Consider the following 57,671-nt stretch of genomic DNA (forward strand, 5'->3'; position numbering starts at 1 on the left):
CGCCGCCGAACAATTTTTGGGAAAACCCCCGCATCTTCGGATGCGGGGGTTTTCTGCGTTGGGCCCCCTTTCGGGGGCCCTTATTTGTTACAGGCGCCCCGCCGATTTCAGTGCCAAATACGCGTCCGCGAGTGCCGGCGCGAGATCGTCCGGTGTGGCGTCGACGACCGTGACGCCGTGGCGTCGCAATTGTTCCGCGGTGCGGTGGCGCTCCGACTGGGCCTGGGCGGCTGCGGCAGCCTCGTAGACGGCGTCGACATCGCCACGGGCCTTGGCCATGTCGGTGATGTGCGGGTCGGCCACCGATGCCAGCAATACCGTGTGGCGCTGGGTGAGCTGGGACAGGACCGGGAGCAGGCCCTCTTCGATGGGAGCTGCGTCCAGAGTGGTGAGCAGGACGATCAGGGAGCGCCGGGGGGACGTACGGAGAGCGGTGGCTGCAAGGCCTCTCGCATCCGTTTCGACGAGCTCCGGCTCCAGCGTGGCCATCGCGTTGACCAGTGCGGGAAGGACGTCGCCCGCGGTGCGGCCCTGGACCAGAGCGCGGACCTTACGGTCGTAGGCGAGGAGGTCTACGCGGTCGCCGGCGCGGGAGGCGAGGGCTGCGAGGAGGAGGGCCGCGTCCATCGAGGCGTCGAGGCGCGGTGCGTCGCCCACGCGGCCGGCCGAGGTGCGGCCGGTGTCGAGGACCAGGAGGATGTGGCGGTCGCGCTCAGGGCGCCAGGTGCGTACGGCGACCGTGGTCTGCCGAGCTGTGGCGCGCCAGTCGATGGAACGGGTGTCGTCGCCGGGGACGTATTCGCGCAGGCTGTCGAACTCCGTGCCCTCGCCCCGGGTGAGGACGCTGGTGCGGCCGTCCAGTTCGCGCAGGCGGGCCAGCTTCGAGGGCAGATGCTTTCGGCTGGTGAACGGGGGTAGGACGCGAACCGTCCAGGGGGCCTTGTGGGTGCCCTGGCGGGCGAACAGGCCGAGGGGGCCGTACGAGCGGATCGTGATGCGGTCGGCCTGGCGGTCGCCTCGTCGGGTGGGGCGTAGGCGGGTCGTGATGCGGCGGCGTTCGCCCGGGGGGACCGTGAGGCGGTGGCGGGAGGCAGTCGTTTCCGTGCCGGGCTGCCAGCTGCTGGGGGGCCAGGCGTCGCGGAGCCGGACGCGCAGGGGGCGGCGAGACGGATTGGTGAGGGTGAGGGTGACGTCCGCCGTGTCGCCGAGGCGTACGGAGGTGTCGCCGGAGCGGGTCAGGCCGAGGTGGCGCACGGGGGCGGCCAGTGCGAAGTCGCAGGCGCAGGCCACGGCCAAGGGGGCGTTGACCGCCAGGATTCCCGTCCAGCTGGGCTCCCAGATACCGACGGGGAGGGAGCCCAGGGCCGCGAGCAGGGCGGCGCGTCCGGTGAGCGCCATCAGCGGGGTACGGGGACGTGGGCGAGGATCGCGTTGATGACGGAGTCGGCCGTCACGCCTTCCATTTCGGCCTCCGGGCGCAGTTGCACGCGGTGGCGGAGGGTCGGGAGGGCCAGGGCCTTCACGTCGTCGGGGATGACGTAGTCGCGGCCGGTCAGCCAGGCCCAGGCGCGGGCGGTGGCCAGGAGGGCCGTGGCGCCTCGGGGGGAGACGCCGAGGGTGAGGGACGGCGACTCGCGGGTGGCGCGGCAGATGTCGACGACGTAGGCGGTGATCTCCGGGGAGATCGTCGTCTTGGCGACCGCCGCGCGGGCTGCTTCCAGGTCGGCCGGGCCCGCTACGGGGCGTACGCCGGCGGCGTGGAGGTCGCGTGGGTTGAAGCCCTCGGCGTGGCGGGTGAGGACGTCGATCTCGTCCTGGCGGGAGGGGAGGGGGATGGTGAGTTTGAGGAGGAAGCGGTCCAGCTGGGCTTCCGGGAGGGGGTAGGTGCCCTCGTACTCGACCGGGTTCTGGGTCGCCGCGACCAGGAAGGGGTCGGGGAGGGGGCGGGGGGTGCCGTCGACGGTGACCTGGCGTTCCTCCATGGCCTCCAGGAGGGACGACTGGGTCTTGGGGGGCGTGCGGTTGATCTCGTCGGCGAGGAGGAGGTTGGTGAAGACCGGGCCGGGCTGGAAGGAGAACTCGGCGCTGCGGGTGTCGTAGACCAGGGAACCGGTCACGTCGCTCGGCATGAGGTCGGGGGTGAACTGGACGCGCTTGGTGTCGAGTTCGAGGGCCGAGGCGAGGGCGCGGACCAGGAGGGTCTTGGCGACGCCGGGGACGCCTTCGAGGAGGACGTGGCCGCGGCAGAGCAGGGCGACGACGAGACCGGTGACGGCGGGGTCCTGGCCGACCACGGCCTTGGCGATCTCGGCGCGCAGGGCCTCCAGGGCGTCGCGGGCGGTGCCCGGGTCCCCGCTCGGCCCGGCGTTGTCAGTGGTCGGGTCCATCATGGACGGCGTACCTCTCTTTCGAGGGCGTCGAGTCGGTCGGCGAGTGCGATGAGTGCTGCGTCGTCGCTGGGCGGTGGTCCGAAGAGGAGGGCGTGCTGGTCCTGGCCGACGCCGTGGAGGTGGGCGGACAGGGCGGGGAGCAGGGCCTCGGGCGTGTGCGCCTGGGTGACGGGGACGCCTACGAGGGGGGCGAGGCGGGTGCGGGTGGTGGAGCGAAGAGCGTCGGCCGCGCGGTCGCGGGCGTCGGTCTTGCGGTAGAGGCGGGCACGGCCTTCGGCGGTTTCGGAGGCGCGGATCGCGACGGGGAGTTTTTCGGGCACGAGGGGGCCCAGTCGGCGTGCCCTCCAGAGGGCGGCCAGGGCTGCGGCGACGAAGAGCTGCAGGGTGCCCCAGAGCCAGCCCGAGGGGAGCAGGTCGAAGAAGCTGCGTTCGTCGTCGGTGCCGTTGGCCGACGTGTCGGAGAGCGAGGGGAGGTACCAGACCAGATGGGGGCGGGAGCCGAGGAGTTGGAGGGCGAGCGAGGCGTTGCCCTGCTCGTCGAGGCGGTCGTTGAGGAGGATGTCGGGCGCGCCGAGGGCGATGGTGTCGCCGTTCCTCTTCTCGTCCGGGAGGCGGAGCAGGGTGGCCAGGCGTTCGCTGGGGTAGCACGCGTCGGCGCCGAGGTGGGTGGTGGTGTAGCGGACGCCGCCGGTGTCGGCGGTGCCTGCGCGTCGGGCGGCGGGCAGGGCGCAGTCGGGGGCGAGCGTCGAGCCGAGGCTGGTAGCGGGGTCTGCGGTGACGCCGGGGGCGAGCCGTTCGACGGAGGCGCTGCCGGAGGCGACCAGGACGGTGCGGCCGCCGGAGTCGGCGAACGCCGCGTGCAGACGGGTCTGCTGAGCGGGGGTCAGCAGGTCGGGGGCGGCGACCAGGAGGCTCGTGTCCGGGCCGGCTGCGATGGCTGCCTCGTCCAGGGTGGTGACCACGCGGGTGTCCACGCCCCGGTCGGCGAGGAGTTCGGCGACGGCGCGGCTGCCGCCCGGGTCGGCGGAGCGCGGGTCGAGTTCGCCGTGGCGGGCGTCGGAGCGGACGACGGCGATGGCGACGGCTCCCGCGAGGAGCACCACGAGGGCGAGCGCGATGCCGCGGGCGCGGGTCCACACGTGGCGGGCGGTGGGCGAGGCCGAGGTGGACGCGAGGGTGGCCTCGGTGGTCATTCGGCGGCTCCCTGGCGGGTGTTGGGGGCCGTGGCGGCGCTGCTCGTCGCGAGCTGGGGCTTGGTGCGTTCCAGGTCGCGGTCGAGTTCCGCGATGCGGTGGTACGACTCGTCGGTCGCCGAGCGGCCGCCGTACGTCACATCGTCGAAGTCGCGGGCGGCGGTGCGCAGTCGGTCGGTGTGGGCGGGCAGGGCCCGGCCGGCTTCGGCTGCGGCCTCGTCTGCGGTGCGGCCGGGGCGGACGTCGAGGAGGGCGCGTTCCTCCAGGGCGCGGACGAGGGCGCGCATGCGTTCCTGGACGGCCTGGTTCCAGTGGCCCTGGGCGGCGTGCGCCTCAGCGGCGGCGCGGTGCTCAGCGGCGCTGCGGGGGCGGTCGTCGAACAGGGCTGCGGACGAGGTGGGTTGGCGGCGGGGGGTGCCCAGGCGCCACCACAGGGCGGCCAGGACCGCGATGACGGCCAGGATGATGACGATCAGGCCGAGTGTGCCGCCGGGGGTGGCGGTCGAGGCGGCGTTGAAGAGTTTGCCGAGCCATTCCCAGAAAGCGTCGAGGGCGCGCTGGAACAGGCTGGGGTCGTTCTCGTGGTACATCCGCTTGGACAGTTCGCGCCGGGCCGCCTCCCGCGCGGGGTCGCGCGGGATGGTGAGGGGCGGGTCGTCGGCGGAGCGGGCCGACGACAGCAGGGAGGTGTCGCCGGCGCTCAGCAGCGTCCGTATGCCGGCGCGTGGCAGCGCCGTTGTGAGAAGTTCCCCCGCCAGGCTCACCGCATCAGCTCCCCGGGGTGGCGCCGGGGGCGGTGGAGCCGTAGCCCTGGACACCGGCGGCGCGGGCCAGTTCGAGGTCGAGGGCCTCGCGGCGGATGCGCTGGTCGATGTAGAGGAGCACGGTGACGCCGGCCGTGATCGGGAACGTGATCATGGAGCCGATCACCGAGCCGATGCCGCTGATGATGAGGAACGACCAGCCGAGGCTGCCGACGCCGGTGTTGAGCCAGCCGGTGAGGCCGTCGCCGCTGAGGGCCGCGGCGAGGAGGGTGAAGGGGATGACGATGATCGAGGCGACGACGTTCGCGATGAGCGTGGCGAGCAGCTGGATGCCGAAGATCCGCCACCAGGTGCCCTGGACGAGTTTCGCGGAGCGGCTCATGGCCTTCTTGATGCCCTGCTTCTCCAGCATGAGGGCGGGAGAGGCGAGGGAGAAGCGGATCGCCAGCCACAGGGCGACGATGCCGGCGCCGATGATGCCGAGGACGGTGAGGGCGACGCCTGCGCCGCTGCTCCCGGCGACGGTCACGAGGAGGCCGGGCAGGGCTCCCACGGTGACGACGCCGACGGTGATGAGCAGCAACACGCAGATGAGGCCGAACAGTTTGAGGATCTGAGGGCGGGCGTCCCGCCAGGCGTCGCCGATGGTCACCGACTTGCCGAGCACGGCGCGGCTGGTGACGGTCGTGAGCAGAGCGGTCGCGATGACGGTGCCGACCAGGGAGATGACGAAGACGACGGAGGAGTTGAGCAGGGCGTCGCCCATGGCGCGGCTCAGCTCGCCGAGGGTGGCGCTGGGGTCGTTGAGGGCGTCGGTGCTGGAGTCGTCCAGGACGAGGCCCTGGAACAGGACGACGATGACCTCGGTGAGGACGGCGACGGTCAGCGAGATGCCGAGGACCGTGCGCCAGTAGGTGCGCATGGTGGAGACGGCGCCGTCGAGGATCTCGCCCACGCCGAGCGGGCGGAGCGGGATGACGCCGGGCTTGGCGGCGGGCGGGGGACCGCCCCAGCCGCCTCCCCAGCCGCCGGGGCGCCCGGGGGCGCCGTATCCGCCGTGGCCTGCGGGCCCGTGTCCGCCGGGGCCGTAGCCGCCGGGGGGCTGGTTGCCCCAGCCCGGGCCGGGGGGCGGGGGCGGGGGTGCCTGGCCGGGGACGGAGGGGCCGCTGGGGGCCGACCACTGGGCCGGTGGCGGCTGGTCCTTGGACCACTGCGGGCCGGGACCCTGCGGGGCCTGGCCGGGCCGGGCCGGCTGGTCCGCGGGCTGTGCGGGGCGGTCGGTGGGCTCGGCAGGGCCGGACTGGTCCGGCTTCTGGCCGTCGGACGGGGCGGATCCGGGCGAGGCCCAGCCCGGAGTGTCGTTCATCGTCGCTCCTTCACGGTGCCCGTCCGCGGGCGCGGCGGCAGGTTGGCAGCCATCGTGCCATGGGGTGGTCTTGGAGTGACCGGCCGCGGTATGGGCTGCGTACCTTCAATTGTCCGCTCGATTGGGGGCAGACTGACGGCATGGCTGATCAGTACGCGCACAGCGGCGATGACAAGCGGCCGACCGAGATCCCGGCGATCCGCTGGGAAGAGCCACCGGAAGGCCCCGTTCTGGTCCTGCTTGACCAGACGAGGCTGCCTGCCGAGGAGGTCGAACTGGTCTGTACGGACGCGTCCGCACTCGTGGAGGCGATCCGCTCGCTGGCCGTGCGCGGGGCACCGCTGCTCGGCATCGCGGGGGCGTACGGCGTCGCGCTCGCCGCCATGCGGGGCTTCGACGTGGACGAGGCGGCGGCCGCGCTGGCGGGTGCCCGGCCGACCGCGGTGAACCTGGCCGTGGGCGTGCGCAGGGCGCACTCGGCGCACGAGGCGGCGCTCGCCAAGGGTGGTGACGTCCGGCAGGCGGCCGCGGCGGCGCTTGCCGCGGCGCGGCAGCTGCACCGGGAGGACGCCGAGGCCAGCGGGCGGATGGCCGAGCACGGGCTGGCGCTGCTGGACGAGCTGCTGCCCGGCGGTGGGCACCGGGTCCTCACCCACTGCAACACCGGTTCGCTGGTGTCGGGCGGCGAGGGGACGGCGTTCGCGGTGGCGCTCGCGGCGCACCGGACGGGGCGGCTGCGGCGGCTGTGGGTGGACGAGACACGGCCGTTGCTGCAGGGCGCCCGTCTGACGGCGTACGAGGCGGCTCGCAGCGGGATGGCGTACACGCTGCTCACCGACAACGCGGCGGGGTCGCTGTTCGCCGCCGGGGAGGTGGACGCGGTGCTCATCGGGGCGGACCGCATCACGGCGGACGGTTCGGTGGCGAACAAGGTCGGGAGCTATCCGCTGGCGGTGCTGGCGCGGTACCACCATGTGCCGTTCATCGTGGTGGCGCCGGTGACGACGGTGGATCTGGACACGGCGGACGGGGCGTCCATCGAGGTGGAGCAGCGGCCAGGGCACGAGGTGACCGAGCTGACGGCGCCGCAGGTGCCGGTGGCCGGTACGGAGGCGGGCGGCGGGATTCTGATGGCGCCGCTGGGGACGCAGGCGTACAACCCGGCGTTCGACGTGACTCCGGCCGAGCTGGTGACGGCGATCGTCACGGAGGAGGGAGTCGTTTCGCCGGTGACCGCTGAGGCACTCGCCGAGGTGTGTGCGCGGTCGCACAGGGTCACGGCGGGCTGAGCCGGGCGCGGTGCGAGCTGTGGCGGGCGTGTGGGGCCTACAGATGGTGCGGGTCACGGCGGGCTGAGTCGGCCGCAGAGGAGGGTGGGCGGGGCCGGAGCTGGCTCCGGCACTCTCGTTCGCCGGCTCTCGTCGGTCTCGATCGGTCCTGGGCCCTTCGCCGCGCTCCGGGCCCGGGAACAGGGATGCCGGTGCCCGCGTCGAGATCATCGGGGGGCTGGCGAGGGCAGACAGTAGCGCTTGCTGCGACTATGGTCACTGGCCGGTGACCTACCTCACCACTGCCTTCGCCACTGTTATGAGAATGGGATGATGTCGTTTATGAAGGGACGAGTCCTTGTCGTCGACGACGACACCGCACTGGCCGAGATGCTCGGCATCGTGCTGCGTGGTGAGGGTTTCGAGCCGTCGTTCGTGGCCGACGGTGACAAGGCGCTGGCCGCGTTCCGCGAGGCCAAGCCCGATCTGGTGCTGCTCGACCTGATGCTGCCCGGCCGGGACGGCATCGAGGTGTGCCGCCTGATCAGGGCGGAGTCGGGCGTGCCGATCGTGATGCTGACCGCGAAGAGCGACACGGTCGACGTCGTCGTGGGCCTGGAATCGGGCGCCGACGACTACATCGTGAAGCCGTTTAAGCCGAAGGAGCTGGTGGCCCGGATCCGGGCGCGGCTCCGCAGGTCGGAGGAGCCCGCTCCGGAGCAGCTCGCCATCGGTGACCTGGTCATCGACGTGGCGGGGCACTCCGTGAAGCGGGACGGGCAGTCGATCGCGCTGACGCCGCTGGAGTTCGACCTGCTGGTCGCGCTCGCGCGCAAGCCGTGGCAGGTGTTCACGCGCGAGGTGCTGCTGGAGCAGGTCTGGGGTTACCGGCACGCGGCGGACACGCGGCTGGTCAACGTCCATGTGCAGCGGCTGCGCTCCAAGGTCGAGAAGGACCCGGAGAAGCCGGAGATCGTGGTGACCGTCCGTGGTGTCGGGTACAAGGCAGGGCCGAGCTGACATGACCGGCGACAGTGCCGCTTCGGCGCCCGGCCGGTCCGGGGCCCGCCCGGAGCGGCCTGTCGGGCGGAAGAAGTCCGGCTCCCGCTGGGCGCGGTTCCTGGAGAGCGGGCTGCTCCGGGGCGGGGTTCAGGGCAGCCCGGTCATCCGCTTGTTCATGCGGTGGGTGCGCCGGCCGCTGCTGCCCGTCATGCGGCTGTGGCGGCGCAACATCCAGCTCAAGGTCGTCGTCACGACCTTGCTGATGTCGCTGGGCGTGGTGCTGCTGCTGGGCTTCGTCGTCATCGGGCAGGTGCGCAACGGCCTGCTCGACGCCAAGGTGAAGGCGTCCCAGAGCCAGGCCACGGGTGGCTTCGCGGTGGCCAAGCAGCGGGCCGACGAGGCGGCGAGCGGCACCGGTGACGAGGCCGCCACCTCGGACGGGCGTCCCGCGCAGAACGTCACCCCGTGGATGAGCGACCTCGTCTCCTCGCTGTCCAGCGGCGGCCAGGGCGCCTTCGAGGTGGTGACGCTCCCGGCGTCCGACGCGGACGCCGCGGGTGGCCGCGGGCAGCGTGCCTCCGGCGAGGTGGACTGGAGCAGGAGCGTCCCCGCCGACCTGCGCGAGCGGATCGGCAGCAGTACGACGGCCGCGCAGAGCTACACCCGGATCATGTACAACAACCCGACCAAGGACTCCCAGCCGGGTCTGGTCATCGGCAAGCAGGTCAACGACCCCAACGGCGACCCGTACCAGCTCTACTACCTCTTCCCGCTCACCCAGGAGGAGAAGTCGCTGAGCCTGGTCAAGGGCACGTTGGCGACGGCCGGGCTGTTCGTCGTGGTCCTGCTCGGGGCCATCGCCTGGCTCGTCGTGCGGCAGGTCGTCACGCCGGTGCGGATGGCGGCGGGAATCGCGGAGCGGCTGTCGGCCGGGCGGCTTCAGGAACGTATGAAGGTCACCGGCGAGGACGACATCGCGCGGCTCGGTGAGGCCTTCAACAAGATGGCGCAGAACCTTCAGCTGAAGATCAGCCAGCTGGAGGACCTGTCGCGGATGCAGCGCAGGTTCGTGTCGGACGTGTCGCACGAGCTGCGTACGCCGCTGACGACCGTACGGATGGCCGCTGACGTCATCCACGAGGCGCGGGTGGACTTCGACCCGGTGACCGCGCGGTCGGCGGAGCTGCTCGCCGATCAGCTGGACCGGTTCGAGTCGTTGCTCGCGGACCTGCTGGAGATCAGCCGGTTCGACGCCGGCGCCGCGGCGCTGGAGGCGGAGCCGATAGACCTCAGGAACGTCGTACGGCGGGTGGTCAGCGGGGCCGAGCCGCTCGCGGAGCGCAAGGGCACGCAGATACGGATCCTGGGCGACCAGCAGCCCGTGGTCGCCGAGGCCGACGCCCGGCGCGTGGAGCGCGTGCTGCGCAACCTCGTCGTCAACGCCGTCGAGCACGGCGAGGGCAAGGATGTCGTCGTGAAGCTCGCCGCGGCGGGCGGTGCGGTCGCCGTGGCGGTGCGGGACTACGGGGTCGGGCTCAAGCCGGGTGAGGCGACCCGTGTGTTCAGCCGCTTCTGGCGGGCCGATCCGGCCCGCGCGCGTACCACGGGTGGTACGGGCCTGGGGCTGTCCATCGCCCTGGAGGACGCGCGGCTGCACGGCGGCTGGCTGCAGGCGTGGGGCGAGCCGGGCGGTGGCTCCCAGTTCCGGCTGACGCTGCCCAGGACCGCCGACGAGCCGCTGCGGGGCTCTCCGATACCGCTGGAGCCCAAGGACTCACGGCGGAACCGGGGCCTCGACGACGCCGGGCTGCCATGTGGCGGCGGGGACGGCGAGAAGCGGGCGACCGTGCCGGCGCAGCCGGTGAGCGGGTCGGTGCCGCAGGGGGCGAAGCGGGACCCGATACCGCCGCGTGTCGCCCCCACCGCGGACCCCACGGCGCTGCCCGGCAACGGTTCGCGTGTGGTGCCCAGGCCCGCCTCGGGCGCGCGGCGGCAGGACACGTCACCGGCGGACGAGCAGTCGGGTACTCGCGGGGCTGCGAGGGGTCAGGAGGGGCCCGGGCGCGACGAGGGTGACGATGGCCGGGCCGGACGGAATCCGGTGATCAACGGGCCGCGGGACGAGGGCAGCGGCAGGGAGAGCGAGCCGGGGGACGTGGACGACAGGCAAGGGGAGGCATCTCGTGGGCGCTGACCGCGAGGGGCGCGGCCGGCGCAGGCCCGCGCGCGTGATGGCGTATGCCGCCGGTGGTGTCCTGGTGCTGGCGGGGTGCGCCTCGATGCCGGACAGCGGAGATCTGCGGGGCGTGGAGTCCACCCCGCGCCAGGAGACCCAGGTGCGGGTCTTCGCCGTGCCGCCGGGGGAGGACGCGCCGCCCTCGGAGATCGTGCAGGGCTTCCTGGAGGCGCTCACCAGCGACGACCCGCACTACAAGACCGCGCGCCAGTACCTGACCGGCGAAGCCGCGAAGGAGTGGCGGCCCGAGGCGTCCGCCACGGTGCTGACCGACGGACCCGGTGCCAAACCCGAGGCGGGCGGCGGCGGGGAGGACACCGGCGAAATCTCGTACATGCTGACCGGCACCAAGGTCGCCACCGTCGACGCGCAGCAGGCCTACGCGCCGGCGACCGGGGCATACGGCAGGAGCGTGCACCTGACGCAGGACAGCAAGCGGCAGTGGCGGATCGACGCGCTGCCGCAGGGTGTCGTCATCGGCGAGTCGGACTTCCTGCGCAACTACATGTCCGTCAGCAAGTACTACTTCGCCTCGAACACCGACGCCGCCGGGTCGAAGCCCCAGCCCACGGCGGTCGCCGACCCCGTCTACGTGCGCCGGCGCGTGGATCCCATGACACAGATGGTGAACTCCCTGCTCAACGGGCCCACGCGATGGCTCGGGCCCGTGGTCAGGTCGAGCTTCCCCACCGGTACGGCGCTGGCGAAGGACGCCGGCGCCCTGACGCCCGACGACCGGAACAAGCTGACGATCCCGCTCAACCACAAGGCGGCGGGCGTCGGCACCAACCGGTGCCAGGAGATGGCCGCCCAGATTCTGTTCACGCTGCGCAACCTCAGCCCGGCCGTGGACGAGGTCGGGCTGCGGGCCGGCGGGTCGGAGCTGTGCTCGCTCACGCGGGGGGCAGCCGACGCGGCGGCCTCACGGAGCTCGGCGCGGCACCCCGACTACCTGTACTTCGTGGACGGCAAGCACCGGCTCGTACGGATCCCCACGGGCAGCAGCGGCACCGACCCGGACGCGGCGCCGGGGGCGCTCGGCGAGGGCGACACGGCGCTGCGGTCGGCGGCGGTCTCACGTGACGAGCACACCGCGGCAGGCGTCAGCCTCGACGGCAGATCGCTGTACGTGGGGTCGCTGGTCTCGGGCGGTTCGCTGGGCGAGCCGCTGCTGCGCAGCCAGGGCCGGGCCGAGAAGGACCGGCTGACGACCCCCAGCTGGGACGCGGACGACGGCCTGTGGGTGGCCGACCGCGACCCCGAGCATCCCCGGCTGCTCCTCTTCGAGGAGGGCAAGGGCGATCCGGTGGAGGTGCGGATGCCGCACCTGGACGGACGGATCCAGTCCGTGCGGGTGGCCGCCGACGGGGTGCGCATCGCGCTCGTCGTGGAGAAGGGCGGCAAGAAGACCCTGCTCATCGGGCTGATCGAGCGGGACGGCAAGCCGGGTGGGAAGCCGGCCGTCAGCGTGGTCGAACTGCGCTCCGCGACGCCGGAGTTGGAGCAGGTCACGACCATGTCGTGGGCCGGGGACAGTCGGCTCGTGGTGGTCGGACGCGAGCACGGTGGCGTCGAGCAGATGCGGTACGTCCAGGTCGACGGCTCCACGCCGGACGTGCCGGCGCCCGCGGCCCTGACGGGCGTCAAGGAGGTCACGGCTGCCGAGGACGACCAGGTGCCGCTGGTGGCGTACTCGGTGGACGGCATCGTCCGCCTGCCGTCGGGCGAGCAGTGGAAGAAGGTGACGGAGGGGACGGCGCCGGTCTATCCGGGGTGAGGTGTGAGCGCCCGGTGGCAGAGGTGGCCGGGGTGCTCGGGGGTGGGTGGCCGCTCCTGCCGAGGTCGACTCGGGAGGAGCGGCCTTTGCTGTTCCCGGGGGTGCGAAGGGGGCCGCTGACCGCGTCTCCTGCGGGGGTCGCCCCTACGGGGGCCGCTCGTGTGGGGGACGCGCCGGTGGCGGAGCGCTGGGTTGTCCACAGGCCGTTGTCCACAGGGGTGGCAGGGTCGGGCCGGTGTCGGCACAGTGGAAGTCATGCGGGGGTGGTGGCAGGACCTCACCGACCTGGTGCTGCCGGGCGAGTGCGGAGGCTGCGGAGTGCCTCGTACGGTGCTGTGCGCGCGGTGCCGTGCGGCGCTGAGCGGAGCTGCGGTGCACCGGGTGCGGCCGGTGCCGGAGCCGCCCGGGCTGCCCGTGGTGCACGCGGCCGCCCGGTACGCGGACGAGGTCCGGGCGACGCTGCTGGCCCACAAGGAGCGCGGTGCCCTGGCGCTCGCCGGACCGCTCGGGGTGGCGCTGGCGGGAGCCGTGCGGGCGGGGCTCCGGCGCGCCTCTGCTCCGGCGGGGGGCGGGGCGGTGTGGTCGCGGGGCGGCAGGGCTCCTGTGCTGCTCGTGCCGGTGCCGTCCGGGCGGCGCTCCGTGCGGGCCCGGGGGCATGATCCGGCGCGGCGGATCGCGCTCGCGGCCGCGGGTGAGTTGCGGCGGAGGGGACTTCCGGCGCGGGTGGTCGGGGTGCTGCGGCAGCGGCGGACCGTGGCCGACCAGTCGGGGCTCAACTCCCGGCAGCGGCTGGACAATCTCGCGGGCGCTCTGGCGGTGGCTCCCGCAGGGGCGCGGCTGCTCTGCGGGGGGCCGGTCGTCCTCGTCGACGACGTGATGACCACGGGTGCCTCCCTGGCGGAGGCCGCGCGAGCCGTACGGGCGGCCTCGTCCGCGCCCGGGGTCCCGTCCGGGGCGTCGGGGCCGATTCCGAACGCCGTGTGGACTTCGGCCGTGTACGGGGGAGAGACGTGGGAAAGCAGAGAGGAACAGAACGTCGGATCAAGGCGAGAGAGGACGGGCGTGCGGCCCGCCCGGCAGGGAAACGCGGGCGCGGGTGACGCCGGCAGAGTTGTTGACGTGGTGTGCGCGGCAGTGGTCGCGGCATCACCGGACTCTTTCGAAATAAACCGGAACTGACTGAGATCTTGTGTCGTTGCAGGTAACGAGAGGGCCTATTCACCTGAACGGAGGTACGCCGCAGTAGAGGGTGACGACATCCGTCCGGGCGAGATATGTTCAGTTGAGAGGGAAAGCCGCAGGCCACACCTCTCAAAACCGAATGCCGTGCTGCGGGTTTTTCATCATCACTCGCGACGGTGGAGTGGAGATCTCGCTCACGGGGGAGGAGGTGGAAGTCACCGAGTCCGAGGTTCCGGGACTCACCGGAGCCTGGTGCAAAAGGGAGACGCTCCGCACCGAAGCGGAGCGATCCGGGAACGGAGTTCTGCGTGGACATCGTCGTCAAGGGCCGCAAGACCGAGGTGCCCGAGCGGTTCCGGAAGCACGTGGCCGAGAAGCTGAAGCTGGAGAAGATCCAGAAGCTCGATGGCAAGGTGATCAGCCTCGACGTCGAGGTGTCCAAGGAGCCCAACCCCCGGCAGGCCGACCGTTGCGACCGAGTGGAGATCACCCTTCGCTCCCGCGGTCCGGTGATCCGGGCGGAGGCAGCGGCGAGCGATCCGTACGCGGCGCTCGACCTGGCGGCGGAAAAGCTGGAAGCCCGGCTGCGCAGGCAGCACGACAAGCGGTACTCGCGCCGCGGCGCGCGCCGGATCCCGGCCGCCGAGGTCGCCGACCACGTCCCGGGCGTGGCGACGCTCAACGGAAACGGCCTCGTGCCGGCTCCCGAGGAGGAGCCCGAGGCCGTACCCACGAAGAAGATCGGCTCGCTGGAAGTGCAGGGTGACGGCCCCATCGTCGTCCGCGAGAAGACCCACGTCGCAGCACCCATGACCCTCGACCAGGCTCTCTACGAGATGGAACTGGTCGGGCACGACTTCTACCTGTTCGTCGACTCCGAGACCAAGGAACCGAGTGTCGTCTACCGACGGCACGCCTACGACTACGGCGTGATCCACCTCAGCACGGACACGATGGTCACCCAGGCGCACTCCCCGGACGCGGGCGGTGCGCTCGGCGGCTGACCATGCCGGGTGACAGCGGAACAGGTGCCCCTGGAGCGCGTGTGCGCCCCCAGGGGCACCCCCGTGCGACCACTTCGCGCCCCGCTCCGGCACCCCGGTGCCGTCCGGGCATGAAATCATGGTGGCCACGGCCCAACCGGTGGGTCGTTGCTCTGGGTTGGCGATGGCTCAGGACCTCAGGCCACAGCCTTCAGGGGGAGGAACGATGGCGGACAGCTTCGGACCGATGCGTGACGAGGATGCCGACGACGGCGTCGTCGGCATGGGCCCGGACTCGGGGACTCCACGCAAGGAACCGATCAGAGTCCTCGTGGTGGACGACCACGCCCTGTTCCGCCGTGGCCTGGAGATCGTGCTCGCGGCCGAGGAGGACATCCAGGTCATCGGGGAGGCCGGCGACGGCGCCGAGGCCGTCGAGAAGGCCGCCGACCTGCTGCCCGACATCGTCCTGATGGACGTGCGGATGCCCAAGCGGGGCGGGATCGAGGCGTGCACCTCCATCAAGGAGGTGGCACCCAGCGCCAAGATCATCATGCTGACGATCAGCGACGAGGAAGCCGATCTCTACGACGCCATCAAGGCGGGTGCGACCGGCTATCTCCTCAAGGAGATCTCCACGGACGAGGTGGCCACCGCCATTCGCGCGGTGGCCGACGGGCAGTCGCAGATCAGCCCGTCCATGGCGTCGAAACTCCTCACGGAGTTCAAGTCGATGATCCAGCGCACGGACGAGCGCCGGCTGGTGCCCGCGCCGCGCCTGACCGACCGCGAACTGGAAGTTCTGAAGCTGGTCGCCACGGGAATGAACAACCGTGACATCGCCAAGGAGTTGTTCATCTCCGAGAACACCGTGAAGAACCACGTCCGCAACATCCTGGAGAAGCTGCAGCTGCACTCCAGGATGGAAGCGGTGGTGTACGCGATGCGGGAGAAGATCCTCGAGATCCGTTAGGGACCGAATCTCGCCGAACCGGTCTCGCCCAGGGACCCGGCTCGGCCAGAGCCCCCGGTCTCAGCCGAGGAGGCCGGCGAGTTCCTTCGTCAGGGGCTCGCGCAGGTCAGGTGCGTCGACCCGCTCCACGCGGACGGTCGTGCAGTCCACCCAGGTCGCCGCCTCCGCCAGGGCCTGGGCGACCGCCGGCACGGCCTTCGGGCCGTCCAGCGTGACCTGCTTGGCCACCAGCGTGCGGCCCTCGCGGGCCGGGTCCACGCGGCCGACGAGACGCCCGCCGGCCAGCACCGGCATCGCGAAGTAGCCGTACACGCGCTTCTGTTTGGGGACGTAGGCCTCCAAGCGGTGGGTGAAGCCGAAGATCCGCTCCGTGCGCGCCCGCTCCCAGATGAGGGAGTCGAACGGGGACAGGAGCGTGGTGCGGTGGCGGCCGCGCGGCGGCGTCTCAAGGGCCGCGGGGTCGGCCCACGCCGGCTTGCCCCAGCCCTCGACCGAGACCGGGACCAGGCCCGATTCCGCGATCACCGCGTCGACCTGCTCGCCCTTGAGCCGGTGGTAGTCGGCGATGTCCGCGCGGGTGCCGACCCCGAGGGAACGGCCCGCCAGGCCGACCAGACGGCGCAGGCACTCGGTGTCGTCCAGCTCGTCGTGCAGCAGCTCCTTGGGGACGGCGCGCTCGGCGAGGTCGTAGAGGCGCTTCCAGCCTCGGCGCTCCACGCAGACCACCTCGCCGTACATCAGGGCGCGTTCGACGGCGACCTTGGAGCCGGACCAGTCCCACCAGTCGCTCGTCCTCTTCGCGCCGCCCAACTCCGTCGCGGTGAGGGGGCCTTCGGAGCGGAGCTGCTTGATGACCTGGTCGTAGGCGCCGTCGGGGAGCTCGTGGTTCCAATGCGGGCGGTTGCGGTAGGCGCGGCGGCGGAAGGCGAAGTGGGGCCACTCCTCGATGGGGAGGATGCAGGCGGCATGGGACCAGTACTCGAAGGAGTGCGTGTCCTGCCAATAGGCGTCCTCGACCGTCTTGCGGCCCACGGCGCCCAGGCGGGCGTACGGCACGAGTTCGTGGGAGCGGGCCAGGACCGAGATCGTGTCGAGCTGTATCGCGCCCAGGTGGCGGAGGATGCCACGGACGCCGGAGCGGCGGTCGGGCGCGCCGAGGAAGCCCTGGGCGCGGAGCGCGATTCTGCGGGCCTCGTCGGCGGAGAGGTCTGCGATGGGGCGCGGGGTGGTCATGGCCGCAGAGTAGGGGGTGGGACTGACAACGGGGTGTGACCTGCGGGTCTGCCCGGGTGGGCCGGTCAGCGTGCCGGCAGGTACGGCGCCGTCGACGGGAGGCCCATGTCCGAGGGGAGCAGGGAACCCACCCAGATGTCCCGGCGTACCCCCTTGTTGTTCATCGCGGAGCGCAGCGTGCCCTCGATCGTGAAGCCCGCTCGTTCCGCCACCGCGCGGGACGCCCGGTTCCCCACCTCCGCACGCCATTCGACGCGGTCGAGTGCGGCGTGGGTGAAGGCCCAGCGGCAGGCGGCGAGGGCGGCCTCGGTGACATAGCCGTTGGCGCGGTGCTCCTTCACGGCCCAGAAGCCGATCTCGCCCATGCCCAGGGCGCGCAGGGTGATGCCGAGCATGCCCGTCAGTTCCCCGGAGTGCAGGAAGACGCCGAAGGTGAACATGGAGCCGTCCGCCCAGCCGTCGGGGACCAGTTGTTCCGTGAAGCTCCGGGCGTGCTCGCGCAGGTAGGGCGAGGGGATCGTGGTCCACCGCTGGACGTCGGGGTCCTGGCAGGCGTCGTACACCGCGTCGGTCTCCTGGGAGCCGACCGTGCGCAGCAGGAGACGGTCCGTGGTGAGGGTGACGGGGTCCATCGACCGATTCTGCTCGGAGGCCGGTCACGACGCCATGCCTTTGCCGTCAGTGAAAGGGCGGTCACGCGTTGTGCAATTCGGTGGAGAGGTGCGGCACTATCCGAGGGGGCCGCACGTTGTCCCCTTTGAAGCAGACGTGAATCAGAATTGAAGCAGCGGACGGTCGCCGTCACGGCAGGCCCTCCCGGCGCGGTGGGGTCCTCGCATACGATGGCCGTTGCTCAGTAAGTCAAGTGGTAACCGACCGTCCCAGGCCCGACCGGCAAGGAGACCAACCCCCGTGTCCGTCCTCTCGAAGATCATGCGTGCAGGCGAAGGCAAGATCCTGCGCAGGCTGCACCGCATCGCGGACCAGGTCAACTCCATCGAAGAGGACTTCGTCGACCTCTCCGACGCCGAGCTGCGCGCCCTCACCGATGAGTACAAGCAGCGCTACGCCGACGGCGAGACCCTGGACGACCTGCTGCCCGAAGCGTTCGCCACCGTCCGCGAGGCCGCCAAGCGCGTCCTCGGCCAGCGTCACTACGACGTGCAGATGATGGGTGGCGCGGCCCTGCACATGGGCTACGTGGCCGAGATGAAGACCGGTGAGGGCAAGACCCTCGTCGGCACCCTGCCGGCGTACCTGAACGCCCTGTCCGGCAAGGGCGTCCACATCATCACGGTCAACGACTACCTGGCCGAGCGCGACTCCGAGATGATGGGCCGCGTCCACCGGTTCCTGGGCCTCGAGGTCGGCTGCATCCTCGCCAACATGACGCCGGCTCAGCGCCGCGAGCAGTACGCCTGCGACATCACGTACGGCACGAACAACGAGTTCGGCTTCGACTACCTGCGCGACAACATGGCGTGGTCCCAGGACGAGCTCGTCCAGCGGGGCCACAACTTCGCCATCGTCGACGAGGTCGACTCCATCCTCATCGACGAGGCCCGTACGCCGCTGATCATCTCCGGCCCGGCCGACCAGGCCACCAAGTGGTACGGGGACTTCGCCAAGCTGGTCAAGCGCCTCAAGCGCGGCGAGGCCGGCCAGCCGCTCAAGGGTCTCGAGGAGACCGGCGACTACGACGTCGACGAGAAGAAGCGCACGGTCGCCATCCACGAGTCCGGTGTCGCCAAGGTCGAGGACTGGCTGGGCATCGACAACCTCTACGAGTCGGTGAACACCCCTCTGGTGGGCTACCTGAACAACGCCATCAAGGCCAAGGAGCTCTTCAAGAAGGACAAGGACTACGTCATCATCGACGACGAGGTCATGATCGTCGACGAGCACACCGGACGTATCCTCGCGGGCCGCCGCTACAACGAGGGAATGCACCAGGCGATCGAGGCCAAGGAAGCGGTGCCGATCAAGGACGAGAACCAGACGCTCGCCACGATCACCCTTCAGAACTTCTTCCGCCTCTACAAGCGCCACGACCACAACGACAAGGAACAGCCCGGCCTCTGCGGCATGACCGGTACGGCCATGACCGAGGCCGCCGAGTTCCACCAGATCTACAAGCTCGGCGTGGTGCCCATCCCGACGAACCGGCCGATGGTCCGCAAGGACCAGTCGGACCTGATCTACCGGACCGAGGTCGCCAAGTTCGAGGCGGTCGTCGACGACATCGAGGAGAAGCACCGCAAGGGCCAGCCGATCCTCGTCGGCACGACCTCCGTCGAGAAGTCCGAGTACCTTTCGCAGCAGCTCAGCAAGCGCGGCATCCAGCACGAGGTGCTCAACGCCAAGCAGCACGACCGGGAGGCGACGATCGTCGCCCAGGCCGGCCGCAAGGGCGCCGTCACCGTGGCCACCAACATGGCCGGCCGTGGTACGGACATCAAGCTCGGCGGCAGCCCGGACGACCTCGCCGAGGCGGAGCTGCGCCAGCGCGGCCTCGACCCCGAGGAGCACATCGAGGAGTGGGCGCACGCCCTGCCCGAGGCTCTCGAGCGGGCCGAGAAGGCCGTCCAGAACGAGAAGGACGAGGTCGAGAAGCTCGGCGGGCTCTACGTGCTGGGCACCGAGCGGCACGAGTCGCGGCGCATCGACAACCAGCTGCGCGGTCGTTCCGGCCGACAGGGCGACCCGGGTGAGTCCCGCTTCTACCTCTCCCTCGGCGATGACCTGATGCGCCTGTTCAAGGCCCAGATGGTCGAGCGCGTGATGTCGATGGCGAACGTCCCGGACGACGTGCCGATCGAGAACAAGATGGTCACGCGCGCGATCGCCTCCGCCCAGTCGCAGGTCGAGCAGCAGAACTTTGAAACCCGTAAGAACGTTCTGAAGTACGACGAGGTCCTCAACCGCCAGCGCGAGGTCATCTACGGCGAGCGGCGCCGCGTCCTGGAGGGCGAGGACCTGCACGAGCAGGTGCAGCACTTCATGGACGACACCATCGACGCCTACGTCCAGGCCGAGACCGCCGAGGGCTTCCCCGAGGACTGGGACCTCGACCGGCTGTGGGGCGCCTTCAAGCAGCTCTACCCGTGCAACGTCACCGTCGAGGAGCTGGAGGAGGCGGCCGGCGACCGTGCCGGGCTGACCGCCGAGTTCATCGGCGACTCCATCAAGGACGACATCCACGACCAGTACGCGGCGCGTGAGGCGCAGCTCGGCTCCGAGATCATGCGCGAGCTGGAGCGCCGGGTCGTGCTGTCGGTCCTGGACCGCAAGTGGCGCGAGCACCTCTACGAGATGGACTACCTCCAGGAGGGCATCGGTCTGCGCGCCATGGCGCAGAAGGACCCGCTGGTCGAGTACCAGCGCGAGGGCTTCGACATGTTCACCGCCATGATGGAGGGCATCAAGGAGGAGTCCGTCGGCTACCTGTTCAACCTGGAGGTCCAGGTCGAGCAGCAGGTCGAGGAGGTCCCGGTGGAGGACACCAAGCCGGTGGCCGACCTCGAGAAGCAGGACGCGGTGCCGGCGCAGGCGGGCTCCCGGCCGGAGATCCGCGCCAAGGGGCTCGACGTCCCGCAGCGGCGCAACCTGCACTTCTCCGCGCCGACGGTCGACGGTGAGGGCGGCACCATCGAGGGTGACTTCACCGAGGACGGCGAGCCGGTGCGCTCCGAGGCCGACGGCCTGACGCGTGCGGAGCGGCGCAAGCAGTCGCGGAGCCGGGGGCGTCGCAAGAAGTGACGGTTGCCGAGGCGCCGTAGCCGGCTTGAGGGGCCGGACACCTGAGGGTGTCCGGCCCCTCGGTTTTGTGCGCCTCAGTCGGACTCCGGGCGGGGCGGGCGGGGGCCGAGTTCCACCGCCGTGCAGCGCCAGCGGAGGTCCTGGCCGAGTTCCAGGCGGAAGGCCATGGCGCGCAGCCGGTCGCCGGCGCCGACGCGTGCGAAGGCCTCGATGGCGCCCGGCCGGGGTTCGAAGTAGCCGATGTCGCGTACGATGGGGCGGGCGCCGCGGGTGCGCAGGGGGCCGCGTTCGGCCAGCCAGGCCAGTTCGTCGTAGGCGCGGCCGCGGGTGTGGCGGAGCATCGAGTGGACGGGGCGGTGGCCGCTCAGGACGGCGACGAGGAGGTCGGCGAACACGTCGGTGGGCAGAGGCTGGGGGATCGCCGCGTGCCGGGGCCCTTGAGCCGGGACGCGCGGGGCGGCTTCGGTGGAGGTGGAGGCCGGGGCGGCGAGGTCCGTGCCCGGCGCCCGGGTGGCGGCTGTCTCCGGGGCCCTGCGGGGGGCTGTGCGGGTCGGGGCGAGGGTCGGTGGGCGAGTGTCCGCCGGGCGGGTGCGGGAGGCCCTGGCGCGAGCGGAGGCGGGTGGACGACCGCCCGCAGCCGAAGGCCGGGAGCGCCCGCTGCCGGGGGAACGCGGGGGTGCGGCAGCGGCGGGGGCGGGCGCGGCGGATCCGGGGCCGGCGGGGGTGCGGGGTGTGGTGCTTGGAGCTCGGCGCGGCGCTGCGCTGTAGGGGGTGCGGGGTGGGGTGCGGGGTGTGCGGTTCGCGGGGGTGTGGGGGGCTGTGCGGGCCAGGGCGTCGGGTGCGGTGCTGTCGAGAGCGGCGGGTGCGGTGCGCGTGGAGGTGCCGGGTGCGGTGCTCGTAGATCGGTGGGGCGCTGCGGTGTCGGGGGTGCGGGGTGTGGGGTCCGCCGGAGGTCGCGGGGTGGCGGTGTCGGCGGGCACGCGGGGTGTGGTGCTCGTAGATCGGTGGGGCGCTGCGGTGCCGGGGGCGGGCGAGGTGGTGCCGGGGGCTGTGCTGCCGCGGGAGGCGGACGTCGGGGAGTGAGACGTCGGGCGGTGTTGGGTCCTGGTCATGACCTTGTGCATGGGGGTCCCCGTTTCGTGGGCCCGGTTGATACCGGGGAGTAACTTCGGGTTGGTGATCTTGTACGGGGCCGACGGGGGCTGGAGCAAGGAAGCGGGAACCTGGTTCGCGGGCGCCGGAACCTTCACCTATCCGGGTGATGTCGGGGGCGTGGAGCCCGAGATCGCGGAGGTGTGCCGGGTGAATTCCGGGCCTGGGGTGGACGCGTCCGGCGCCCAGGGCCGGGACTCGAAAGGGGACGCCCCGCACGTATCCTGAAGGCCCTCCGGGAGCTCTCCGGAGCTCTCCTGATCCCTCTGACCACGACCATGACCACGAAAGCGGCCAGCCATGCGTGTCTATGTGCCCCTGACCCTCCCCGGTCTCGCCGAGGCGTACAAGACGGGTGAGCTGGGAGCCGGCGGGTTCGTCGCCTTCACCGTGACGCCAGGGCTGCGCGACTGGTACGCCTCCGACGACATCGAGGAACTGGAGTACGCGGCGCTCGGCCGGGCCGCGCTGGCCTCACTGCGCCTGCTGGCGGCTGAGCCCGAGGCCCCGCGGCGCCGGATCGTGATCGCTGTGGACGTGCCCGACCGGGCCACGAGCGCGGATCACGACCCGGCGGAGCCGGGGGAGGTGCGGGTCGCGGGGCCGGTGCCGTTGGGCAAGGCCGCGTCCGTGCACGTCGACGCGGCGGACGCGCAGGCCGGGGTGACGGCGGCCGCCGAGGCGCTGCCGGCGGCGGACCGCGGGGACGACGACGCGCAGTCCGTCGTGGACGGCGCCGAGGACCACGAGCTGCTGTGGTTCGCCACGCAGGAGATCGCGAACCTGGTGGGCCACGGAGGCTGAACCGGCCGCGGGGGGCGCGTTGAGGTGCCGTTCTCTTGATTGTCAGTGCGGGCGGGTACGTTTTTGGGCATGGGGATGAAGACGGGCGCGCACATTGTCTGGGATTGGAACGGGACGCTGTTCCACGACATCGACGCGATCATCGGGGCGACGAACGCGGCCTTCGCCGAGCTGGGGCTGGAGCCGCTGACGCTGGAGAAGTACCGGGAGCTGTACTGCGTACCGGTGCCGAAGTTCTATGAGCGGCTGATGGGGCGGCTGCCGACCGAGGCCGAGTGGGAGGCCATGGACGACATCTTCCACCGGTACTACGCCGAGCACCGGACGGCGTGCGGGCTGACGGTGGGGGCCGTGGAGCTGCTGGCCGGGTGGTGCTCCGCGGGGCGCAGCCAGTCGATCCTGAGCATGTACGTGCACGAGGAGCTGGTTCCGCTGGTGCGCGGGTTCGGCATCGAGCCGCATTTCATACGGGTGGACGGGCGGACCGGGCCGTCGGGGGGCAGCAAGGCCGAGCACATGGTGCGGCACCTCGCGTCGCTGAGCGGCGTGGCGCCGGAGCGGACCGTGGTGATCGGGGACGCGGCGGACGACGCGGTGGCCGCGCTGCATGTGGGAGCCCGGGCCGTGCTGTACACCGGCGGGTCGCACAGTCGGGTGAGTCTGGAAACCGTCGGCGTTCCTGTCGTGGACACGCTTGAGGAAGCGGTTGCCGAGGCGGAGCGGCTCGCGGCCTGACGGGCGCACCTGACCGAAACCGGTAGCGACACTGTGCAGAACGTCAAACTTCCAGGGCTGGTTTTGTACACATACGGCTCATGACGGAGCCCCTGTAAGGAGCGATAGCCTTGGTGGCGTGATCAGCGCGATAGTTCGCGGGGACGTCGTCGTCCCTGCCCTGCGCCCGGAGAGCACGGACGACATCCGTGACCGGGCGGCGGTCGCTGGTCTTCGCGGGCGGGACGTGACATCGAAGGCTCCCGGGACCCCGAGCATCACCTGGATTCGGGCGTCGCAGAGAGCAGCGTCACACCGGTGGAGCAGCTCAAGAATGGCTCAGACACCCCCGCTCATCTCACCTTGCGGCATAGCGTCGGAACAGACCGGATACCCCGTGTCACGACGTGAGGTCGTAAGCGCAGAGGCCGTACTTCCTTCTACGTCACGCAACGGCGCGCGACAGGAGCCAGAGGACAATGCAGACCAAGCTGGACGAAGCCAAGGCCGAGTTGCTCGAGAGGGCCGCCCGGGTAGCTGAGAACAGCCCGGTCGGGGGGCACCTACCGACCGGGTCGACGGGCGAGGAGACCCCAGACGCCCAGAAGGCCCCGGACCGCGAGACCCTCCTGACGTTCCTCCAGCGTTACTACCTGCACACGGCCCCGGAGGACCTCACCGACCGCGATCCGGTCGATGTCTTCGGAGCTGCCGTATCGCACTACCGGCTGGCCGAGAACCGCCCCCAGGGCACGGCGAACGTGCGGGTGCACACCCCTACCGTCGAAGAGAACGGGTGGACCTGCAGCCACTCCGTGGTCGAGGTCGTCACCGACGACATGCCCTTCCTCGTCGACTCCGTCACCAATGAGCTGACGCGTCAGGGGCGCGGGATCCACGTCGTCATCCACCCCCAGTTCGTGGTGCGGCGCGATGTCACCGGCAAGCTCATCGAGGTCCTGTCGACCCCGCCCACCGGCGACCTTCCGCACGACGCGCACGTCGAGTCCTGGATCCACGTCGAGATCGACCGCGAGACCGACCGGGCCGATCTGAAGCAGATCACCGCCGACTTGCTGCGTGTGCTGTCCGACGCGCGTGAGGCCGTCGAGGACTGGGGCAAGATGCGCGAGGCGGCGATCCGGCTGGCGGAGGGGCTGCCGGACGAGCCCATCCCCGCCGACCTGCCCGGCCCCCAGGTCGAAGAGGCCCGCGAGCTGCTGCGCTGGCTGGCCGACGACCACTTCACCTTCCTCGGCTACCGCGAGTACCAGCTCCGCGAAGACGACTCGCTGGCCGCCGTGCCCGGCACCGGGCTCGGCATACTGCGCGCGGACCCGCACCACGCGGCCGAGGAGAGCCACCCGGTCAGCCCCTCGTTCGAGCGGCTGCCCGCCGATGCCCGGGCCAAGGCGCGCGAGCACAAGCTGCTCGTGCTGACCAAGGCGAACAGCCGGGCGACCGTGCACCGGCCGTCGTACCTGGACTACATCGGCGTCAAGAAGTTCGACGCCGACGGCAACGTCATCGGCGAGCGCCGGTTCCTCGGGCTGTTCTCCTCCGCCGCCTACACCGAGTCCGTGCGCCGGGTCCCGGTCATCCGGCGCAAGGTCGAGGAGGTCCTGGAGAAGGCGGGATTCTCGCCCAACAGCCACGACGGCCGCGACCTGACGCAGATCCTGGAGACGTACCCGCGCGACGAGCTCTTCCAGACCCCGGCCGACGAGCTGCGGGCCATCGTCACCTCCGTGCTCTACCTCCAGGAGCGCAGGCGCCTCAGGCTCTACCTGCGCCAGGACGAGTACGGGCGCTACTACTCGGCCCTCGTCTACCTCCCGCGCGACCGCTACACCACGGCCGTCCGCCTGCGGATCATCGAGATCCTGAAGGAGGAGCTGGGCGGCATCAGCGTCGACTTCACCGCCTGGAACACCGAGTCGATCCTGTCCCGGCTGCACTTCGTGGTCCGGGTCCCGCAGGGCACCGAACTGCCGGAGCTGTCCGACTCCGACAAGGAGCGCATCGAGGCCCGGCTGGTGGAGGCCGCCCGCTCCTGGGAGGACGCCTTCGCCGAGGCGCTCAACGCCGAGCTCGGCGAGGAGCACGCGGCCGAGGCGATGCGCCGCTACGCGCACGCCTTCCCCGAGGGCTACAAGGCCGACCACAACCCGCGCGCCGCGGTCGCCGACCTCGTCCACCTCGAGCAGCTGAACAGCGAGGCGGACAAGGACTTCGCGCTCAGCCTCTACGAGCCGGTGGGCGCCGCCCCCGAGGAGCGCCGCTTCAAGATCTACCGCACGGGCGACGCGATCTCCCTCTCTGCCGTCCTGCCGGTCCTCAACCGGCTCGGTGTCGAGGTCGTCGACGAGCGGCCGTACGAACTGCGCTGCTCGGACCGCAGCGTGGCCTGGATCTACGACTTCGGTCTGCGCATGCCCCGCGCCAACGGCGGCGGCGACTACTTCGGCGACGACGCCCGCGAGCGCTTCCAGGACGCCTTCTCCGCCACCTGGACCGGCAAGGCGGAGAACGACGGCTTCAACGCCCTCGTGCTGAGCGCCGGGCTGACCTGGCGCCAGGCGGTGGTCCTGCGGGCGTACGCCAAGTACCTGCGCCAGGCCGCGTCGACGTTCAGCCAGGACTACATGGAGGACACCCTCCGCAACAACGTCCACACCACCCGCCTGCTCGTCTCCCTGTTCGAGGCGCGGATGTCGCCCGACCGGCAGCGCGCGGGGCACGAGATCGTGGACGCGCTGCTGGAGGAGGTCGACGCGGCCCTCGACCAGGTGGCCTCGCTCGACGAGGACCGGATCCTCAGGTCCTTCCTGACGGTCATCAAGGCGACGCTGCGGACCAACTTCTTCCAGGAGGCCGCGGGCGGCAAGCCGCACGACTACGTCTCCATGAAGTTCGACCCGCAGGCCATCCCCGACCTGCCGGCACCCCGCCCGGCGTTCGAGATCTGGGTGTACTCGCCGCGCGTCGAGGGCGTGCACCTGCGCTTCGGCAAGGTCGCGCGCGGTGGCCTGCGCTGGTCCGACCGGCGTGAGGACTTCCGCACCGAGATCCTCGGCCTGGTCAAGGCGCAGATGGTCAAGAACACCGTCATCGTGCCGGTGGGCGCCAAGGGCGGCTTCGTCGCCAAGCAGCTGCCCGACCCGTCCGTGGACCGGGACGCGTGGCTCGCCGAGGGCGTCGCCAGCTACAAGACGTTCATCTCGGCCCTGCTCGACATCACCGACAACATGGTCGCCGGCGAGGTCGTGCCCCCGGCGGACGTCGTCCGGCACGACGAGGACGACACCTACCTCGTCGTCGCCGCCGACAAGGGCACCGCGACCTTCTCCGACATCGCCAACGGGGTCGCCGAGAACTACAACTTCTGGCTCGGTGACGCCTTCGCCTCCGGCGGCTCCGCCGGCTACGACCACAAGGGCATGGGCATCACCGCCCGCGGCGCCTGGGAGTCCGTCAAGCGGCACTTCCGCGACATGGGCGTCGACACCCAGACCGAGGACTTCACGGTCGTCGGCATCGGCGACATGTCCGGTGACGTGTTCGGCAACGGCATGCTGCTCTCCGAGCACATCCGCCTGGTGGCCGCCTTCGACCACCGGCACATCTTCATCGACCCGAACCCGGACGCCGCCACCTCCTACGCCGAGCGCCGCCGCCTGTTCGAGCTGCCCCGCTCCAGCTGGGAGGACTACGACAAGGACCTGCTGTCGGCCGGCGGCGGCATCTTCCCGCGCACGGCCAAGGCGATCCCGGTCAACGCGCACATCCGCGAGGCCCTCGGCATCGAGGCCAAGGTCACCAAGCTGACCCCGGCCGACCTGATGAAGGCGATCCTGCACGCGCCGGTGGACCTGCTGTGGAACGGCGGCATCGGCACGTACGTCAAGTCCTCCACCGAGTCCAACGCGGATGTCGGCGACAAGGCCAACGACGCCATCCGCGTCAACGGCGAGGACCTGCGCGTCAAGGTCGTCGGAGAGGGCGGCAACCTCGGCCTGACCCAGCTCGGCCGGATCGAGTTCGCGCTGCAGGGCGGCCGGATCAACACCGACGCCATCGACAACAGCGCGGGCGTGGACACCTCCGACCACGAGGTGAACATCAAGATCCTGCTCAACGGCCTGGTCCGGGACGGTGACATGACCGTCAAGCAGCGCAACAAGCTGCTCGCCGAGATGACCGACGAGGTCGGCCACCTGGTGCTGCGCAACAACTACGCGCAGAACACGGCGATCGCCAACGCCCTCGCCCAGTCCAGCGCCATGCTCCACGCCCAGCAGCGCTTCATGAAGCACCTGGTCAGGGAGGGTCATCTCGACCGGGCGCTGGAGTTCCTGCCCACCGACCGGCAGATCCGCGAGCGGCTCGCCCAGGGGCAGGGCCTGACCGGCCCGGAGACGGCCGTGCTGCTGGCGTACACGAAGATCACGGTCGCCGAGGAGCTGCTGCACACCTCGCTGCCGGACGACCCGTACCTGAGCACCCTGCTGCACGCGTACTTCCCGACCGAGCTGCGCGAGCAGTTCCCCGAGCACCTCGTCTGCCACCCGCTGCGCCGTGAGATCACCACGACCGTGCTGGTCAACGACACGGTGAACACGGGCGGTACGACGTATCTGCACCGGCTGCGCGAGGAGACCGGCGCGTCGCTGGAGGAGATCGTGCGGGCGCAGACCGCGGCCCGGGCGATCTTCCGCCAGTCCCCGGTGTGGGACGGGGTCGAAGCACTCGACAACAAGGTCGAGGCCGAGGTCCAGACCCGCATCCGGCTGCACGCCCGCCGCCTGGTGGAGCGCGGCACGCGCTGGCTGCTCAACAACCGGCCGCAGCCGCTGCAGCTGGCCGAGACCGTCGACTTCTTCGCCGACCGCGTCGAGCAGGTCTGGTCGCAGCTGCCCAAGCTGCTGCGCGGCGCCGACCAGGAGTGGTACGGGAAGATCTACGACGAACTGACGGGCGTCGGCGTCCCGGACGAACTCGCCACCCGGGTGGCGGGCTTCTCCTCGGCCTTCCCGACGCTCGACATCGTCTCGATCGCCGACCGCATGGACCGGGAACCGCTGGACGTCGCCGAGGTCTACTACGACCTCGCCGACCGGCTGCGCATCACCCAGCTCATGGACCGCATCTCCGAGCTGCCCCGCACCGACCGCTGGCAGTCCATGGCCCGTGCGGCGATCCGCGAGGACCTGTACGCGGCGCACGCGGCGGTGACCGCCGACGTCCTGGCCGTGGGTGACGGCACCTCGACGCCCGAGCAGCGCTACAAGGCGTGGGAGCAGAAGAACGCGGCGATCCTCGGCCGGGCCCGCGCCACGCTGGAGGAGATCCAGAGCTCCGAGTCGTTCGACCTCGCCAACCTGTCGGTGGCGATGCGCACGATGAGGACGCTGCTGCGCACGCACTCGTAGCGGCGGGACGTACGGCGTGACAGGCGCCCCGGGCCGGAATCGGCCCGGGGCGCCTGTTCTTGGGCCGCTTCGGCGTCTACCGGACCTGGGTGTTCCAGCACGAGGAGCTGGCCGCCCGGGGCCGGGACGCGGGGCTACTTGAGCGCGCTCGCCACCAGCCGCACGGCCCTCTTCACCCTCGGGCGGGCCAGTCTGCGGGCCGTCGGGCGGATCAGCTTCGCCGTGACCCCCACCGGCTCCCAGCGGACCTGGAGGCGGCCCGGGGCGTGGCCCTCCGGTTCCACCGTCAGGTGGTGGGAGGGGACGCGGGTCGTCAGGGTGGGGAAGGTCAGGGGGGCCAGGAGCAGGCCCGTGTGGGAGAGGCCCTGGTGCTGGAGGCGGAGCAGCGGGTGGCGGATGCCCGCGAACCCGTGGAGGGGGAGCGAGGCCGCCCCGAGGTCCAGGTGGGCGTGGCCCTCGAAGAGGCCGGGACGCACGGGGGAGAGGCGGAAGTGGACGCGTAGGCGGCGGCCGCCCGGGGCGATGAGAAGCGTCGCCCGTTGCGGGCCCACGGGGAGGCGCAGCGCCGGGTCGTAGGTGCGGATCGCGAGGTCGATCGAGGCGCCCGGGCCCCGGGTGATCTCCGTGATCTCGTGGCGGAACTGGGCGCTCGGGAAGGGGCGGGTCTCCAACTCCAGGTCGGAGATGTCCAGTTCCCGGCGTGCCCATTCCGACTCGGGGACTCGGTCCCCCCAGTAGGTGCGGCCTTCCGCGTCGGCGGTCACGCGCCTCGGGCCCACTCCGTGGCCGAGGCCTCGGGCTGCCAGGCGGGCCTCCGGCAGCCGGCGGTCGCGGATCAGCTGGACGACGACGCGTTCGGCGCGCGGGAGACGCGCGAACGCACCCGGCGTGAGCGTGTCGAGGTAGGGGGTGACGATGTCCGCGAAGGACGTCAGCCAGGCGTCGTCCCGGTAGGGCAGGTCACCGGCGTACATCCGGAAGTCGTGCTTGAGGAACTTGTGGTCCTTGTCCTCGCGCAGCGACTCGTGCCCGCTCTCGGACAGGAACGCGTCGATGAGGTGCTGGACGTGGACGCGGTCCCGGACGTTGGCCAGCTTGTGCCGCTGGTTGGATATCGAGGCCGTCTCGGAGGCCGCGAAGGGCGCCACATACCAGCGGTAGACCGGCTCCGGAATGATCGTGAAGGTCTTGGCCAGGCAGTACGCCTGCGCCGAGAACAGCTGGTCCTCGTAGTGGATGCCCTCGGGGAAGCGCAGGTCGTGCCGGTCGAGGAAGGCGCGGGCGTACATCTTGCTGGTGGACAGGTGCTCGAAGAACAGCCGCGGGTCGGCCTCGATGCCGTCGAGGGTGCGGCGCTCGGCGACCAGGTGCGGCATCCACGTCGAGCGGCGGCCGTTGTCCACGCGGACCCGTTGCACTGCTCCCATCGCGAAGTCGATCTCGCGTTCGCGGTGCGCGGCGAGCAGCAGTTCCACGGCGTTGTCGGGGAGTTCGTCGTCACTGTCGAGGAACATCAGGAACGGCGCCCGCGCGAGCTGCAGGGCGCGGTTGCGCGGGGCGCTGCAGCCGCCGCTGTTCCGCTCCAGGCGCAGATGGCGGATGCGGGGGTCCTGGGCCGCGAGCCGCTGAGCCACGGCCGGAGTCGCGTCCGTGGAGTGGTCGTCACTGATGACGATCTCGAGGTTGGCGTGGGTCTGGCGGCGGACCGATTCGACCGCGCGGGTGAGCCGTTCGGCGTCGTTGTAGACGATGACCGTCACGGTGACGTCGGGGGTGCTCATGCGGTCGCCTCCTGTGGGGTCGGGGCCGGAGTGCGTTCCTCGATCGGCAGCACGGGCGGTAGGTCCCGTCCGTCCTGGCCGAGGAAGACCCGGCGGACGACGCGTTCGGCGGCGCGTCCGTCGTCGTACTCGCAGAACCGGCGCCGGAAGACGGCCCGGGTCTTCGCCGCGCCCTCGTCGCGCCAGGCCTCGGTGGTGAGGATCTCCGTCAGTTCCTGCTGGGTGCGGGCGACCGGGCCCGGGGCCTCCGCCATGAGGTCGAAGTACACGCCGCGGGTCGTGCGGTACGTCTCCCAGTCGTCGGCGTGGATCACGATCGGCCGGTCGAGGTTGGCGTAGTCGAACATGATCGAGGAGTAGTCCGTGACCAGGACGTCCGCCGCCAGGCACAGTTCCTCGACCGGGTCGTAGGAGGAGACGTCGATGATCCGGCCGGTGCGGCGCAGGTTCGTGAGCGGGGTGGCGGCGCCGCCGTAGAAGTAGTGACCGCGCACGAGCAGGACCGTGTCCTCGCCCAGGCGGTCGGAGAGGGCGGCGAGGTCCAGGCGCGGGGTCCAGCCGGCCTCGTAGTCGCGGTGGGTGGGCGCGTAGAGGACGGCACGGCGGCCCGGGGTGATGCCGAGGCGGTCGCGGACCCTGCGGATGTCGCCGGCGCCGGCCGTGTAGTACACGTCGTTGCGCGGATAGCCGTGGTCCAGGGAGACGTAACGCGACGGGTACGCCCGCTCCCACATGCGGGTGGTGTGGCTGTTGGCGGAGACGCTGAAGTCCCACTTGTCGATGCGCTCCAGCAGCGCCGGGAAGTCCAGGCCCTGCGCGGCGGCCGGGAACGCCACCTGGTCGATGCCCATGCGCTTCAGGGGCGTGCCGTGGTGGGTCTGGACGTGGATCGCGTCCGGGCGTTTGACCACCGCGTTCGGGAAGTTGACGTTGTTGACGAGGTACTTGGCGGTCGCCAGCGCCTCCCAGTAGCGGCGGCTGCCGGGCACGACGTGGTCGGTGCCGGGCGGCAGGAGGGCCGCGTTCTCCTCAGTGACCACCCACACCGCGTGGATCTGCGGGGCCAGTTCGGCGAGCTTGGCGGCGATCGCGGCGGGATTGCAGGCGACGCCGCGGTTCCAGTACGCCGAGAACACGGCGAGATGCGGATTGACGGGGCGGCCGAGCGCCCTGCGGTACTGGTGGTCGCGGAGCTTGGCGCCGGCCTGGCGCTTGCGGGTCCGCAGGGCCGACTTGGCGGTGCGGCGGGTGCGGTTGACGGCCTGGAAGGCGCGGTACTTCGCGTAGGCGCCCTCCTCCAGGAGGGAGCGGCGGACGCCTTCGAGCCCGGCCGGACGGCGGTGGTTCTCGGGGCGGCGGCGCAGGGCGGCCAGGGACGCCCGGCGGAAGAACTCCCGCGCGACCTCCTCCGGCATGCCACCGCGCGCGAAGGTGCGCAGGCAGTCGCGGACCATGAGGTCGTAGAGCACGGTGTGCGCGGCGCGCCGGTCGCGGGTGAGGTCGAGGAGCGACTCGTAGCGCTCGACGAGGCCGTAGCGCTGCTCGGGCGTGACCGGGGGCAGGCTCGCGGGGCGCAGCCGGCGGTCCTCGTAGGCGACGTGCGGCAGGCAGGCGACGCGGTCGGCGAGCAGCAGGGCGGCCAGGGCGGCGTACGGCTCGTCGTCGGCGCTGAGCCGCGACTCGTGCGCCCGCCAGAAGTCCGCGCGCAGGACCCGGGTGCCGAGCAGCGGGGTCAGCCGCAGCAGCGGGGCGCAGTCGTCGAGGGTGACGTCGGCGCGGCCCGCCCGGGCGAGGATCGAGCCGTCCGGGGAGGGCATGCCGGAGGTGTGCCAGGTGCTGCGGACGTGGTCCAGGAGGAGGACGTCGACCTCACCGGGGAGTTCGGCGACCCGTTCGGCGACTGTGCGCGGGGTGCCGGCGGGCAGGCCGTCCTTGGCGTGGACGAAGTGCAGCCAGCGGCCGGAGGCCCGGGCCGCGCCCGCCGCCCGGGCCGCCGCGTCGCCCGTGCCGTCCGGCAACGGCACGACCTGCACGTCGGGGGCGTGCCGCTCGGCCGTCTCCCGGGCCCAGTCGCCGACCGCCGCCACGATCACCTCGGCGTCCGGGAGGGAGTGGGCGGCGAGGGAGTCGAGGAGTTCCGTCAGATGGTCCTGAACGTTCGGCCCGTGGACGACGACGCTGAGCTCGGCCATCGGGGACCCCCTCTCGCAGCTGCACCGTATGCGGTCATGCTGCCATCAATGAGACAAAAGGGCCGACCGGGTGGGCCTCACGAGGGAACGGCCGCCCTTACAAGGGAACGGCCGCCCTTACGAGGGGACGCCGGCCTTACGAGGGGACGCCGGCCTTCACGACGAGACGGCGACCTTCGGCCTGGCTTTCGGCTTCGGCTTGTCCGCCTTGTCGCCGGTGAACGCCTCGTACTCCTTGAGGACGTCCTCCGTCGGCCCGTCCATGCGCAGCTCGCCGCGCTCCAGCCACAGCACCCGGTCGCAGGTGTCGCGGATCGACTTGTTGTTGTGGCTGACCAGGAACACCGTGCCCGCGTGCTTGCGCAGCTCGCGGATGCGCTCCTCGGAGCGCTTCTGGAAGGAGCGGTCGCCGGTGGCCAGCGCCTCGTCGATCAGCAGGACGTCGTGGTCCTTGGCGGCGGCGATGGAGAACCGCAGGCGGGCCGCCATGCCGGAGGAGTACGTCCGCATCGGCAGGGTGATGAAGTCGCCCTTCTCGTTGATGCCCGAGAAGTCGACGATCTCCTGGTAGCGGTCCTTGATCTGTTCGCGGGACATGCCCATGGCCAGGCCGCCGAGGTGCACGTTGCGCTCGCCGGTCAGGTCGTTCATCAGGGCGGCGTTGACGCCGAGCAGAGAGGGCTGACCGTCGGTGTAGATACGGCCGTTCTCCACGGGGAGGAGCCCGGCGACGGCCTTCAGCAGGGTCGATTTTCCGGAGCCGTTGGTGCCGATCAGGCCGATCGCCTCGCCCCGGTAGGCGACGAAGGACACGTTCCTCACCGCGTGCACCCGGCGCACGCCCGATGCCTTCTCGGTCTGCTTGCGGCGCACGATGCGGTTGAGGGCGGCGGTCGCGGAGCCGCGTCCGGCGCCGGTGCCGTTGACGCGGTAGACGATGTCGACGCCGTCGGCGACGACGGTGGGGATCTTCTCGTTCGGGTGCTCAGCCACGGCCGTACGTCTCCTCAGCCTTCCAGAAGTAGATGAAGCCGCCGACCCCGGCGATCAGTGCCCAGGCGGTGGCGATCGCCCACACGTGGGCGGGGAGCTGGCTCGCGTGGAAGCTGTCGATCAGGGCGAAGCGCATCAGGTCGATGTAGACGGCGGCCGGGTTGGCCGCCAGCGCGATCTTCACCGCGTGGGGCAGGCTGTCGTTCTCCGCCAGCTTGTCGATGCTCCACATGACGCCCGAGACGTACATCCAGGTGCGCAGCACGAACGGCATCAGCTGGGCGATATCGGGGGTCTTGGCACCCATCCGGGCCATGACCATGGAGACGCCCGCGTTGAACGTGAACTGCAGGAACAGGGCCGGGAGCGCCAGCAACCAGGACACGCCGACCGGCACGCCGAAGCAGAGCAGGATGACGACCAGCGCGCCCATCGAGAACAGCAGCTGCTGGAGCTGCTGGAGGCAGAAGGAGATCGGCAGCGCGGCGCGCGGGAAGTGCAGGGCGCGCACCAGGCCGAGGTTGCCGGAGATGGCGCGGGTGCCCGCCATGATCGAGCTCTGCGTGAACGTCCAGATGAACACGCCCGTGACCAGGAACGGGATGTAGTCCGGCACGCCGTGCTTGGTGCCGAGCAGCACGCCGAAGATGAAGTAGTAGACCGCCGCGTTCAGCAGCGGGGTCATCACCTGCCAGACCTGGCCGAGCTTCGCCTGGCTGTACTGGGCGGTGAGCTTGGCGGTGGCGAACGCGGTGATGAAGTGGCGGCGGGCCCACAGCTGGCGGACGTACTCGGGCAGGGAGGGCCGGGCGCCGCTGACCGAGAGGCCGTGGCGGGCGGCGAGGGCCGTGAGGTCGTCGGCGGCAGTGGCCGGAGGCTGGGGCGGTGTGTGGAGGACCGTACTCACATCCGCTGCTTTCGCTCGGGGGCTGTGGGACCAGGGGGCCGCGAAGAGCAAGGGGTGGGGTGGCTTTTACCGGACTCTTCACGAATTCTTACGTCGGGACGGGACCGTATCGTCGTAACGGGAGCGTACGTCGGGTGAACGTCGGAACGCAACCGTCTCGTCGTGACGCCCTATGCTGTCGGCATGACGACGAAGCCCGACGAGCCCCAGCAGCCCCCGCGCCGCCGGGCCCCCGCGGGGGCGGCCGTACTGCGGGAGGACGTGACGGAAGCGATCCGGGCGGCCGTCTTCGAGGAGCTCGCGGCCGTCGGGTACGCGCGGATGTCCATCGAGGGGATCGCGCGCCGGGCGGGAGTCGGGAAGACGGCGGTGTACCGCCGCTGGCGCTCGAAGCTGCACCTGGTGCTCGACATCGTCTCGGCACTCGCCGTGCAGGGCCTGCCCGCGCCGGACACCGGCTCCCTCGAGGGCGACCTGCGGCTCCTCTACGAGGTGACGTCCCGCGCCCTGCGCCACCCCGTCGCCTCGCAGATCATCCCCGACCTCCAGGCCGAGGCGGCCCGCAACCCCGAGATCGCCGAGGCCATGCAGAAGGCCCTGCGCGAGGGGCAGGACGGCGTCGCCACCGGCATCGTGACGGCGGCGGAACGCCGCGGGGAGCTCCGCGAGGGCCTCGACCACGACCTCGCGCTCGACCTGATCTCCGGCCCGCTGTACTGGCGCTCGGTGGTGATCCGCACCCCGAAGCTGCCGAAGGGCTACCTGGGTTCCCTGGCCCGGGCCACGGCGGAGGCGTTGCGGGCGCTCTGAGGGGCTCCGCCGTCAGGGAGAGTGGTCCGGCGACAGGCGGGGTCAGCCCCGCCCCGCCTCCGGGTGCAGCCGCAGCCACCCCTCCCACGCGGACGTGATCATGTCCTGGGCGTCGAGCCGGGCCTTCCAGCCCAGTTCCGCCGCCGCGCGGTCGGCTGAGGCGACGACGCGGGCCGGGTCGCCCGGGCGGCGGGGGGTGACCGCGGGCGGACGGTCGTAGCCGGTCACCGCGTTGATGCGGTCGATCATCTCGCGGACGGAGACGCCCTCGCCCCGGCCGATGTTCAGCGTGAGGTCGCGGCCGGGGGAGGAGCGCAGGGCCCGGGCCGCCGCGACATGGGCCTCGGCCAGGTCGACGACGTGGATGTAGTCCCGCACGCAGGTGCCGTCCGGGGTCGGGTAGTCGTCGCCGAAGACGCGCGGCGGCACGCCCTGCGTGAGCTTCTCGAAGACCATGGGCACGAGGTTGAAGACACCGGCGTCCGCGAGCTCCGGACCCGCCGCCCCCGCCACGTTGAAGTAGCGCAGGGACGCCGTCGACAGCCCCGTGGCCCGGCCCGTCGCGCGGACCAGCCACTCACCGGCCAGCTTGGTCTCGCCGTAGGGCGACATGGGCAGGCACGGCGTCTCCTCCGTGACCAGGTCCACGTCCGGCATGCCGTACACCGCCGCCGAGGAGGAGAAGACGAAGGACGCCACCTTCGCCGCCGTGACGGCGTCCAGCAGGATCCGCAGGCCCTCGACGTTCTCCCGGTAGTAGTGCAGGGGCAGTTCGACGGACTCGCCCACCTGCTTCTTCGCCGCGAGGTGAACGACGCCGGTGACCTCGTGGTCCGCGAGGGTGCGGGCGAGCCGCTCGGCGTCCAGGGTCGAGCCCACCACCAACTCCACCCCGTCGGGCACGCGCTCGGCGATGCCGGTGGACAGGTCGTCGTAGACCACCGCCTGTTCGCCCGCCGCGGTCATCGCCCGTACGACGTGCGCGCCGATGTAGCCGGCGCCGCCGGTGATCAACCAGGTCATGTGTGGCCGTCCCCTCGTCAGTTTCGCCCGTGGTGGTGCTGTGCGCCGGTCCGTCGTGGTGGTCGTACTCGCGTGCTCTCAGTGAAGCAGGCGGCGCAGTCGTGCGCGTACGACCGACAGCACCCCGCGTACGCCGGGGGCCACCCGCAGCGCCAGCGCGCCGGAGTGGGTGGTGTACGGCTGTACGAGTACCACGCCGTGCCGGGCGCTCGGGACGGCGCGGCGGCGCAGCAGACCGGCGCCCGTGAGGGCGTGCGCCGTGACGTCGCGGCTCGCGCCGTCACGGAAGCGGATGCGGAGGCGCAGGTCCCAGGTGCCGGCGCCGAGCGCGGCCAGCGGGAGGAGATCGACGGCTGCCTCAGCCGACCAGGTGACGCCGGAACCGGCGGATCCACCGTGGCCGGCTGGACCGGCTGGACCGGCGGAATTGCCACGACCGGCTGAGCCGTTGCGACCGGCTGAGTCGCCGCGACCGGCTGGACCGGCCGGACCGGCGGAATTGCCACGACCGGCTGAGCCGTTGCGACCGGCTGGACCGCCGGAACCGCCGCGACCCGCTGAACCGGCGGTTTCGTCGGCGCCGGGCACCCCCGCGCACGGCGCGAGCGGCAGGCTCGCGCCGCGGATCACCGCGTCCCCGTCGTCCCGGTGCCGCCACTCCACGTCCACCGTCTCCGGCCCCGCCTGCGCCACCCGCCCGTACAACTCGTGCAGGCGCAGCCGCAGTCGGGTGCCCCGCGCGCCCGGCCGCAGTTCCGCGTCGACGGCGAGGGGCAGTGTCCGCACCGGCCGGGCCCGCAACGGCTCCAGGGAGACCTGCGGGAGGGCGTCCGACCAGACGGGCGTGCCGTCCGCGGCGCGGGCGTACGGCGGGTACAGGCGGGCCGGGCGGGCCGCGAGCTCCCGCAGCCGGGGGAGGTCGCAGGGCTCCGCCGAGGCCAGGACGACCCGCCCGATCAGCCGGCCGGGAGCGGCCGGGTTGCGCGCCCAGTCGTCGGCGTCGTACTCCGCGAGATGCGCCCGCGTGAGCTCCCACCACGCGCGCTGGTAGGCGGCGTCGCGCAACCCGAGTTCGCGCACGTACATCCGCAGGTCGTGGTCGAGGAACTTGGCGCGCGCGGTCCGCGCGAGTTCCTTCTGCCCGGCGCCCAGCAGCACCTCGTACGCCTGGCGGCACGCCTCCGTCCGGGCCCGCCAGTTCTCGACACCGGACCGGTCCAGGGAGATCGACAGCCGCGCCTCCGACCGGCGCACGTGCCAGACGTACACCCGGTCCGGGATCAGGGCGATGCGCGGCGCCGCGGCCAGGAGGCGCGCGGTGAAGACGACGTCCTCGTACGGGAAGCGGCCCTCGGGGAAGCGGATACCGTGCGCGCGCAGGAAGGCGGTGCGGTAGAGCTTGTTGACGCACAGCGTGTCGTGGACCAGACGCGTTCGCTGCGCGGGGCGCGGCACCACGGTGTGCAGCGCGTAGAGGCGCGGCTGCCAGGGGACTTCGCGCCCCGACGGCAGTTCCCGGCGTACACACAGACCGCCCGCCACCTCCGCGTGCGCACCCTCGGCCGCCGCCAGCAGCGCGTCGACCGCGCCGGGCGGCAGGACGTCGTCGCTGTCCAGGAACATCACGTACGGCGAGGTCACCGCGTCGAGCCCGGTGTTGCGCGGGGTGCCGCAGCCACCGCTGTTGGCCCGGCGGCGGATCACCTTCAGGCGTGGCTCCGAGGCGGACAGCCGTTCCAGCAGGCCGACGCTGCCGTCCCTCGAGCAGTCGTCGACGGCCACCACCTCGCGCACGGCCGGCCCCTGGGCGAGCGCCGAGCGCACGGCGTCCGTCACGTGCGCGGCGTCGTCGTAACCGATCACCACGACGGAGACCTCGGCGGGCGGCCTCTCGCCCTGCCCGTCGCCATGCCCGGCGGCATGTCCCTCGGTATCCCTCGCGGTCTCACTCTCGGCATTCATCACGGTGGATCGTAAGCCGGGCGAATGACATGAAAGTGCTAACACACCATCAAACCCCTGCTATGCCTCTTATTCGGCACAGAATCGGGCCGTGAAGAGCGGACAGTCGAGGGGGAGCGGCCGGTTCGGCGCGGGGGTGACGCCCGTGACGGGGCATGTGGCGGCGCCCATGGCGGTGATGCTCACGATCGGGCTGTGGGGGCTGGACCGCGGCGGGATGTGGGGCGACGAGAGCGTCACCTTCCAGGTCGCGCAGCGCACGGTTCCGCAGATCTGGCGGCTGCTGCACGACGTGGACGCCGTGCACGGCCTGTACTACCTGTTCATGCACGCCGTCCTCACCGTCCACCCGAGCGAGATCGTGCTGCGCCTGCCGTCGGTGTGCGCGGCGACGGCGACCGCCGGCCTGGTCGCGGCCCTGGGCGCCCGGCTGGCCGGGCCCCGGGTCGGCCTCGGGGCCGGTGTCCTCTACGCGATCACGCCGATGGCCGGCCACTACGCCCAGGAGGGGCGGTCGTACGCGCTCGTCGCGGCGGGGGTGGCGGGCGCGACGCTGCTGCTTCTGCGGGCCGTGGACGCGGGGGACGCCCTGGCCTGGTGGCCGTACGGGACGGCCGTCGCCCTGACCTGTGTGCTGCACGAACTGGCGGTGCCGGTGCTGGGCGCGCACGCGGTGACGCTGGCCCTGCTGCGGGTGCCGAGGAGAGTGTGGTCCGGCTGGGGGCGTGCGGCGGGCGCCGCGGCACTGCTCGTGCTGCCGCTGGTGTGGGTGTCGCAGGGGCAGGCCGGGCAGGTGGCGTGGCTCGTGCCGCCGGGGTGGGACCGGGTCGGGAGGCTCGCCCGGAACTTCTCTCCCGGCCCGGCCGGACCGGTGTTCTGGGGGGCGCTGCTGCTGATGGCCGTGGGGCTTCGGGAGCGGCGCACGGCCGCGGTCGCGCTGCCGCTGCTGCTGGTGCCGCCGGGGATCCTGATGACCGTGTCGCAGGTCCGGCCGCTCTACCACGACCGGTACGTGCTCTACGCGCTGGCGGGCGCGTCCCTGCTGGCCGCGGCGGGGGCGGGGCGGGTCGCCCGGGCGCTGGGGCGGGTGCGGTTCGACGGGCGGCGGATGCGGGTCGGCGGCAGGCGGGTGCGGGCCCTGCTGGGCGTCACCGGCGTGCTCGCCCTCACCGTCACCTTCCTGAACCAGCTCCCGGTGCACCGCCAGGACCGGTCGGCCGCCCACCGCCCGGACAACCTCGCCGTGGTGTCCGCGCTCGCCGTCCGCCGGATGCGCCCCGGCGACCCGGTGCTGTTCGTGCCGTCGGTCGGCAGGCTCGCCGCGCTGGCCTACCCGAAGGGGTTCCAGCGGGCCCGGGACATCGCGCTGCGGGAGTCCGCGCAGCGCTCCGGGACGCTGTGGGGCCTGGAGGCGACCCCCGGGGAGCTGCGGCGACGGCTCGCCTCGGTGGACCGCGTCTGGGTCGTCGCCGAGCGGTCCGCCCTGGACCCGCGCCGCAACCCGCCCGACCCGGTGGAGCGCACCAAGCTCGCCGTCCTGGCCGAGGAGTTCAGCGTCCGTGAGGAGCACGTCCGGCAGGAACGCGTCCGCGACGACGTGCTCCTGCGCCTTTACGTCCGGCGCGGGCCGGGAGACACCCCGACCGGCGAAGTGTCGTCTCGCCGGCCGGCCGACGCCCTGCCACCCGGCGTGTCCGCCGGCACCCCCGCTCTCGGCGCCCGGCTCTCGCCCCGTCCGCTGCCGTAGCGCCCGCTGCCGCTACGGCCGCTCGGCGGCGGCGGTGGACGGGCCGCCCTGTGGCTCCGCGCGGGCCGCGGCCGTGTCCAGCGCGGTGGTGAGTTCGTCGAGGCGGGCGCGCAGGGCGCGGACCTCCTCGGGGCCGAAGCCGGTCGAGGAGGCGATCCGGCGCGGCACCTGAAGCGCCCGCCCGCGCAGCGCGACGCCCTCCTCGGTCAGCCGCACCTCCACCGACCGCTCGTCGCGGGCGCTGCGCTCGCGGCGTACCAGACCGGCCGCCTCCAGCCGCTTGAGCAGCGGCGACAGCGTGCCCGAGTCGAGACGCAGGTGCTCGCCGAGCTTCTTCACGGGCAGCTCGTCGTGCTCCCACAGCACCAGCATCACCAGGTACTGCGGATAGGTGAGCCCGAGGTCCTTGAGGATCCCGCGGTAGACGCCGTTGAAGGCGCGGGAGGCCGCGTGCAGGGAGAAGCAGATCTGCTGGTCCAGGCGGAGCCAGTCGTCGTCGGGCGTGTTCATGCGCCCAGGATAGCGCGCGCCCGTCATTCAATTGCGCACAACTCAATTGTGTGCTCTAATTCTGGGTGTCAGGCGGCCCGGAAGCGGGCCGCCGAACGTTGACGTGAGAGGGAAGGTTTTTCCATGGACGCGCTCTACACCGCTGTCGCCACCGCCACCCACGGCCGCGACGGCCGCGCCGTCAGCTCCGACGGCGTGCTGGACCTCGCCCTGGGCGTGCCCCAGGCGATGGGCGGCAACGGTCAGGGCACCAACCCCGAGCAGCTCTTCGCCGCCGGTTACGCCGCCTGCTTCGGCAGCGCCCTCGGCCTCGTCGGCCGTGCGGCCAAGGTCGACGTCAGCGACGCCGCCGTGACCGCCGAGGTCTCCATAGGCAAGCAGGGCGAGGGCTTCGGGCTCGCCGTCATCCTCCGCGTGGAGCTCCCCGACAGCGTGGACGAGGCGACCGGCCGCAAGCTCGTCGAGCAGGCCCACCAGGTCTGCCCGTACTCCAACGCCACCCGCGGCAACATCGAGGTCGACCTCGTCATCGATTGACATGCTCCCTGGCCTGGAGGCCAGGGATTCCGGCTCGGGTCGGCTGACCCTTCCGGGGGCTTCCTGCTTCACCGCGCTGTGCGGGCACATGCGCCCGTCTTACCGGCGCTCCACCGGCGTTTAGCGTCTCCGCCCGTCCGGCGGCGACGATACGGCGTCCTTCGAAGAGGACGTTGCGGGCTGCGTTGTGGTCACGGTCGTGCACCGTGCCGCACGCGCCGCACGCCCACTGCCTGATGTTCAGGGGCTTGGGGCCGTCCCGGAATCCACAGGCCGAGCAGATCTGGGAGGACGGGAAGGCACGGTCCACCTTGGCGAAGGTGCGGCCGTGCTTGACCGCCTTGTACTCCAGCATGCCGACGAACGCGGACCATCCCGCGTCGTGCACCGACTTGGCGAGCCGCGTGCGGCCGAGACCGGACACTGCGAGGTCTTCCACGAACACTGCTTGGTTGTCGCGAATGATCTGTGTGGATGCCTTGTGGTGCCAGTCCCGGCGCCGGTCGGCCACACGCGCGTGCTGGCGTGCGACCTTGAGGCGGGCCTTGGCCCGGTTCCTCGAACCCTTGGCCTTGCGGGACAGCTCCCGACCAAGGCGTCTGAGCTTCTTCTCCGCCCGGCGCAGGAAGCGCGGGCTGTCGATCCTCCGCCCGTCGGACAGGACCGCGAAGGCGGACAGACCCAAGTCGACCCCGGTATCTGCCTCCGCCTCGGGGAGGATGCCCGGCTCCGAGTCCACGACGAAGCTGAGGAAATACCGGCCCGAACCGTCTCTGGTGACGGTCAGGGACGTCGGCGCGGCCGGAAGCCGGCGCGACCACCTGACCTTGAGGTTGCCGACCTTGGCCACATAGACCGTGCCGTCGTTCCGGAGGGAAAAGGCATTGGTGGTGAGGCGGATCGACTGCCGGGTGTCCTTCTTCGACTTGAACCGGGGCGGCCCCACCCTCCGGCCCTTCCTCTTGCCCCTCAGGCTGTCGAAGAAGTTCTTGTAGGCGGTGTCGAGGTCCCGCAGGGACTGTTGCAGGACGACCGCTGACACGTCGGCGAGCCAAGTGCGTTCCTGGGTCCGCTTGGCCTGGGTGATGCGCAGCCGGGACAACTCCGCCGACATCACATACGGCAGCCCTGCCGCGTGCGCTTCCTTGCGGTCGCGCAGGCAGTCGTTCCACACCACGCGGGCGCACCCGAACGCCTTCGCCAGCGCACGGCACTGGGCGGCGTCCGGGTAGGCCCGGTAGTTGTAGCGAAGCTGCATAACGATCACCGTATGGACGCTTCGCGGCCGCTCGCGGCAAGAGATCACATTCCACTGGAATTGATCACGGTGCGAGCAAGTGTGTTCGATGAGTCTCGAAGCTGCATCTGCGGCGGGACGCCGTGGCGTGAACGCCGGGACTTTCCCGCAGAATCCCGGTAATCCCCGGGCCTCACCCCCCGACCCGCGCCAGCACCTCCCCCGTCCGTCCGCTCCACGCCACCACCACGGCCTCCTCGGGCACCGGGTGCCAGCGCGTCAGCAGCAGCCAGCGCACGTGGTAGCGGCGGACGATGGCGGACCGTTCGGCGCGGGTCGAGCCCGGGGCGAGATAGGCCCGGACGTCGGCCGCCCGGCGCTCCCGCCGCCGCTCGTCCAGGGCGGGGTCGGGCCAGATGGGCGCGGCGAGGCTCGGCCCGTACCCGGCGATCGCGTGACTGGCGAGGTACCCGTCGGTGATCACCACCTCGCCGGGCCCGATGTGCCGCGCGGCCCAGTCGTACGACGGCCAGCGCGTCGGCTGGGCGAACCCCACCGGGTCGACCGAGCGCGGCACGACCGCCCCGGCGTGCACGGTGACGAACCCGACGCACACCCCGGCCGCCGCCGCCCCGCCCAGCACCCGCCGGGCCCGCCGCCAGGGCCGGGGCGCCGCCAGCTCCACCGCCAGGGCGAATTGCAGTGGCACCAGCACGGCCCACAGGGCCCTGGCGTACGTGTAGTGCCCGCTCGCCCAGCCGTACGCCACCAGCAGGCACTCCAGCAGGAACATCCACACCAGCGGATCACGCGCCGACCTGCGGGCCCGCGCCCACAGTGCGGGCAGCCCCAGCAGCGCCAGCCAGGAGTTGGCGAGCATCCTCTCGTACAGCTGCCGGTGCATCGCGTCCATGCCGGTGTCGTTCACCAGCGTCAGGACGTCGTAGTACGGCCAGCTCAGGGCCACCGCCGCGCAGGCCGCCCCGGCGAGCGCCCAACGCGCCACGACCGGCCGGCGCCAGCCGCGCTGCCGGGATGCCACGATCGCCACCGCCCCGGTGAGCGCCGAGGCCGCCGTGACGGGGTGGGTGAGCAGGATCAGCCCGTACAGCACGCCGATCCCGGCGTACCCCCACCAGCCGCCGAGCCCGCTCGGGCCGACGAACCGCACCGCGGGGGCGTCGTCCCGCGCGCGGATGCCCGTCCAGGCCCACGCCCGGAACGTCAGCCCGATGGCGATCGCGGACGGGTAGCCCAGGTTCGTCGTCATCGACATCAGCCCGAGGTAGCCGCTCCACAGGATCCGCGCGGTACCCCACAGCAGCGTCATGAACAGCAGGGCCCACACCGGCGCCCAGGGGCGCGGGGTGAGGGTCCTGACGAACCGGCCGAGCCCCGTCAGCAGCACCAGCAGATGCACCGGCCCGGCGAGCTTCACGACCTCCCAGCCGGTCAGTCCCGTCAGCCGCGCCAGCACGCCCTGGGCGACGGCGTACGGGCCGTAGTACGGGCTGCCCTCGCCCGGCAGGTCCGCCATGGAGTGGGCCGGGTGCAGCAGATCGTCCTTGAGCCGCTCGACGACCGCCGCGTGCTGCCCGGCGTCGCAGCACAGCGGCACCCGCCAGTACGCCAGCGTCATCACCAGCCAGAACAGGGCGCCGTAGAACTGGTACGGGGTGAGCCTGCCGACACGGCCGCCGCGCAGTGCCGTCGCGCCGCGCACGGCCCGCCGGACCAGGACCGGGGCGCTCACCGGAGGGTGGAAGGGGTCTGGGGCATGCGCCGAATGTTCCCGCCCCTACGCACGCCCTGACCCCGGATCACTTCATCGGGTGAGGCCGCTACCGCCACCTGCCGGTCGGTCGCACAGCGCCTGCTGCGCCGCCACCGGCCAGCGCGCGAACCGGAACCGCGTCCGCTGAGCCGCCCCGGTGAGGTTCCGCCAGAACCGCTCGGCGGTGAGCGGGGCGCGCACCGACTCCCTCAGCTCGGCGAGTTCGCCGCAGCCCAGCGCGGCCCGGGCCGCCTCGACCGCCTCCCGCGAGGCCCCGGCGCGCAGCAGGTCGCGCTGCGGCGGGTGCTTCGCCGCCCACTCGGCGAAGACCCAGTAGTTGCGCAGGAACTTCTCGTGCCCCGGCCAGCTCCACCGCTCCAGCGCCAGATGCGCGCCGATCGGGCTGGCCAGCCCCCAGGCGTCGTTGACGTAGGCGTCCAGCGGCGCCGCCGCCCCCGTCACTCCGAGGTGCCGCCCCACGATCACCACCCGGTACGGGGAGTCCGCCCGCATCGGCGTGGCGTGCAGCCGCCGCGCGGCGTCGAAGTAGAGCAGCGTCGGCCCGGGCGCGCGCTCGGCCCGGGCCAGCATGGCGCGCCCCTCCGGCAGGGCGGGCCAGTTGGCCACCCAGGTGCCGGTGCGCACCGGGTTGTGGTCGCCGAGGCCCTCCACGTCGGAGCTGCGCACGTTGAACGAGCCGGGCGTGCTGCGCACGTCGAACGGCGCCCGCAGCGGACTGACCGCCGCGCACAGCCACACCATCAGCAGCGCGCCCGCCACGCCCGTGACCCTGGTCGCGGGCACCACCAGCACCGGCAGGAGCAGCAGCAGAAGCGCCGGCAGGATCATGCGGGCGTGCATGTAGTCGCCGCCGACGCGCACGACGTATCCGGCCAGCAGCAGACCGGCCGCGAGCGGCGCCAGCAGCACCGCGAGCGAGGCCCGCCCCGGGGCGCGATCCCGCTGGTCCCGGCGCGTGCGCCGCACCAGCAGAACGGCCAGCGCCGCGAGCACCGGCACGACCGGCCACAGCCAGTACGGTCCGAGCGTCTCCTGCACGTACCCGGCGCCCCGGCTCCAGTCGCTGGCGCTCGCCTCCTTGGCGATGGCGGGCAGTGGCACCAGGATTCCGTAGTACCCGGCCCGGAACACCTCGTACGCCAGCGGCACCGCTCCCGCCGAGGCGAGCATCGCCGCCGTGCCCCGACGGGAGGGACGCAGCACCCACCACTGGGCCGCCAGGAAGCATGCCGTGACGACCGCCAGATCGGGCCGGACCAGCGGGCCCAGCCCGAACACGAAGGCGGCCGTGCACGACTGCCCGACCTCCTGCCCGCGCCGGGTCCGCGTCAGCAGCCACCATGACAGGCCCGTCCAGAAGGCGCCGAGACCGCTCTCCAGACCCGACGTCATGTACGACCAGAACGGCGGCACCGCCAGCAGCACCAATACGCCCGCCGGGAGCAGCAGTCCGGCGCCCCGGTGCAGCCGGCACGTGGCGAGCAGGGCGAACGCGAACCCGGCGGTGCTCAGCAGCAGGCCGAGTCCGACCGCGAGGAACGCCGGATCCTCGCCGGTGACCCAGGTGGTGAGCGCGAGCAGCCACTGCCACAGGGTGCCGGTCGAACTCTCCGCCCTTTCCCCGACGTTGAACACGGGACCGTTGCCCGCCAGGATCTGCCGGACCGGGCGCAGGTAGATGAGCCCGTCGTCGCAGATCCAGCGGCGCCGGTAGCCCAGCACGAACAGGGCCGCGGTGGGAACGGCCACCAGGGCGGCGTGCCACCAGTGCACCGGTGGCGGCGACTCGGCGACCGCCGGTGGCCGGGCCGAGGAGGCCCGCTGACCGGGCAGGGAGGGGACGGCCTCGGGGGTTGCGGGAGTTCTCATCTCTCGATCAGCGCCTCGGAACGGGTGCGGGCGCCCTCGGTCCGGCGGGCCGCGGGCAGCAGCGCCCCGCCCCGCTCGTCCAGCATCAGCAGCCGGACGACCCGCTCGGCGGCCCGCCCGTCCTCGAACTCGCAGTACCGCTCCCGGAAGCCCGCCCGCAGCCGCGCCGCCTCGGCGTCCTGCCAGGTGCCGGACGCGAACAGCCAGGCCAGCTCGCGGTACGAGCGCGACACATGGCCCGGCGCGTCGGCCGTGATGTCGAAGTAGGCGCCCCGGCTCGCCGCGTACGCCCCCCAGTCGTCGGCGTGCACGACGATCGGCCGGTCCAGCAGGGCGTAGTCGAACATCAGGGCGGAGTAGTCGGTGACCAGCACGTCGGAGGCGAGCATCACGTCCTCGACGTGCGGCTCGTCGGTCGCGTCCACCAGCACGCCCCGCCGGTGCAGGTCGGACAGGCCGAGACCCCGCGCGACGCCCGCTGCCAGCGACGGGTGCAGACGGACGACCAGCGTGTGCCCGGGGCCCAGATCCGCGGCGAACCGGGCCAGGTCGAACCGGTCGACGTGGCCGCCCCGCCGGTAGTCGCGCCGGGTCGGCGCGTACAGCACGACCGTGTGGTCGGCGGGGACACCGAGCCGCTCGCGCACCTCCCGTCCCTGCTCCGGACCGGCGCCGACCAGCACGTCGTTGCGCGGGCTGCCGGTCCGCAGCGAGGTGAAGTGGCACGGGTACGCCCGCTCCCACGCCCGTTCCGCGTGCCGCCCCGCGACCAGGCTGTAGTCCCAGCGGTCGGCGCGGCGCAGCATCTGCGGCACGTCGAACCCGTGCCGGGCCCCCGGCTTGGTCAGCAGGTCGGCGCCCATGTACTTGAGCGGCGTGCCCTGGTGGGTGTGGATGTGGACGCTGCCGGGCCGCTTGGCCAGGGTGCCGGGCCAGTTGACGTTGTTCACCCAGTACGTGGCCCGCGCCATGACCTCGTGGTAGCGCCGCGAGCCCGGCGTCACATGGTCGACGCCGGGCGGCAGCGCGTCCACCGCGTCCTCCCGGACCACCCACACGCCCCGGATGTGCGGGGCGAGCTCGCGCGCCTTCGCGTGGATCGCGGCCGGATCACCGGTCACGCCCCGGTGATGGGTCGCCGAGTAGACGGCGAGGTGCGGATCGAGGGGGCGCTTCGACTGGGCCGCGTACCAACCGCGCAGGGCCGTCTCCGACGCCCTCTTCGCCACCCTCCGCTGCCCGCCCAGGGCGGCGGCGCGCAGGTCCCGCACCCCGCGAGCCGCCGCGTACGACGCGTAGGGCGCCGAGGCGAGCAGCCGCATCTCGACGCCGCGCCAGCCGTCCGGCAGCGGGAAGCCGCCCTCGGGGAGGTGACGGCGGTGGAAGGAGCGGATCTCGCGGTAGAAGTCGCCCCGGTCGGCGGGCCGGACCCGGTCCTCGCGGGCCAGCACGAACAGCATGTGGTCCAGCGCCCGCTCCAGCAGCAGCGGCCGCGCCCAGTCGAGGTCCGGGCGCTGCTCCAGGAACGTGAACAGCCCCTCGTACTGCGGGAAGATGTCGAAGTGCCGACGCCCGGGCGTCTTGGTGATCGCGCCCTGCCGGCGCTGCCGGTACTCCACGCCGATCCGGTCCAGGCAGGCGATGCGGTCGGCCAGCACCATCGAGCGGTAGGTGACCGGCGCGTCCTCGTACAGCCCCGGCGCGTACCGCAGGCCGTGCTCCTGGAGGAACGACCGCCGGTAGGCCTTGTTCCAGGCGACCAGGAACAGGTTCAGATACTGCGGGCTCTCCCGGATGCCGAACGTCTCCAGGCCCGCCGCGGCCAGCAGGTCCGCCGCCTCGCTGCGCCCGCCGCGGCCCCACCAGTGGGTGCGCACATGGTCGAAGACCAGGATGTCCGGGTCGCCGGTCGCCGCCAGGCGCGCGGCGACGGCGGCCAGCAGGCCCGGCGTGTAGTGGTCGTCGCTGTCCAGGAACAGGACGTAGTCACCGGCCGCCTGCGCGAGTCCGGCGTTGCGGGCCCGGCCGAGGCCCACGTTCTCCGGCAGGTGCAGCACCCGCACCCGGTCGTCGCGGGCGGCGTACTCGTCGAGGATCGCGCCGCTGCCGTCGGGTGAGCGGTCGTCCACGGCGATCACCTCGAAGTCGCCGTGGGACTGGCCGAGCACCGAGTCGAGACACTCGCGCAGGAAACCCTGCACCTTGTAGACGGGGACGATGATGCTGAAGCGGGGCACTTCTTCGGTCAGCTCCTTACGAGGGTGGCGGCGGGGGCCGGGACGCGCTCCGCGAGCGGGATCACGGGCGGGATCGACTCGGGCGGCTCCCCGAGCAGCACCCGGCGCACGACGCGCTCGGCGGCCCGTCCATCGTCGAACTGGCAGAAGCGCTCCCGGAACGCGGCCCGCAGGGACGTGGCGGTCTCGTCCGCGTAGGAGCCGTCGCGGAAGACGGCCGCCAGCTCCTCGGGCGTCCGGGCGACCCGGCCCGGCGGGAGCTCCATGAGGTCGAAGTAGACGCCCCGGGTCTCCCGGTAGACGTCCCAGTCGTCGGCGTAGGCGACGATCGGCCGGTCGAGGTTGGCGTAGTCGAACATGATCGACGAGTAGTCCGTGATCAGCGCGTCGGCGGCCAGGCAGACGTCCTCCGACGAGCGGTGCCCGGTGACGTCGATGATCCGCCCGCCGCCCCTGCCGGGCCCCTGGTCGTAGAAGTAGTGGGCGCGCAGCAGCACCACGTAGTCGTCGCCGATCGCCTCACAGAACTCCGCCAGGTCCAGGCCCGTCTCGAAGCCGGTGGCGTAGTCGCGGTGCGTGGGTGCGTAGAGCAGGGCCTTCTTGCCGTCGGGGACGCCCAGTTCCCTGCGGACGCGGGCGACGTCCTCGGCGGACGCCCTGCAGTAGACGTCGTTGCGCGGATAGCCGTACTCGAGCGTCTCGTGCGCGCCGGGGAACGCCCGCTCCCACATCTCGGTGGAGTGCCGGTTGGACGTCAGGTTGAAGTCCCAGCGGTCCACCCGGGCCAGCAGCTTGGCGAAGCTGCCGGTCGCCGCGGCCACCACGGGGTACGTCGCCTGGTCGGCGCCCATCGTCTTCAGCGGGGTGCCGTGCTGGGTCTGGAGGTGCACGCTGCCGGGGCGCTTGACCACGGCGTCCGCGAAGTTGGCGTTGTTGACCAGGTACTTCGCGCGTGCCAGCACCTGCCAGTACTTCCGGCTGCCGATCACCGCGTGCTCGACGCCCGGCGGCACGCTGCCCACCGCCTCCGGCTCCACCAGGAAGACAGAGCGCAGATGTGGGGCGAGCAGGCGGGCCTTGGCGTGGATCGCGGCCGGGTTGCAGGCGTAGCCGCGGCCCCAGTACGCGCAGTACACGACGAGGTTCCGGTCGAGCGGGAGGCGCAGGGCGGCCGCGTAGCGCAGCCGGGTGCGCAGTCCCCGCGGGCGGGGGAGCAGCGCGGCGGCCCGCGACGCCGTCCGGTGGGCGGCGCGCAGGGTCCGGAACGCCGCGTACGACCCCGAGGCCAGCAGCCGGTGCTGGACGCCGACGCTGCCGCCGGGCGCCCGGTATCCGGCGGGGCGGTGCCGCCGGTAGAGCGCGCTCGCCCGCCGGAAGAAGGCGCGGCGTCCGGACGTCAGCCGCCGCGGGTGGGCGGCCGTCTTCAGCACGGCGGCGAAGAGCTGCTCGAACAGCGGCTTCAGCCGGTCCGCCGGCAGGTCCTGTTCCGCGGCCCGCGCCAGCACCCGCTCGGTCTGGTCCAGCAGCTCGGCGTGGTGCTCACCGGGCAGACCCAGCCGGTTGCCCTGCCGGCGCAGCAGGTGCCGGACGACGACCGCGCGCAGGGCCGCGACCCGCTCCGCCCGCAGGGCGACCAGCCCGCCGAAGCCGACATCGGTGAAGTGGTCGCCGGGGAAGGCGAGATCCCGCTCGGTGAGGAACGCCCGGCGGTAGACCGCGCTCCACGCCGGGAGCGCCACGCCCGTGAGCTGCGGAGCCCGGCCGGGGGAGAAGGCCCCCTCCGGCGTCCGGGCGAGCAGGGGCGCCGCCGGGTTGGTCGGCTCGCCCTCCCACCAGGGGGTGCGCTCGTGCTCGAAGTACAGGACGTCGACGTCGCCCACCGCGCTCATCCGCGTGTCCAGGGCCGCCAACGCCCCCGGGACCAGGACGTCGTCGCCGTCGAGAAACAGCACATGGCCGCCGACCGCCGCCTTCAGCCCGGTGTTGCGCGCCCCGGCCAGACCGGCCGACGGCGGCGAGTGCACCGGCGTCACCCGGGAGTCCCGCTCGGCGTACCCGGCGACGACGTCCGCCGCCGGTGCGTCGGGTGCGTCGCACACCGGGATCAGCTCGAAGTCGCCGAACGACTGGGCGAGGACGGAGTCCAGCGCCTGGGACAGCCGGCCCGCGACCCCATGGGACGGGACGACGATGCTGAAGCGGGGCATTCTGCTCTTTCTGTCGAGGGCGGTCGTCGCAGGGTGGTGGTGACGGGCCGTCTCATTCGGCGCGCGGTCCGTCCGGCGTGCCGTTCACACGGCGCGCGGGCGTCCCGGACGCCCGGACGGGCGGCAGGAGGGCGGCCGGGACGGTGTCGGCCGCGACGGGCTGGAGGGCATGCGGACTCCCCGGATGAGAACCGTGGTCAGAGGCTGTCGGTGACGGCGTGCGGGGAGGCCGGCAGCGGCACCGTGGTGAGCGGTTCGCGCGTCAGCGACGCCGCCGCCGACGGCACCGGGCGGCGCTCGCCGAGCGGCACGACCGGCGGCAGCTCCGACTCCCCGAGGACGACCCGGCGCACGACCCGCTCGGCGGCCCGGCCGTCGTCGTAGGTGCAGAACCGCTCGCGGAACGCCGCCCGCAGCTGGGCCGAGCGGGACCCGCGCCAGTGGCCGGTGGCGAAGATGTCGATCAGCTCGTCCTCCCCGCGAGCGATCGCGCCCGGCGGGAAGTCGCGCAGGTCGAAGTAGGTGCCGCGGGCCGCGTCGTACGCCTCCCAGTCGTCGGCGTGGACCACGATCGGCCGGTCCAGGTTGGCGTAGTCGAACATCAGCGACGAGTAGTCCGTGACCAGGGCGTCCGACGCCAGGCAGAGCGACTCCACGCTGGGGTGCCCGGAGACGTCGACGACCCGGCCGCAGGTGCTGGTCAGCGGGGCCTCGTAGGCGTGGTGGGCGCGGGCCAGGACGACGAAGCGCGGGCCGAGGCGGCGCACGATCCGCTGGAGGTCGAGGGGGTGGCGCTGGGAGCGGCGGTAGTCGCGGTGGGTCGGCGCGTACAGGATCGCCACCGCGCCCCGCGGGATGCCGAGCGAGGCGCGCAACCGGGCCACGTCCGCCGGGGTCGCCGTCCGGAAGACGTCGTTGCGGGGGTAGCCGTACTCCAGCGTGGTGTAGCGGCCGGGGTGGACGCGCTCGTGGGTCAGTGTGGTGTGGCGGTTGGCGGACAGCACGTAGTCCCACCGTTCGACGTCCTTCAGCAGCCGCGCGAAGTCCCGGCCGCGGGCCGCCGCGGGGCGCTCCTGGAGGTCGAGGCCGAGATGGCCGAGCGGGGTGCCGTGCCCGGTCTGGATCAGGACCTGGCCGCGGCGCTTGGCCAGGCGGTCGTCGAAACCGGTGTTGCTGACCAGGTAGCGGGAGCGGGCGAGCGCCGTCCAGTAGGCGGCCGTCCCGGGGACGAGGCGGCGCGGGCCGGGCGGGATCGTGTGGTGGTGCTCGCGGCGGGCGATCCACGCCGTGCGGATGTGCGGCGCGAGCTCGCGGAACGCGGTCTCCAGCGCGCCCGGGTTGCAGCCGTGCCCGCGGCCGTCGTAGGCGGCGAACGCGGCGCGGTCGGCGCGCAGCGGCAGGCAGCGCTGCACGCGGTAGTGGGTCCTGAGGGCGGCCGACCGCAGGCCCCTCAGCAGCTTCCCGGTGGTCCGGGCGGCGGCGCGCTGCAGGGCCGAGGCCAGTTGCAGGGTGCGGTAGGTGCGGTGCAGGCCGAAGCGGATCAGGACGTGGTGGATCCGGCAGCGCAGGGGGACGGGCACGCCGGGGGTGCGGTAACGGCGGTAGTGGGCGCGGGCCCGGCGCAGGAAGTCGGCGCGCGAGCCCCGCGGCAGCCGGTCCCGCCGGGAGTACACGATCGCCAGATGGTGCACCATGCGGCGGAACAGCACCGGCCGCCACTGGGCCAGTTCGGGACGCTCGTCGACGAACGCGAAGACCCGCTCGTACTGCTCGAAGACGTCGAAGTGCCGCTCGCTGGTGGTGCGCAGGATGCTGCCCTGCCGCCGCTGCCGGTAGTGCACGCAGACCCGGTCGAGGGTCGCGATCGAGTCGGCGGTCATCAGCACCGGGTACGTCCACGGCGTGTCCTCGTAGACGCCGGGCGGGAAGGCGAACTCCTCCCGCTCGACGAACTCCCGCCGGTAGGCCTTGTTCCAGGCGACCATCAGCAGCCGTAGCAGCCCCGGCCGGTCCTCCAGCCGGAACGGCGCCGGGCCCTGCTCGGTCAACTGCAGGGCCGCCTGGTTGCGGATCGCCTCACCCGTCCAGTACGTGCGCGCGTAGTCGAACACCAGCACGTCCGGCTCGCCGGTCTCCTTCAGCCGGTCGGCGATCGAGCGCAGCGCGTCGGGCGTCAGGGTGTCGTCGCTGTCGAGGAACAGCAGGTAGTCGCCGCTCGCGTGCGCCACGCCGGCGTTTCTCGCGCGGCCCAGACCGACGTTCTCCGGCAGATGGACGGGGCGGACGCGCGGGTCGCGGGCGGCGAACTCGTCGATGATCGCGCCGCACGCGTCCGGCGAGCAGTCGTCGACGACGATCAGTTCCAGATCGGGACAGGACTGGGAGAGCACCGATTCGAGGCACTCGTGCAGGTACGCCTGAACCTGGTACGCGGGGACAATGACACTGAACCTGGGCAAGAGGCCATCCATCGGTCGGCGCGGGCGTTCGGCCCGGGAACGGCCGATGGGCCGACTTGGTTACGGTGGCTACGGCATCCGGGGGAACGCGGAAGGGGCGGACCGCCCCCGGCCCGCCCTTCCAACCGCCTTGCTGTAGAAGCTATTTGACCGCGCCCGCCATGACGCCGGACACGAACTGCCGCTGGAACGCGAAGAAGACGGCCAGCGGGACCACCATCGAGATGAACGCGCCGGGTGCCAGCACGTCGATGTTGTTGCCGAACTGCCGTACCTGGGTCTGCAGTGCGACCGTGATCGGCTGGCTCCCGGAGTCCGAGAAGATCAGCGCGACGAGCAGGTCGTTCCACACCCACAGGAACTGGAAGATGCCGAGGGCCGCGATCGCCGGGGCGCCGAGCGGCATCACGACACGGAAGAACAGGCGCAGTTCACCCGCCCCGTCCAGGCGCGCCGCCTCCAGCAGCTCGCGCGGGATCTCCGCGAAGAAGTTCCGCAGCAGGAACACCGCGAACGGCAGTCCGAAACCGACGTGGAAGAGCACCACGCCGAGCACCGAGCCGAAGACGCCGATCTTGCCGAAGAGTTCGGCGATCGGGATCAGCGCCACCTGCACGGGCACGACCAACAGACCGACCACGCCCAGGAACCACCAGTCCCGGCCCGGGAACTCCATCCAGGCGAAGGCGTAGCCGGCCAGCGAGCCGATGATCACCACCAGCAGGGTCGCCGGGACGGTGATCCACACCGTGTTCAGCAGGCTGCTGGTGATGTCCTCGTTCTCCAGCAGCTTCCGGTAGCTGTCGAAGGTGATCTGCGAGGGCTCGGTGAACACCTTCCACCAGCCGCTCGCCGCGATGTCCTCCGGCGCGCGGAGACTGGACAGCAGCAGTCCGATCGTCGGCACCAGCCAGAACAGTCCGACGACGATGAGGAACACCCGCAGCAGTCCGCCGCTGACCCCCTCGGCGAGCCGCGAACCCAGCGACTGTCTGGCCTTCATCGCCGCACCTCCCGCCTGAGCCTGCGTACGTTGAACCACATCACCGGGATCACGAGCAGCAGCAGGAACACCGAGATGGCGCTGGCGATGCCCGGCTGGTCCTCGGAGAACCCCTTGCGGTACAGCTCCAGGGCGAGGACGTTCGCGTCGTCCTGGGAGGAGCCCGGAGCGATGATGAAGACCAGGTCGAAGATCTTCAGCACATTGATCATCAGGGTGACGGCGACGACCGCGAGGACAGGCGCCAGCAGCGGCACCGTGACGCGTCTGAACACCTGCCACTCGCTCGCGCCGTCGACCCGGGCCGCCTCCAGCAGCTCCCGGGGCACGCTGGCGAGCCCGGCCGCGATCAGCACCATCGCGAAGCCGGCCCACATCCAGATGTACGAGCCGATGATGGACGGGGTGACCAGGGACGGGCCGAGCCAGTCCAGGCCGTTGTACGGCTCCTTGAAGTTGCTCGCCGGGAGCCGGAGTTGGGCCCCGTCGGCCGCGGCGGGCAGCGTGAAGGTGCCGTCGTCGGCGGCCGTCGCCGACGCCACCACCTTCCCGTCCTTCACGGCCTCGACCTTCATCCCGGCATAGCCCAGTTCGGCCGGGTCGACGGTGTTGAGCGTGCCGACGCCCTTGCCGCGGGTGAAGTCCTGCCAGGTCGTGCCCGTGACCTTGTCCGGCTCGGGCTTCGGCGCCACCGCGGCTTTCGCCCCGTCGGGCATCAGATCGGGCGCCACACCCACCAGCGGCAGCGAGACCGCCTCGCCCGTGCGGACGGGTGACGTGGTGATGAACGCGCCCCCGCCGGCCGGTTTCAGCGGCGATTCCCGGCCGGGGTGGGCCTTCGGGAACGCCGACGCCTGGGAGAACGTGTCGTGCACGCCCACCCACACCGCGTTCGCGACGCCCTTGTCCGGGTCCTGGTCGTACACCAGGCGGAAGATGATGCCCGCCGCCAGCATAGAGATCGCCATCGGCATGAAGACGACCAGTTTGAACGCCGTACCCCAACGCACCCGTTCGGTCAGCACCGCGAAGATCAGGCCGAGCGCCGTCGCGATCGTCGGCGCGAACACCACCCAGATGATGTTGTTCTTCAGCGCGGTGCGGATGCCCTCGTCGGTGAAGAGGGACTTGTAGTTGTCTATTCCGGCGAAGCCGTCACCGGACTGGTCGTAGAAACTGCGCACGACCGAGTACCCGATCGGGTACACCACGAGCGCGCCGAGCAGGACGAGCGCGGGTAGCAGGAACAGCGCCGCGACGGTCCTGCGGGTGCCGGTCACACTCTTGCGCGACTTGGGAGCGGCAGGGGGCTTGTCGCCCCCTGCCGCCGAAACCGACGTCATGACGTCAGTTCCCGTAGGCCGCGGCCGCTTCGGCCTCCAGCTTCGCCTGGGTCCCCGCGATGTCCTTCGGGTTCTTCAGGAAGTCCTGGAGGATCTTCCACTCGCCCTTGCCGGGCGTTCCGCCGAAGGCCTGCGGGGCCTGGTCGGACATGTCGAAGCGGAAGTCGTCACCGGCGTCGATGAGCGCCTTGGCGATCTTCTGCTGTACCGCGTTCGGATAGTCGGAGTTCGGCACGTTCTTGTTCGGGGAGAGGTAGCCGCCCAGCTTGGCCTGGATCGACGCCGCGTCCGGCGAGGCGAGCCAGGTGGCCAGGGCCTGCGACCCCTTCGAGTCCTGGAGGATCACGGCCGCGTCGCCGCCCGAGACCACCGGTCCGTTGTCACCGACCGCCGGGAACGGGAACACCTTCGCGTCCGTGCCGATCTTCATACTGGAGGGGATGTTGACCTGCGCGAAGTCGCCCGCGGCCACCATGGCGGCCTTGGGCTGGTCCCCGCCGGTGAACACCTGGGTGACGGATGCCGGGAAGTCGGTCTGCAACGCCCCGCTCGCCCCGCCCGCGATCCAGTCCGGCTTGCCCCAGACCTGCGCGAGCGTGGTCAGCGCGTCCTTCACGGACGGGTCCGTCCACTTGATCTCGTGCTTGGCCAGCTGGTCGTACTTCTCCGGCCCGGCCTGGGAGAGGTACACGTTCTCGAACCAGTCGGTCAGCGTCCAGCCCTCGGCGCCGCCGATGGAGAACGGGGTGACGCCGGAGTCGAAGACCGTCTGCGCGGTGTTGAGCAGGTCCGGCCAGGTCTCGGGCTCACTCGCCCCGGCGTTCTCGAAGACCTGGTTGTTGTACCAGATCAAGGACTTGTTGGCGGCCTTGTAGTAGACGCCGTAGGGCTTGCCGCTCACCTTGCCGATGTCCTGCCAGCCCTGCGAGTAGTTCTCGCCGAGCTCCTTGACGGCTTCGGAACCCAGCTCCTTGGCCCAGCCCTTGTCGACGGCCTGCTTGATGGCGCCGGGCTGCGGCAGCATCGCGATGTCCGGCGGCTGCCCGCCGGCCACCTTCGAGCCGATGAAGTTGATGATCGGGTCCTGCGCGGGCACGAACGTGACCTTGGCGCCCGTGCGCTTCTCGAACTCTTGCAGGACCTTCTTGAAGTTGGCCTGTTCGGTGCCGCTCCACACGGCGGCGACCTCGAGGCTCGTCCCGTCCAGCTTAGGAAGGGTGACGTTGGTGGTGGTGTCGTCGGTGTCGCCCGTGCTCCCACCGCTGCCTTCGTCGCTGCTTCCGCAGGCGGACAGCGAGAGCGCGAGGGCTCCCGCGGCGACGGCGGCCGCTGCCTTGGCGGCTCTGCGGTGCTGGGGGGTCGCCGTGTCCGGCTTGGGCGACCAGCGTGTCCGGATGGTGCTGCTCGTCATGCGCATGACTGCCCCGTTCTTCGTTCCTCGTCGAACGTCGAGCGCGCTCCCGTGCGATCTGGTCTACGCCCGGGTGTGCGGGGGCGGCAAGATGGCGTCGGCTGTCAAGCGGGGGATCGTGACCCCCTCGTGACCAGGGACTCGGCCCCATGACGCCGGGTGGGGTCGACGGCCGTCCTCGGTCACAGGAGCGACGGCACCTTCGCCGCCGCGACCTCCCGCGCCGCCCTTTCCAGCGCGCTGGCCAACAGTGCCAGGTCGGTGGGGCCGTTTCCGAGCTCCCGCACCGGACGGCGGGCCGGAGGGTCACCCATGCGGTGCCATTCCAGGGGCACGACCGTGGGGCGCAGTGTCGCCGTCCGGGGGATCCGGCCCGTGACCCGGCCGCCCTGGAACGGGGTGACCCGTCCGTCCGGACCGGTCAGCCTCCCCCGACCGGGCGCGGGCTCTCCCCCAAGTTCTCGGCTTCGCTCGAACAGGGAGGTGCCCCCACGGCCCGGGGCGGGCATGTCGAGCGTGACGCGCAGGGTGGCCCGGCGCGCCGGTTCCGTCTCCGCCGTGCGGGCGCACGGGCCGGTCGCCGCCACCAGGTGGACGCCGAGCCGCTCGCCCTCCCGGGCCACGGCCTCCAGCGCGCGCATGACCGATCCGGCCGCGGGCCGCCCCGTCGAGCCGAGTGCCGGGGAGACCAGCGCGTCCAGGTCGTCGACGACCACGACGAGCCGGGGGAGCGGCGGCGCGGCCGCCTCCGTCTGCCGCCGGGCCGCTCCCGGCCGCAGCCGCATGGTCGAACTGGACGGGGAGTCGAGGTCCCCGGCCCCTCCCTGGGACGTGGCCTCGGCCCGCTCACCGCCCCGCGCCGTCGCCGTGCGCTGGGCGACCATACGGCCCGACAGCTCGCGCCCGGTGTGCCACTCGGCGAAGTCGGACCGCCCGAGCAGCTCGGCGCGCCGCTTCAGCTCGGCGCTCAGGGACTGTGCGAACTCCCGCATCCGGACCGGGTCGTGGGCCATGAGCAGCGTGGTGACATGCGGAACGTCCGTGCACACCCGCAGCCCCTCGCCGTGGCCGCCGCCCGCGCCCGGGCCGCCCCGGCCGTCGACCAGCACGATGCCGAGGCGGTCCGGCCGCTCGGCGGCGGCCAAGGACGCGACGACCGCCCGCAGCAGCTCCGTACGGCCGCTGCCCGGCGGGCCCTCGATCAGCAGGTGCGGCCCCTGGGCGGCGAGGTCGGCGCAGACCGGGCCGCGCGGCCCGGCGCCCAGCACCGCGCGCACGCGACCGCCCAGCGCCTCGGCGTCGTCGGCCGCGTCCGCCCAGCGCGCCATCAGCGACGCCGGGGTGGCCCGGGCCAGGCCCAGCTCGTCCAGCAGGCGGGCCGCCTGCGGCAGCGGTGCGGAGACGCGCGGCTGGCGCTCGC

39 protein-coding genes (1 of these 39 running past the window's edge) are annotated in these 57,671 nt (G+C 72.0%); 14 read left to right on the plus strand and 25 right to left on the minus strand.

The window, feature by feature from the left end; translation table 11 throughout:
• Positions 1-87: 87 nt before the first annotated feature.
• Genes IE153_RS04970 through IE153_RS04990 form a run of 5 tightly spaced genes read right to left on the minus strand, consistent with a single transcriptional unit; the run spans position 88 to position 5,713 of the window.
• Positions 88-1,398: a DUF58 domain-containing protein gene (locus tag IE153_RS04970; protein WP_189588564.1), complete on the minus strand. Its 1,311-nt coding sequence runs from the start codon at positions 1,396-1,398 to the stop codon at positions 88-90.
• Entirely contained in the window at positions 1,398-2,387 is a 990-nt protein-coding gene (locus IE153_RS04975) for an AAA family ATPase (RefSeq protein WP_097216985.1), read from the minus strand. Before IE153_RS04975 ends, IE153_RS04970 begins: the two co-directional genes overlap by 1 nt.
• Complete coding sequence (locus IE153_RS04980) at positions 2,387-3,583, minus strand: DUF4350 domain-containing protein (protein WP_189588565.1); 1,197 nt, start codon at positions 3,581-3,583, stop codon at positions 2,387-2,389. Before IE153_RS04980 ends, IE153_RS04975 begins: the two co-directional genes overlap by 1 nt.
• Positions 3,580-4,347: a DUF4129 domain-containing protein gene (locus IE153_RS04985; protein WP_189588566.1), complete on the minus strand. Its 768-nt coding sequence runs from the start codon at positions 4,345-4,347 to the stop codon at positions 3,580-3,582. The genes IE153_RS04980 and IE153_RS04985 overlap by 4 nt, the downstream gene beginning before the upstream one ends.
• A gap of 4 nt (positions 4,348-4,351) precedes the next feature.
• A complete protein-coding gene (locus IE153_RS04990) occupies positions 4,352-5,713 on the minus strand; it encodes a proline-rich domain-containing protein (RefSeq protein ID WP_189588567.1) in 1,362 nt (453 codons plus the stop codon).
• A 140-nt stretch (positions 5,714-5,853) separates the two neighbouring features.
• Between IE153_RS04990 and mtnA the strand changes: the two genes are divergently transcribed.
• From mtnA to IE153_RS05025, 7 genes are all read left to right on the plus strand, one after another.
• Positions 5,854-7,002: an S-methyl-5-thioribose-1-phosphate isomerase gene (gene mtnA / locus IE153_RS04995; RefSeq protein ID WP_189588568.1), complete on the plus strand. Its 1,149-nt coding sequence runs from the start codon at positions 5,854-5,856 to the stop codon at positions 7,000-7,002.
• Between the two features lie 309 nt (positions 7,003-7,311).
• On the plus strand, positions 7,312-8,001 hold the full coding sequence (mtrA, locus tag IE153_RS05000) for a two-component system response regulator MtrA (RefSeq protein ID WP_009188938.1): 690 nt from the start codon (positions 7,312-7,314) through the stop codon (positions 7,999-8,001).
• Position 8,002: 1 nt separating this feature from the next.
• Entirely contained in the window at positions 8,003-10,177 is a 2,175-nt protein-coding gene (gene mtrB / locus IE153_RS05005) for an MtrAB system histidine kinase MtrB (RefSeq protein WP_189588569.1), read from the plus strand.
• The gene (locus IE153_RS05010; RefSeq protein ID WP_189588570.1) at positions 10,167-11,996 is read left to right on the plus strand and encodes an LpqB family beta-propeller domain-containing protein; all 1,830 of its coding nucleotides are present in this window, start codon (positions 10,167-10,169) and stop codon (positions 11,994-11,996) included. The genes mtrB and IE153_RS05010 overlap by 11 nt, the downstream gene beginning before the upstream one ends.
• 255 nt (positions 11,997-12,251) lie before the next feature.
• Entirely contained in the window at positions 12,252-13,175 is a 924-nt protein-coding gene (locus IE153_RS05015; RefSeq protein ID WP_189588571.1) for a ComF family protein, read from the plus strand.
• A 311-nt stretch (positions 13,176-13,486) separates the two neighbouring features.
• On the plus strand, positions 13,487-14,182 hold the full coding sequence (gene hpf, locus IE153_RS05020) for a ribosome hibernation-promoting factor, HPF/YfiA family (RefSeq protein WP_030837593.1): 696 nt from the start codon (positions 13,487-13,489) through the stop codon (positions 14,180-14,182).
• Between the two features lie 205 nt (positions 14,183-14,387).
• Positions 14,388-15,134: a response regulator gene (locus IE153_RS05025; protein WP_107455305.1), complete on the plus strand. Its 747-nt coding sequence runs from the start codon at positions 14,388-14,390 to the stop codon at positions 15,132-15,134.
• Between the two features lie 60 nt (positions 15,135-15,194).
• Here IE153_RS05025 and IE153_RS05030 read toward each other — a convergent pair whose 3' ends face one another.
• Both IE153_RS05030 and IE153_RS05035 read right to left on the minus strand, forming a co-directional pair.
• On the minus strand, positions 15,195-16,367 hold the full coding sequence (locus IE153_RS05030; RefSeq protein ID WP_189588572.1) for a winged helix-turn-helix domain-containing protein: 1,173 nt from the start codon (positions 16,365-16,367) through the stop codon (positions 15,195-15,197).
• 65 nt (positions 16,368-16,432) lie between these two features.
• Entirely contained in the window at positions 16,433-16,999 is a 567-nt protein-coding gene (locus tag IE153_RS05035; protein ID WP_189588573.1) for a GNAT family N-acetyltransferase, read from the minus strand.
• A 280-nt stretch (positions 17,000-17,279) separates the two neighbouring features.
• Between IE153_RS05035 and secA the strand changes: the two genes are divergently transcribed.
• Positions 17,280-20,126: a preprotein translocase subunit SecA gene (gene secA, locus IE153_RS05040; RefSeq protein WP_189588574.1), complete on the plus strand. Its 2,847-nt coding sequence runs from the start codon at positions 17,280-17,282 to the stop codon at positions 20,124-20,126.
• A 74-nt stretch (positions 20,127-20,200) separates the two neighbouring features.
• Here the strand turns inward: secA and IE153_RS42865 are convergent, their stop codons facing one another.
• Positions 20,201-20,521 (minus strand): Rv3235 family protein, encoded by a 321-nt coding sequence (locus IE153_RS42865; RefSeq protein ID WP_438817899.1) that lies wholly within the window; start codon positions 20,519-20,521, stop codon positions 20,201-20,203.
• A 1,057-nt stretch (positions 20,522-21,578) separates the two neighbouring features.
• Here IE153_RS42865 and IE153_RS05050 point away from each other — a divergent pair.
• From IE153_RS05050 to IE153_RS05060, 3 genes are all read left to right on the plus strand, one after another.
• Entirely contained in the window at positions 21,579-22,082 is a 504-nt protein-coding gene (locus IE153_RS05050) for a DUF6912 family protein (protein WP_189588575.1), read from the plus strand.
• Between the two features lie 69 nt (positions 22,083-22,151).
• Entirely contained in the window at positions 22,152-22,817 is a 666-nt protein-coding gene (locus tag IE153_RS05055; RefSeq protein ID WP_189588576.1) for an HAD family hydrolase, read from the plus strand.
• Positions 22,818-23,275: 458 nt separating this feature from the next.
• Complete coding sequence (locus IE153_RS05060; RefSeq protein ID WP_189588577.1) at positions 23,276-28,228, plus strand: NAD-glutamate dehydrogenase; 4,953 nt, start codon at positions 23,276-23,278, stop codon at positions 28,226-28,228.
• 134 nt (positions 28,229-28,362) lie between these two features.
• Here IE153_RS05060 and IE153_RS05065 read toward each other — a convergent pair whose 3' ends face one another.
• From IE153_RS05065 to IE153_RS05080, 4 genes are all read right to left on the minus strand, one after another.
• On the minus strand, positions 28,363-30,009 hold the full coding sequence (locus IE153_RS05065) for a glycosyltransferase family 2 protein (RefSeq protein ID WP_189588578.1): 1,647 nt from the start codon (positions 30,007-30,009) through the stop codon (positions 28,363-28,365).
• On the minus strand, positions 30,006-32,201 hold the full coding sequence (locus IE153_RS05070) for a CDP-glycerol glycerophosphotransferase family protein (RefSeq protein WP_189588579.1): 2,196 nt from the start codon (positions 32,199-32,201) through the stop codon (positions 30,006-30,008). The genes IE153_RS05065 and IE153_RS05070 overlap by 4 nt, the downstream gene beginning before the upstream one ends.
• Before the next feature lie 156 nt (positions 32,202-32,357).
• Positions 32,358-33,194: an ABC transporter ATP-binding protein gene (locus IE153_RS05075; RefSeq protein ID WP_189588580.1), complete on the minus strand. Its 837-nt coding sequence runs from the start codon at positions 33,192-33,194 to the stop codon at positions 32,358-32,360.
• Positions 33,187-34,101: an ABC transporter permease gene (locus IE153_RS05080; protein WP_189588581.1), complete on the minus strand. Its 915-nt coding sequence runs from the start codon at positions 34,099-34,101 to the stop codon at positions 33,187-33,189. The genes IE153_RS05075 and IE153_RS05080 overlap by 8 nt, the downstream gene beginning before the upstream one ends.
• 183 nt (positions 34,102-34,284) lie before the next feature.
• On the opposite strand from IE153_RS05080, the gene IE153_RS05085 reads away from it, so the two are divergent.
• Positions 34,285-34,911 (plus strand): TetR/AcrR family transcriptional regulator, encoded by a 627-nt coding sequence (locus tag IE153_RS05085; protein ID WP_189588582.1) that lies wholly within the window; start codon positions 34,285-34,287, stop codon positions 34,909-34,911.
• 42 nt (positions 34,912-34,953) lie between these two features.
• On the opposite strand, the gene galE is transcribed toward IE153_RS05085, so the two are convergent.
• Positions 34,954-35,934, minus strand: a complete 981-nt coding sequence (gene galE / locus IE153_RS05090; protein ID WP_189588583.1) for a UDP-glucose 4-epimerase GalE — start codon at positions 35,932-35,934, stop codon at positions 34,954-34,956.
• 78 nt (positions 35,935-36,012) lie between these two features.
• Positions 36,013-37,896, minus strand: coding sequence for a glycosyltransferase family 2 protein (locus IE153_RS05095; RefSeq protein WP_189588584.1), 1,884 nt, complete (start codon positions 37,894-37,896; stop codon positions 36,013-36,015).
• A 169-nt stretch (positions 37,897-38,065) separates the two neighbouring features.
• Here IE153_RS05095 and IE153_RS05100 point away from each other — a divergent pair, with 169 nt between their 5' ends.
• Positions 38,066-39,643, plus strand: a complete 1,578-nt coding sequence (locus IE153_RS05100; RefSeq protein ID WP_189589229.1) for a glycosyltransferase family 39 protein — start codon at positions 38,066-38,068, stop codon at positions 39,641-39,643.
• A gap of 12 nt (positions 39,644-39,655) precedes the next feature.
• Here IE153_RS05100 and IE153_RS05105 read toward each other — a convergent pair whose 3' ends face one another.
• Positions 39,656-40,180, minus strand: a complete 525-nt coding sequence (locus IE153_RS05105) for a MarR family winged helix-turn-helix transcriptional regulator (protein ID WP_189588585.1) — start codon at positions 40,178-40,180, stop codon at positions 39,656-39,658.
• A gap of 96 nt (positions 40,181-40,276) precedes the next feature.
• Between IE153_RS05105 and IE153_RS05110 the strand changes: the two genes are divergently transcribed.
• Complete coding sequence (locus IE153_RS05110; protein WP_189588586.1) at positions 40,277-40,690, plus strand: organic hydroperoxide resistance protein; 414 nt, start codon at positions 40,277-40,279, stop codon at positions 40,688-40,690.
• Here the strand turns inward: IE153_RS05110 and IE153_RS05115 are convergent.
• The 10 genes from IE153_RS05115 to IE153_RS05160 form a co-directional block, all read right to left on the minus strand.
• The gene (locus IE153_RS05115) at positions 40,680-41,948 is read right to left on the minus strand and encodes an RNA-guided endonuclease InsQ/TnpB family protein (RefSeq protein WP_189588587.1); all 1,269 of its coding nucleotides are present in this window, start codon (positions 41,946-41,948) and stop codon (positions 40,680-40,682) included. The genes IE153_RS05110 and IE153_RS05115 overlap by 11 nt on opposite strands.
• Before the next feature lie 172 nt (positions 41,949-42,120).
• Positions 42,121-43,680 (minus strand): hypothetical protein, encoded by a 1,560-nt coding sequence (locus IE153_RS05120; protein WP_189588588.1) that lies wholly within the window; start codon positions 43,678-43,680, stop codon positions 42,121-42,123.
• A gap of 72 nt (positions 43,681-43,752) precedes the next feature.
• Positions 43,753-45,591, minus strand: a complete 1,839-nt coding sequence (locus tag IE153_RS05125; RefSeq protein WP_189588589.1) for an arabinofuranosyltransferase AftB family protein — start codon at positions 45,589-45,591, stop codon at positions 43,753-43,755.
• On the minus strand, positions 45,588-47,828 hold the full coding sequence (locus IE153_RS05130) for a bifunctional glycosyltransferase/CDP-glycerol:glycerophosphate glycerophosphotransferase (RefSeq protein ID WP_189588590.1): 2,241 nt from the start codon (positions 47,826-47,828) through the stop codon (positions 45,588-45,590). Before IE153_RS05130 ends, IE153_RS05125 begins: the two co-directional genes overlap by 4 nt.
• Positions 47,829-47,836: 8 nt before the next feature.
• A complete protein-coding gene (locus tag IE153_RS05135) occupies positions 47,837-50,035 on the minus strand; it encodes a bifunctional glycosyltransferase/CDP-glycerol:glycerophosphate glycerophosphotransferase (RefSeq protein WP_189588591.1) in 2,199 nt (732 codons plus the stop codon).
• A 197-nt stretch (positions 50,036-50,232) separates the two neighbouring features.
• Entirely contained in the window at positions 50,233-52,494 is a 2,262-nt protein-coding gene (locus IE153_RS05140; protein ID WP_189588592.1) for a bifunctional glycosyltransferase/CDP-glycerol:glycerophosphate glycerophosphotransferase, read from the minus strand.
• Between the two features lie 142 nt (positions 52,495-52,636).
• Positions 52,637-53,497, minus strand: coding sequence for a carbohydrate ABC transporter permease (locus tag IE153_RS05145; RefSeq protein WP_189588593.1), 861 nt, complete (start codon positions 53,495-53,497; stop codon positions 52,637-52,639).
• Positions 53,494-54,840: a carbohydrate ABC transporter permease gene (locus IE153_RS05150; RefSeq protein WP_229828823.1), complete on the minus strand. Its 1,347-nt coding sequence runs from the start codon at positions 54,838-54,840 to the stop codon at positions 53,494-53,496. Before IE153_RS05150 ends, IE153_RS05145 begins: the two co-directional genes overlap by 4 nt.
• Before the next feature lie 4 nt (positions 54,841-54,844).
• Positions 54,845-56,257: an ABC transporter substrate-binding protein gene (locus IE153_RS05155; protein ID WP_189588594.1), complete on the minus strand. Its 1,413-nt coding sequence runs from the start codon at positions 56,255-56,257 to the stop codon at positions 54,845-54,847.
• Positions 56,258-56,433: 176 nt separating this feature from the next.
• Positions 56,434-57,671, minus strand: partial view of an FHA domain-containing protein gene (locus IE153_RS05160; RefSeq protein ID WP_189588595.1) — the 3' end only. 2,857 nt of this gene lie beyond the right edge of the window; only the last 1,238 of its 4,095 coding nucleotides appear in the window; the start codon falls outside the window, past its right edge; its stop codon occupies positions 56,434-56,436.

Origin of the sequence: Streptomyces massasporeus (assembly GCF_014648995.1) — a bacterium.
Taxonomy (GTDB): Bacteria; Actinomycetota; Actinomycetes; order Streptomycetales; family Streptomycetaceae; genus Streptomyces; species Streptomyces massasporeus.

Bases quoted from the DNA above. Each gene is read 5' to 3' on its own strand.
- IE153_RS04970 (WP_189588564.1), bottom strand. From the start codon at position 1,398: ATGGCGCTCACCGGACGCGCCGCCCTGCTCGCGGCCCTGGGCTCCCTC.
- IE153_RS04975 (WP_097216985.1), bottom strand. From the start codon at position 2,387: ATGGACCCGACCACTGACAACGCCGGGCCGAGCGGGGACCCGGGCACC.
- IE153_RS04980 (WP_189588565.1), bottom strand. From the start codon at position 3,583: ATGACCACCGAGGCCACCCTCGCGTCCACCTCGGCCTCGCCCACCGCC.
- IE153_RS04990 (WP_189588567.1), bottom strand. From the start codon at position 5,713: ATGAACGACACTCCGGGCTGGGCCTCGCCCGGATCCGCCCCGTCCGAC.
- mtnA (WP_189588568.1), top strand. From the start codon at position 5,854: ATGGCTGATCAGTACGCGCACAGCGGCGATGACAAGCGGCCGACCGAG.
- mtrA (WP_009188938.1), top strand. From the start codon at position 7,312: ATGATGTCGTTTATGAAGGGACGAGTCCTTGTCGTCGACGACGACACC.
- mtrB (WP_189588569.1), top strand. From the start codon at position 8,003: ATGACCGGCGACAGTGCCGCTTCGGCGCCCGGCCGGTCCGGGGCCCGC.
- IE153_RS05015 (WP_189588571.1), top strand. From the start codon at position 12,252: ATGCGGGGGTGGTGGCAGGACCTCACCGACCTGGTGCTGCCGGGCGAG.
- IE153_RS05025 (WP_107455305.1), top strand. From the start codon at position 14,388: ATGGCGGACAGCTTCGGACCGATGCGTGACGAGGATGCCGACGACGGC.
- IE153_RS05030 (WP_189588572.1), bottom strand. From the start codon at position 16,367: ATGACCACCCCGCGCCCCATCGCAGACCTCTCCGCCGACGAGGCCCGC.
- IE153_RS05035 (WP_189588573.1), bottom strand. From the start codon at position 16,999: ATGGACCCCGTCACCCTCACCACGGACCGTCTCCTGCTGCGCACGGTC.
- IE153_RS05050 (WP_189588575.1), top strand. From the start codon at position 21,579: ATGCGTGTCTATGTGCCCCTGACCCTCCCCGGTCTCGCCGAGGCGTAC.
- IE153_RS05055 (WP_189588576.1), top strand. From the start codon at position 22,152: ATGGGGATGAAGACGGGCGCGCACATTGTCTGGGATTGGAACGGGACG.
- IE153_RS05060 (WP_189588577.1), top strand. From the start codon at position 23,276: ATGCAGACCAAGCTGGACGAAGCCAAGGCCGAGTTGCTCGAGAGGGCC.
- IE153_RS05065 (WP_189588578.1), bottom strand. From the start codon at position 30,009: ATGAGCACCCCCGACGTCACCGTGACGGTCATCGTCTACAACGACGCC.
- IE153_RS05070 (WP_189588579.1), bottom strand. From the start codon at position 32,201: ATGGCCGAGCTCAGCGTCGTCGTCCACGGGCCGAACGTTCAGGACCAT.
- IE153_RS05085 (WP_189588582.1), top strand. From the start codon at position 34,285: ATGACGACGAAGCCCGACGAGCCCCAGCAGCCCCCGCGCCGCCGGGCC.
- galE (WP_189588583.1), bottom strand. From the start codon at position 35,934: ATGACCTGGTTGATCACCGGCGGCGCCGGCTACATCGGCGCGCACGTC.
- IE153_RS05095 (WP_189588584.1), bottom strand. From the start codon at position 37,896: ATGAATGCCGAGAGTGAGACCGCGAGGGATACCGAGGGACATGCCGCC.
- IE153_RS05100 (WP_189589229.1), top strand. From the start codon at position 38,066: ATGGCGGTGATGCTCACGATCGGGCTGTGGGGGCTGGACCGCGGCGGG.
- IE153_RS05105 (WP_189588585.1), bottom strand. From the start codon at position 40,180: ATGACGGGCGCGCGCTATCCTGGGCGCATGAACACGCCCGACGACGAC.
- IE153_RS05110 (WP_189588586.1), top strand. From the start codon at position 40,277: ATGGACGCGCTCTACACCGCTGTCGCCACCGCCACCCACGGCCGCGAC.
- IE153_RS05115 (WP_189588587.1), bottom strand. From the start codon at position 41,948: ATGCAGCTTCGCTACAACTACCGGGCCTACCCGGACGCCGCCCAGTGC.
- IE153_RS05125 (WP_189588589.1), bottom strand. From the start codon at position 45,591: ATGAGAACTCCCGCAACCCCCGAGGCCGTCCCCTCCCTGCCCGGTCAG.
- IE153_RS05135 (WP_189588591.1), bottom strand. From the start codon at position 50,035: ATGCCCCGCTTCAGCATCGTCGTCCCGTCCCATGGGGTCGCGGGCCGG.
- IE153_RS05145 (WP_189588593.1), bottom strand. From the start codon at position 53,497: ATGAAGGCCAGACAGTCGCTGGGTTCGCGGCTCGCCGAGGGGGTCAGC.
- IE153_RS05150 (WP_229828823.1), bottom strand. From the start codon at position 54,840: ATGACGTCGGTTTCGGCGGCAGGGGGCGACAAGCCCCCTGCCGCTCCC.
- IE153_RS05155 (WP_189588594.1), bottom strand. From the start codon at position 56,257: ATGCGCATGACGAGCAGCACCATCCGGACACGCTGGTCGCCCAAGCCG.